At 36.6% G+C, this 57,671-nt stretch carries 35 protein-coding genes (2 of these 35 only partly in view); 17 read left to right on the top strand and 18 right to left on the bottom strand.

Translation table 11 applies throughout. The annotated features are described in order from the left end of the window. The 7 genes from rluF to KXJ69_RS06850 form a co-directional block, all read right to left on the bottom strand. Positions 1-191 carry the 5' end (the start) of a 23S rRNA pseudouridine(2604) synthase RluF gene (gene rluF, locus KXJ69_RS06880; protein WP_219052255.1) on the bottom strand. Its footprint begins 592 nt before the window's first position, so 191 of the gene's 783 nt are visible here — the first part of the coding sequence; its start codon is at positions 189-191; its stop codon lies beyond the left edge, outside the window. After that, a complete protein-coding gene (gene glpQ, locus KXJ69_RS06875; RefSeq protein ID WP_219052254.1) occupies positions 191-1,069 on the bottom strand; it encodes a glycerophosphodiester phosphodiesterase in 879 nt (292 codons plus the stop codon). The genes rluF and glpQ overlap by 1 nt, the downstream gene beginning before the upstream one ends. A 68-nt stretch (positions 1,070-1,137) precedes the next feature. Further along, on the bottom strand, positions 1,138-3,138 hold the full coding sequence (gene uvrB, locus KXJ69_RS06870) for an excinuclease ABC subunit UvrB (protein WP_219052253.1): 2,001 nt from the start codon (positions 3,136-3,138) through the stop codon (positions 1,138-1,140). 515 nt (positions 3,139-3,653) lie between these two features. Next, positions 3,654-4,367, bottom strand: a complete 714-nt coding sequence (locus tag KXJ69_RS06865) for a class I SAM-dependent methyltransferase (protein ID WP_219052252.1) — start codon at positions 4,365-4,367, stop codon at positions 3,654-3,656. A gap of 163 nt (positions 4,368-4,530) precedes the next feature. Further along, on the bottom strand, positions 4,531-5,463 hold the full coding sequence (locus tag KXJ69_RS06860; RefSeq protein ID WP_219052251.1) for an alpha/beta fold hydrolase: 933 nt from the start codon (positions 5,461-5,463) through the stop codon (positions 4,531-4,533). A 173-nt stretch (positions 5,464-5,636) separates the two neighbouring features. Next, complete coding sequence (locus KXJ69_RS06855) at positions 5,637-6,761, bottom strand: glycerate kinase (RefSeq protein ID WP_219052250.1); 1,125 nt, start codon at positions 6,759-6,761, stop codon at positions 5,637-5,639. 139 nt (positions 6,762-6,900) lie between these two features. Further along, complete coding sequence (locus tag KXJ69_RS06850) at positions 6,901-8,226, bottom strand: GntP family permease (RefSeq protein WP_219052249.1); 1,326 nt, start codon at positions 8,224-8,226, stop codon at positions 6,901-6,903. Between the two features lie 242 nt (positions 8,227-8,468). Between KXJ69_RS06850 and KXJ69_RS06845 the strand changes: the two genes are divergently transcribed. The 7 genes from KXJ69_RS06845 (at position 8,469) to KXJ69_RS06815 (ending at position 29,354) form a co-directional block, all read left to right on the top strand. Next, entirely contained in the window at positions 8,469-9,686 is a 1,218-nt protein-coding gene (locus KXJ69_RS06845; RefSeq protein ID WP_219052248.1) for a DegT/DnrJ/EryC1/StrS family aminotransferase, read from the top strand. A 25-nt stretch (positions 9,687-9,711) separates the two neighbouring features. After that, entirely contained in the window at positions 9,712-10,254 is a 543-nt protein-coding gene (locus tag KXJ69_RS06840; protein WP_219052247.1) for an alpha-ketoglutarate decarboxylase, read from the top strand. 96 nt (positions 10,255-10,350) lie between these two features. After that, the gene (locus KXJ69_RS06835; RefSeq protein ID WP_219052246.1) at positions 10,351-14,265 is read left to right on the top strand and encodes a two-component regulator propeller domain-containing protein; all 3,915 of its coding nucleotides are present in this window, start codon (positions 10,351-10,353) and stop codon (positions 14,263-14,265) included. A 281-nt stretch (positions 14,266-14,546) separates the two neighbouring features. Continuing rightward, positions 14,547-18,551, top strand: coding sequence for a tail fiber domain-containing protein (locus KXJ69_RS06830; RefSeq protein ID WP_219052245.1), 4,005 nt, complete (start codon positions 14,547-14,549; stop codon positions 18,549-18,551). A 322-nt stretch (positions 18,552-18,873) separates the two neighbouring features. Next, on the top strand, positions 18,874-22,503 hold the full coding sequence (locus KXJ69_RS06825) for a transglutaminase domain-containing protein (protein WP_219052243.1): 3,630 nt from the start codon (positions 18,874-18,876) through the stop codon (positions 22,501-22,503). 89 nt (positions 22,504-22,592) lie between these two features. Next, a complete protein-coding gene (locus KXJ69_RS06820; protein ID WP_219052241.1) occupies positions 22,593-25,559 on the top strand; it encodes a response regulator in 2,967 nt (988 codons plus the stop codon). Between the two features lie 327 nt (positions 25,560-25,886). After that, the gene (locus KXJ69_RS06815) at positions 25,887-29,354 is read left to right on the top strand and encodes a tail fiber domain-containing protein (protein ID WP_219052240.1); all 3,468 of its coding nucleotides are present in this window, start codon (positions 25,887-25,889) and stop codon (positions 29,352-29,354) included. 5 nt (positions 29,355-29,359) lie between these two features. On the opposite strand, the gene ribB is transcribed toward KXJ69_RS06815, so the two are convergent. The 7 genes from ribB to nhaC all read right to left on the bottom strand — a co-directional run bounded on the left by ribB (position 29,360) and on the right by nhaC (position 37,639). After that, positions 29,360-30,508 carry a 3,4-dihydroxy-2-butanone-4-phosphate synthase gene (ribB, locus tag KXJ69_RS06810; RefSeq protein ID WP_219052238.1) on the bottom strand — a complete coding sequence of 383 codons (1,149 nt, stop codon included), beginning with the start codon at positions 30,506-30,508 and terminating at the stop codon, positions 29,360-29,362. Between the two features lie 72 nt (positions 30,509-30,580). Continuing rightward, a complete protein-coding gene (locus KXJ69_RS06805; RefSeq protein ID WP_373422835.1) occupies positions 30,581-32,137 on the bottom strand; it encodes an LptF/LptG family permease in 1,557 nt (518 codons plus the stop codon). A 75-nt stretch (positions 32,138-32,212) separates the two neighbouring features. Next, positions 32,213-32,854, bottom strand: a complete 642-nt coding sequence (gene lolA1, locus KXJ69_RS06800; protein WP_219052234.1) for an outer membrane lipoprotein periplasmic chaperone LolA1 — start codon at positions 32,852-32,854, stop codon at positions 32,213-32,215. A 1-nt stretch (position 32,855) separates the two neighbouring features. Then, positions 32,856-35,228, bottom strand: a complete 2,373-nt coding sequence (locus KXJ69_RS06795) for an FtsK/SpoIIIE family DNA translocase (RefSeq protein WP_219052232.1) — start codon at positions 35,226-35,228, stop codon at positions 32,856-32,858. 75 nt (positions 35,229-35,303) lie between these two features. Then, positions 35,304-35,663, bottom strand: a complete 360-nt coding sequence (locus tag KXJ69_RS06790; RefSeq protein WP_219052230.1) for a diacylglycerol kinase family protein — start codon at positions 35,661-35,663, stop codon at positions 35,304-35,306. Then, complete coding sequence (tpx, locus tag KXJ69_RS06785) at positions 35,663-36,163, bottom strand: thiol peroxidase (RefSeq protein WP_219052228.1); 501 nt, start codon at positions 36,161-36,163, stop codon at positions 35,663-35,665. The genes KXJ69_RS06790 and tpx overlap by 1 nt, the downstream gene beginning before the upstream one ends. A gap of 6 nt (positions 36,164-36,169) precedes the next feature. Then, positions 36,170-37,639 (bottom strand): Na+/H+ antiporter NhaC, encoded by a 1,470-nt coding sequence (gene nhaC, locus KXJ69_RS06780; protein WP_219052226.1) that lies wholly within the window; start codon positions 37,637-37,639, stop codon positions 36,170-36,172. 164 nt (positions 37,640-37,803) lie between these two features. Between nhaC and KXJ69_RS06775 the strand changes: the two genes are divergently transcribed. Continuing rightward, positions 37,804-40,812, top strand: a complete 3,009-nt coding sequence (locus tag KXJ69_RS06775) for a tail fiber domain-containing protein (protein ID WP_219052224.1) — start codon at positions 37,804-37,806, stop codon at positions 40,810-40,812. A 182-nt stretch (positions 40,813-40,994) separates the two neighbouring features. Further along, complete coding sequence (locus tag KXJ69_RS06770) at positions 40,995-43,637, top strand: tail fiber domain-containing protein (protein WP_219052223.1); 2,643 nt, start codon at positions 40,995-40,997, stop codon at positions 43,635-43,637. Here the strand turns inward: KXJ69_RS06770 and KXJ69_RS06765 are convergent. After that, on the bottom strand, positions 43,615-44,841 hold the full coding sequence (locus KXJ69_RS06765; RefSeq protein ID WP_219052222.1) for an aminotransferase class I/II-fold pyridoxal phosphate-dependent enzyme: 1,227 nt from the start codon (positions 44,839-44,841) through the stop codon (positions 43,615-43,617). The two genes, KXJ69_RS06770 and KXJ69_RS06765, sit on opposite strands and share 23 nt — an antisense overlap. A 155-nt stretch (positions 44,842-44,996) precedes the next feature. Between KXJ69_RS06765 and KXJ69_RS06760 the strand changes: the two genes are divergently transcribed. The 3 genes from KXJ69_RS06760 to lpdA all read left to right on the top strand — a co-directional run bounded on the left by KXJ69_RS06760 (position 44,997) and on the right by lpdA (position 47,563). After that, entirely contained in the window at positions 44,997-45,455 is a 459-nt protein-coding gene (locus tag KXJ69_RS06760) for an Lrp/AsnC family transcriptional regulator (RefSeq protein ID WP_219052220.1), read from the top strand. A gap of 1 nt (position 45,456) precedes the next feature. Beyond that, entirely contained in the window at positions 45,457-46,092 is a 636-nt protein-coding gene (locus KXJ69_RS06755; RefSeq protein ID WP_219052218.1) for a CPBP family intramembrane glutamic endopeptidase, read from the top strand. A gap of 67 nt (positions 46,093-46,159) precedes the next feature. Further along, positions 46,160-47,563: a dihydrolipoyl dehydrogenase gene (lpdA, locus tag KXJ69_RS06750; RefSeq protein WP_219052215.1), complete on the top strand. Its 1,404-nt coding sequence runs from the start codon at positions 46,160-46,162 to the stop codon at positions 47,561-47,563. A gap of 132 nt (positions 47,564-47,695) precedes the next feature. On the opposite strand, the gene KXJ69_RS06745 is transcribed toward lpdA, so the two are convergent. The 3 genes from KXJ69_RS06745 to KXJ69_RS06735 all read right to left on the bottom strand — a co-directional run bounded on the left by KXJ69_RS06745 (position 47,696) and on the right by KXJ69_RS06735 (position 51,562). Further along, a complete protein-coding gene (locus tag KXJ69_RS06745; protein ID WP_219052213.1) occupies positions 47,696-48,907 on the bottom strand; it encodes a phage tail-like protein in 1,212 nt (403 codons plus the stop codon). 227 nt (positions 48,908-49,134) lie between these two features. Continuing rightward, positions 49,135-50,328, bottom strand: a complete 1,194-nt coding sequence (locus KXJ69_RS06740) for a phage tail-like protein (RefSeq protein WP_219052212.1) — start codon at positions 50,326-50,328, stop codon at positions 49,135-49,137. A 31-nt stretch (positions 50,329-50,359) separates the two neighbouring features. Next, positions 50,360-51,562, bottom strand: a complete 1,203-nt coding sequence (locus tag KXJ69_RS06735; RefSeq protein ID WP_219052210.1) for a phage tail-like protein — start codon at positions 51,560-51,562, stop codon at positions 50,360-50,362. Between the two features lie 202 nt (positions 51,563-51,764). Here KXJ69_RS06735 and KXJ69_RS06730 point away from each other — a divergent pair, with 202 nt between their 5' ends. The 5 genes from KXJ69_RS06730 to pgmB form a co-directional block, all read left to right on the top strand. Next, complete coding sequence (locus KXJ69_RS06730) at positions 51,765-52,292, top strand: NADPH-dependent FMN reductase (protein WP_219052209.1); 528 nt, start codon at positions 51,765-51,767, stop codon at positions 52,290-52,292. Positions 52,293-52,298: 6 nt separating this feature from the next. Further along, complete coding sequence (pabB, locus tag KXJ69_RS06725; RefSeq protein ID WP_219052208.1) at positions 52,299-53,603, top strand: aminodeoxychorismate synthase component I; 1,305 nt, start codon at positions 52,299-52,301, stop codon at positions 53,601-53,603. A gap of 34 nt (positions 53,604-53,637) precedes the next feature. Beyond that, positions 53,638-54,948, top strand: a complete 1,311-nt coding sequence (tilS, locus tag KXJ69_RS06720; protein ID WP_219052207.1) for a tRNA lysidine(34) synthetase TilS — start codon at positions 53,638-53,640, stop codon at positions 54,946-54,948. Position 54,949: 1 nt separating this feature from the next. Further along, a complete protein-coding gene (locus KXJ69_RS06715; RefSeq protein ID WP_219052206.1) occupies positions 54,950-56,929 on the top strand; it encodes a protein-disulfide reductase DsbD family protein in 1,980 nt (659 codons plus the stop codon). A 312-nt stretch (positions 56,930-57,241) separates the two neighbouring features. Next, positions 57,242-57,671: the 5' portion of a beta-phosphoglucomutase gene (pgmB, locus tag KXJ69_RS06710; protein ID WP_219052204.1), read on the top strand. The gene runs 227 nt beyond the window's last position; 430 of the gene's 657 nt are visible here — the first part of the coding sequence; it begins with the start codon at positions 57,242-57,244; its stop codon lies beyond the right edge, outside the window.

Below are 57,671 nucleotides of genomic sequence, written 5' to 3'. Positions count from 1 at the left end.
TCATTTTCGGTGATGAGTTTTCCCTCTACTCGAATCTCATCACCTGGCATCGCGCGGTCGCCCAAGGTAGCGACTTCACCATTGACAGTTACTAACCCCTTTTCAATATAGGTGTCGGCTTGACGGCGAGAGCAAAATCCGCTATCGCTAATGGCTTTATTAAGTCGTGTTGAATCTGGATGATGTGCCATTAATTATTTTTTATAAATTGAATTACGGAATCTGGGTGATCGGTAAAAACTCCGTCAACATTATGCTTAAACAGGACTTCTTTTAATACTTCGGAAAAAGTTCCCCCCGTTGGCAAGTCATCTTTTCGAAGGGTGTAGGCGTGTACCATTAAGTTATTGTCTTTAGCCAATTGCATCAAGTTTCCATCGTTAAGCAAGTTTATCCAAGGTCCTATTCCGTCTGCATATTCAGCAAATTGTGGAATAAATGGAATCTCATTTTCAAACTCCATCAATTGCACGAGAAATAAGTCGCTTTTTAATTCCTTGCGAATACGCTGTAATTCCGAAGCATCAAAACACTGCAATATACAAGGGTCTTTTTTGGTTGTATAGCCATAATCCGAAAGTACTTTCAGAACTATTTCTGAAATTTCTTTTCCTTCCTTTCGGTGGAAGGCAGGTTCTTTTATTTCAGGATAGATACCAATGTTGTTACCCGTACTTTTATTCAGACCTTGAATCAATTCAATTTCTTCTTGAAAGGAATGCAGTCCAAATCGTGATTTCCCTTTTGGAAAGCGCTTCGGAAACACAATTTCTCCTGTTTCCAAGTTAAATCGCTCCACCACACTGAGTGTTTTTAATTCTTCAAAAGTGAAATCGATGACGTAATAGCGTCCGTCTTTGCGTTTTCTGTTAGGAAATAGTTCAGCAATATTGGTTACTGCATCCAAATGGATATCGTGAATCACGATAGGCACATCGTCTTTGCTTAACACCACATCTTGCTCCAAATAATCAGGATGCATCGCATACGCCATGGCTTTGGCTGGTAGGGTATGCTCGGGAAGATATCCCGAGGCACCTCGATGCGCTATGACGATTTTAGCATCCATAGTTGAGCTTTTTTGTGGCGGTTGACAATTTCAAAGACTAAAGGTAAGCAAAGTTAAAACGAGTTGCTTTATGCCAATTCCTGCAATTGCTTTTGAAATGATTTTATCTTATCTCGAAGCTTGGCAGCCATCATAAAATCTAGGTCTTTAGCAGCTTTCTCCATTTCCTTTCTCGTGTCACGGATTTTCTTTTCAATCTGAGGTTTGGTTAAGTATTTCGCATTTTCTTCCGCAGCTAAAATTTCGGCAGTGTCAAAAGTATAGGCATCGGTTTTCTTTTTGGTCAAAGAATTTTCCAATGACTTTATAATAGCGGTTGGTGTAATATTGTTTGCTTTGTTATACGCTATTTGCTTGCTTCGGCGGTATTCCGTACCGTCGATGGTTGCTTGCATACTTTTGGTAATTTTATCGGCATACATGATGGCTTTTCCGTTGAGGTGACGTGCTGCACGACCTACCGTTTGCGTAAGGGATCGGGCACTGCGTAAAAAGCCTTCTTTATCGGCATCAAGGATTGCCACCAGTGACACTTCGGGCAAGTCTAACCCTTCACGTAGGAGATTAACACCCACCAAAACATCAAATAACCCAAGGCGTAAATCCTGCATAATTTCGACTCGTTCTAGGGTATCCACATCGCTGTGAATATAGCGACAACGAATGTTAATACGGGCCATATACTTGGTTAATTCTTCTGCCATTCGCTTGGTAAGCGTGGTGACCAACACACGTTCGTCTTTTTCAACGCGTAACTGAATTTCCTCCAGTAAATCATCAATCTGATTCAAACTTGGGCGTACTTCAATCGGTGGGTCTAATAAGCCCGTAGGGCGAATGACTTGCTCCACATACACACCGCCACTTTGTTCCAATTCGTAATCGGCGGGGGTGGCGCTTACATAGATTACCTGATGGAGCATGGAAGTAAATTCTTCAAATTTTAAAGGCCTATTATCCATAGCAGCAGGCAATCGGAAACCGTATTCAACCAAGTTTTCTTTACGGCTACGGTCACCGCCATACATGGCACCCACCTGCGGAATGGATACGTGACTTTCGTCCACAATCATTAAAAAATCCTTAGGGAAGAAATCCAATAAGCAGAACGGACGCGTTCCCGGTAAACGTTGATCGAGGTAACGCGAATAGTTTTCAATGCCGCTGCAATAGCCCAATTCCTTTATCATTTCAAGGTCAAAGTTGGTGCGTTCCTCAAGGCGTTTTGCTTCGAGGTGTTTTCCGATTTCCTTAAAATATTCTACTTGTTTCAGTAAATCGTCTTGAATGTCTTTAATGGCATTCTGCAATACGTCCTGCGAGGTCACAAACATATTGGCTGGGTAGATATTGAGTTGCTCGTATTTTTCAATAATCTCGTTCGTGAGGGGGTCGAAAGCTTCAATGTCTTCAATTTCATCGCCAAAAAAGTGAATTCTGAAAGCATTATCGGCATACCCCGGATACACATCTACGGTATCCCCTTTAATTCGGAAGCGCCCATTGTGGAAATCAAGTTCGGTGCGAGAATACAGCCCTTGTACGAGTTGATGCAGCAACTTGGTGCGAGAAATAATCTGCCCTTTGTGGAGTTCGATAATGTTTTTCTGAAACTCCACAGGATTCCCGATACCGTATAAACACGACACCGAAGCGACTACCAAGACATCACGTCGCCCCGAAAGGAGGGAAGAGGTAGTACTCAATCGCATTTTCTCTATTTCCTCATTGATGGAAAGGTCTTTTTCAATATACACACCACTGCTGGGGATGTATGCTTCTGGCTGGTAGTAATCGTAATAAGATACAAAGTACTCTACAGCATTATGAGGAAAAAACTGCTTAAACTCACTGTATAATTGTGCCGCGAGGGTTTTGTTGTGCGCGAGTACCAAGGTAGGGCGTTGCACTTCCTGTACTACATTCGCTATTGTAAAGGTTTTTCCACTACCCGTAACTCCCAAAAGGGTTTGGTGTTCCTCGCCATTTTTAAGTCCTACGACCAGTTGTTTAATGGCTTCGGGTTGGTCTCCCGTAGGAGTAAAATCGCTTACAATTTGGAATTTCATTCATCTTTTTTAGGACTTACAAAGGTACGAAAATTAGTGGTGTACTTACACTGGACTTACACTGGACTTACACTGGACTTACACTGGACTTTGACTGGGCTTTGACTGGGACTAGACTGGGCTTAGCTATGGAGTAGGTTTTTCTATTTTCTTTTTTGTATTGCCTAGAAAAAAGTGTATCATTAATTTTTTATTTGTTCATTTTTGTCTTGACACACAAGCGAGCGTACATAGATATGTATGCGAAGATTGCAAGCGTAGCTTGAACCAAACCTGCCTGCCGGCAGGCAGGAAAGTCAAGAAGGACTTGAGGGAATTGTTGTATTGCAACACCGTTTGCTCCTGCGCTACATGCTCTCTTTTTTCTTCGAAAAACGCACTTTCGCTTGGCGCTACACTATTCCTAGAAGTCCTTCAGGTTACCATTCAAAATTGTAACTCTATGCTATTCACTTTTGGAAGATTTAAGTACTGGATAACCGATGTTGAATTGTAGGAACGTTGTTGCCAGACAATTATGCTATTTTCCGTCCTTTAATTCCACTGGCACAACCATAAAAATATTCTATATATTCAACTTCAAATTTTAGATTATTAAAAATTTGATAGACATTTTTTGAGTTACCAAATTCTGCTGTGTAAACTCCTAGCATTTTGTATGTCTCTGGACTTCCAAGAAATAATTTTCCTATAATGGGAATCACATGTTTCAAGTAAAACATAAAAAATGGTTTTAGAAATGTACTATTGGGAACAGAAACCTCAATAAGTGAAAATTTCCCGTTTGGTTTAAGTATTCGGTTAATTTCGATTTCCAATTTTTTAAGTTGTTCATCATTAAAGGTTTTTAATCCAAATCCAGATACGATAAAATCGGCAGTTTCATTCGCTATCGAGTTTTCAAAAACGTTTTCTTTAAGAATTTCAATGGTTGATTTTTTGAACTTCTTACTGTTTTTTTTGGCACGATTAATCATTTCTGTTGAGAAGTCAAGTCCGATTAGTTTTGCGTCATTGTCCGTTTTTTTTAAAATATGTTTCCAACATTCTCCCATTCCAGTCATTAAATCGACCACTGTTTTTCCTTTGTCGATTTCAATTTCTGCAATGCATTGTCGCCTCCATCTTTCGCTAAATCCAAATGAGGTTATGTAATTCATGTTAGCATACGAACTACTCATTTTGTCAAATAATTTTTCAACAAATTTAGTCTCGTAGATTTCTTTCATACGCTTGTATCGTAGTAATTACAGGGAACGGTTTTGTGCATGATTTCGTTGCGTGTCTCAGCAACTAATTTAGCAAATACAGACCGAATAGAAAATCCACGAAGATTTTCGTAAGTAGGCGAATACTAACAATGAATTATACACGGTGTTGTGCAACGTTTTTCTATTCCACATTCAAAACTTTATATAATATTTTATAAAATTCATTTGGTTGCTCATACATCGGAAAATGTCCACATTCGTTTATCCAATGAATGTTGGCTTTTGGTATATCTTGTTTTAGTTCATACGAAAAGAAGCCAACAACATCTTGCCTTCCAGAAATTATATCGATTTGTCTTTTATAATTATTAAGTGATTTTGAAACATCGTAATTCTTAAATATGTCCTTTATAAGTAAACTTGTTGTTTTACTGTTGTTATCTGAATTGATTTTTTGAAATATGCTATCTGGAATTGGGTTTGCAAAAATGTAAGCTCGTCTCGATAATCTCTCTGCTTCAATTATTTCTAAAGAATCGGCTTGTTTGTTTGCTATAAGTTCACTTAATTGATTCAGGCGTTGTTCTTCTTTTAAACTTCTTGTATGCCTGCGGTTAGTAAACATTACATTAAATCCATTTTCAGCATCTTTATGAGGTCCAGGTGCAACTAAAATTAAATGGTTCACACTATTTGGAAATTCAGAGGCAAAATTCATAGCCAACATTCCGCCCCAAGAATGCCCAAGAATAATAGAGTTTTTAATTTTTAAACTATCCATCAATGTTTTGATGTCTTTAGTTACTGCATTAATATTCACAGTCGTTGAATCAAATGGAATCGGAATTGATTTTCCAGTGCCTCTTTGTTCAAGTAAAATACTTCTGAATTTCGGGCTTATTGTTTCTGCAAGACCTTCTAATTGATTATATGATCTTCCGGGTCCACCAGTCAAAATAATTATTGGCGGTAGCTTTTTAGAACCATATTCGTGATAGTAAAGAAATCCATTTTCATATTTTATAGAATCTGCTATTTGTGCGTTACCATATGAAGTAAACAGCAACGAAAAAGCTGTAAAAAGTAATGTTGAAATGCTGTTTCTAATTTTCATCAGATGTTGTTTTTAATGTTGCACAACTCGTTATATGTTACCTTTTATCATGGTTATCCCGGTGATTAAGGGTGATATCGTAAGTTTTCTATCATGGGTATCCGGTCACCGCACTTTCAAATATAAACAATAATACTTTTTAGCATCTACCCGTAAATACGTATTGGAGCGGGTTAGGCTATAAGCGTCCTAAATACATTTTCCACACAGGCTTGTATCAATTTATCGGTTTGTGCCATGGCTTCTTGTAGGGTCATGGGTTGGTTTACAATGGAGAAGGTAGCGGTTACGCCTAGGTGGTAGAGGTCATCTATGGGCTCCACTTTCCCCGCTATGGCAATGACGGGTACGTGGTGTTTTTTTGCTAAGGCGGCAATGCCTGCAATGGTTTTTCCATAGAGGGTTTGCTGGTCTATTTTGCCTTCGCCTGTAATGACCCAATCGGCATCCTGGATGTGGGTTTCGAGTTGGAGGGTTTCTAAAATTAGGTCAATGCCTCGTTCTAATTGCGCGTTGAAATAGGTAAGGAGTGCGGCACCCATACCGCCTGCTGCGCCACCGCCGGGGATAGTGACTACGTCTTTGTTTAGGTCTTTTTGTATGATGTTTGCGTAGTGGGTTAGGTTGTGGTCTAGCTGTTTTAGCTGTTCTGGGCTTCCGCCTTTTTGTGCACCAAAGACCATAGAAGCACCTTGTGGACCAATTAAGGGATTGGAAACGTCGCACGCGCCTATAAACTCACACTGGGCAATACGGGTGTCCAACTGAGAGCAGTCTATGGTGTGGAGGTTTGCTAAAGCGCCGCCACCTTCGCCAATGTCGTTGCCTTTCGCGTTTAGGAATTTTCCGCCCAAGGCTTTTATCATTCCCATACCGCCATCGTTGGTGGCGCTACCGCCAATTCCTACAATGATTTTGGTACAGCCTTTATCGAGGGCATCTATAATGAGTTGTCCTGTGCCGTAGGTGGAGGTACGCATGGGGTTTTTTTCAGCTTCGGTGAGGAGTTCCAATCCCGAGGCGGTTGCCATTTCTACCACAGCAGTAGTACCGTCGCCAAGGATGCCGTACTGCGCTTGGATGGGGCGGAGGAGTGGGTCTTTTACCGTTACCGTCACCAAGGTTCCATTACGAGCGGGTACCAAGGCTTCGAGGAGTCCTTCGCCGCCATCAGAAATTGGGATTTGTAGTGTCTCTGCCTGAGGTAGTACTTTTTTGATGCCTATGGCGATGTTTTCGGCTACGGCTTTAGCCGAAAGGCTTTCTTTAAAGGAATCTGGTGCTATGACTATTTTCATTGTTTCTTATTTTCATTGGGTTGGTTCGTTTTATACTTTCTTTTGCTTGTCCAAAAGAAAGTACCAAAGAAAAAGACCCCTTCTAAAAAGCTATTTTGTAGAATAATAATACTATGTAAGACATTAAAACTCATCTTATTTAAACGAATATTTGGATTACAGATAATAAAACTATCGCGGTGATGCCTTGAAAGAGGGTGGCGAGGGAATGGCTTTTAAGGGTAGTTTTGGTATCCATCCCAGAAAACTGAGAAACCACCCAAAAGTAGCTATCGTTGATATGAGAAACTGTCATGGCTCCTGCTCCAATTGCAAGAACAGAAAGGGCACGAGATAGTTCACTGTCAAGCCCTAAAGTACCCATCATAGGGGCAATGATGGTTGCCGTGGTAATAATAGAAACCGTAGAGGAACCTTGTGCCGTTTTTAGGATAGCAGCGAGGAGAAAAGGTAAAAAGATACCCACTTCAATACCTGAGAAATTGGCTTCAATGATTTCACCTAAATTTCCTGAACGAAGGATGCTCCCAAAAGCACCTCCTGCTCCTGTAATAAGAATGATGACTCCCGCTTCTTTTAAAGAACTAGATATCCACGTAAGGCGTTCTTTTACAGGGGTGTTTTTGGTTACTAGTTGCACGGCGAAAAGAATACCAATAAACAACGCTGGAAGCGGATGACCAATAAAGGAAAAGATAGTAGCAAGGGTTCCTTCTCCAAAGGGATGAGAAGGATATTGGGCAATGGAGCGAAGAGCAATTAATACAATGGGAATGAGTATGGGTAATAGCACTGCTAGAAATGAAGATTTGCTTTCGGGGATTTCTTCGGATTTAGTAAAGGTTGTTTCTTCGGTTACAGTGAGTTTTTTTCCAGATTTTACAGCCCAAAGATAGCCCACAAAAGCGGTGGGAAGCGCAATGGCAATCCCAAGTAAAATAACCAACCCTAAGTCGGCTTCTAAGGCTGCTGCAGCGGCTAGGGGTCCAGGAGTGGGAGGAATAAAGACGTGAGAAACGTAGAGTCCTGTAGAAAGGGCTACTACAAACACCACCATGGAGATTCCTGTTTTTTTACTGAGTGCCTTGTTTAAGGAGGAAAGGATAATAAACCCCGAATCGCAGAAAACGGGAATGGATACTAAAATTCCTGTGAGGTTCATGGCTAAGGGTGATTTTTTATCGCCAATGAGTTTTAAAATATATTTGGCTATAATGGAAGTCCCACCTGATTTTTCCAAAAAGGTACCAATGACGGCTCCCAACCCTATAATGATCCCTATGCTCGAAAGGGTATTTCCAAAGCCTTCACTGATGGTATTAAGGATGGTCGTTCCGTCTAATCCCATAAAAAACCCCATCATAATCGCGGCAAGAATGAGGGTGATAAAAGGATGTATTTTGAATTTGGCAATGGCAACAACGATAAAAACGAGTACAGCTAAAATGATTAGGAGAAGGTTCATAGGGGGTTGGTTAAGTTACTTGGCATTAAATTAGGTAGTGTTTTTCAGCGATTAGAAAGTTACGTTTTTTTCCGAAACTTGAATTATTTGGATTTCATAGCTATTGCACACTCCCCACGCAACCCTTACCTTTGTGGCTCGTCTATGAGGGGTGAAGAGAAAAGGCGAATATGTATAAATTTATCTAAGACCTAAGACCTAAGACCTAAGACTTAAGACCCATAACCCAAAACCCATAAAGAATGCCTGGATTCGAATTATTTGGAGAAGAAGAACGCAAACATGTAAACGATGTCATGGAAAGTGGTGTATTAATGCGCTACGGATTTGACGGCATGCGAAATAGCCATTGGAAAGCTAAAACGTTTGAAAAAGCGTTTGCAAAACGAATGGGTGCGGAGTATTGCCAATTGGTGTCGAGTGGCACAGCTGCCTTAACGGTGGCGCTGGCTTCGGCTGGAATTGGAGCAGGGGACGAAGTGATTATGCCTACCTTTACTTTTGTGGCCAGTTTTGAATCTATTATGGCATTGGGTGCTGTACCGGTATTAGTAGATATTGACGATACGCTTACGTTAGACCCAAAAGCAGTGGAAGCAGCCATTACTCCTAAAACCAAATGTGTGATGCCCGTACATATGTGCGGTTCTATGGCACGTTTAAAAGAATTAAAAGCTATTTGCGAAAAACACGACCTTATTTTATTAGAAGATGCCTGTCAAGCTTTAGGAGGAACGTATGATGGAAAACCCTTAGGAAGCTATGGAGACTTGGGTTGCTTTTCGTTTGACTTTGTAAAAACCATTACCTGTGGAGAAGGGGGCGGAATTATTACCAATACGAAACAATTTGCTTTAAATGCAGATCAGTATCAGGATCACGGCCACGACCACATTGGGAACGACCGTGGTGCCGAAACCCATCCGCATTTGGGCTATAATTTTAGAATTTCAGAATTGCACGCAGCGGTTGGTTTAGGGCAATTGGAGAAGCTAGATACCTTTTTAGCTATTCAGAAAAAAAACTACACCATTTTACGAAATGAATTATCCAAAGTAGATGGGGTCACTTTTAGAACCGTACCCGAAGGTGGCGAAGAAAATTATTCCTTTTTAAACTTCTTTTTACCTACCCAAGAATTAACTGAAAAAGCCCATAAAGCTTTAGGAGAAGCTGGAGTGGATGCTTGTTTCTATTGGTTTAAAAACAACTGGCACTACATTAATGGCTGGGAGCACCTTCGCCATTTAAAGAGCATGGGTAATCTTCCGCAAGAGATTCAGAATCAGATACAAGATTTAAACAATACTAATTTTTCAAAGAGTGACCTTTGGATGGGGCGCACCATTTCAAGCTTGGTGAAAATTGGTTGGAGTGAAGAGCAGGTTAAGGAAAGGGCTCTTAAAATGAAGTCAGTAATAGAAAATAGTTTATATTCCCATCATAAATCTACTTTATAATATTTTGTAAAGTAATACCTCACTTATGAAAAACAAATTTATTTTCACCATCCTTTTCACTACTATTATACTTATTTATAGTGAAGGAGTCCAATCTCAAACAACAGAAATAAAGGTAATAGATAGTACTTCTGCTAAACCCAATAAATGGAAATTTGGTGTTGGATTTGGACTAAGTTTTATAGGTGGAACCAATATTAGCTTAGCACCCAATATTACGTATCAAGCTAACGAAAAGATTAGTTTTGGTGGTGGTGTGCAGGGAAGTTATACAGCTTTAAAAGATATTCAGAATACCACGACCATTGGAGGTAATGTTATTTTTCAGTACACACCCATTAAGATGTTGACTGCCTTATTGGAGTTTGCCGAATTAAACGTTTCTACCGAAACCGAAACCCCAACAGGAAAAATGAAAAACAACTATTGGGACGCTGCATTATTTCTTGGTGCTGGTATGAACGTAACCGAGAAAATTACCATTGGGGCAAAATATAATGTGCTTTATAATGAAGACGAAAGTGTTTATACAAGTCCTATACTTCCCTTTGTAAATATCTCTTTTTAAAATGAGTGGGTGAAGTAACAATATTAGTTTCGACCCATCAATTCTTTCCTTTTTTCACTATTTCTTTAGTATATTTAGATATAGACTGGAATATTAATGAACTTTTTTAGAATTTTAGGCTTTTTATTATTGCTACCTTTTGTGTTACTGGCACAAAATGTTGAGCCTAAAGACGCCAAGTCTATTTCAAATTTAAAGCAGATTTCTTTTAAAGAATTGACCGTAGAACATGGTTTGTCGCAAAATAGTGTGGTTAGCATTTCTCAAGATTCGATTGGTTATATGTGGTTTGCAACACAAGATGGACTTAATAAATATGACGGAAAATCTTTTACTTTTTACAACAAACAATTTGAAGACGTTACACGGCCTACGTTCAGCAATCTAGGGAAAGTTTACATGGATAGGGGAGGTACATTATGGATTATTGGCAGTGGTGGTACATTGGAAAAGTTTGATAGAGAAAATGAAACTTTTAAGACTTTAAGCGGTATTCCCAGCCCAAGTTGTATTTTTCAGAATAAGAAAAATGATTATTTTATTGGAACCTATGGTGAGGGGCTTTTTACCATATCTAATACTACAAGAGATACAACACAGATATTTAATAAGGAATTGAATGGGCAGGATATTTTTGAATTTCTTGAAATAGACAACACACTTTTTGTAGCAGCTTCAGGTGGGGTATTTAAAATAGGAAACAGTAATATTTCAAAAATTGAAAGTGAGGGCAATGGAGCTCATTTTAGTGCTTTAGCGACATCCAAAGAAAAAAGATTATGGGTTGGTACTTTTGGTTCTGGGCTTTTTTATAAGTTTCCAGATACTGAAATACTACATATAGTGAAGCACCCTAACCTTCCTGAAACGCTAAACATTCAGGATTTATTAATAGATCAATACAATAACTTATGGATTGCTACTTATGGTGATGGGGTGTATGTATATGATTTTACTAATGAGAAGGTTAAGCATTTTTTAGTGAATAATAAAAATGCCTTCGGAATTAGTTATGACGATGTTTTAAGTTTGTATATGGATTATACGGGAACCATTTGGTTAGGAACCGATGGGGGAGGGCTAAGTTATTACGACGAGCATTTGTTTAAGTTTCAGGTTATTACCAATTCACAAACTCCAAATAACGTATTTGTAGACCTTGCCAGAGCTATTACTGTGGATGAGGATCATACTATTTGGATAGGGACTTCAGGAAAGGGACTTTCGGCAGTGAATTTAGAGCAGGAAAAGTACAAAACGTATTCTACAGAAAATTCAAATCTGCGAAGTGATCGTATTATGAGTTTGATGTTTTATCATCATGAATTGTGGATAGGGCATCAAGGGGAGGGATTACAAATTATGAGTGCAAGCGGAAAGATGGAATCTTTCCCTGAAACTTCCAAAATGACTATCTGGAAGATGTATAGGGATCGCGCATCCAATATCTGGTTATGTACTCGCGATCGTGGCTTGGTATTATTTGATAGGAGTCAAGGAATTTTGAAGGAAATAAATTCTGAGAACAGTGCGCTAACTTCTAATAATATTAGAACGATTGAAGAAGGAACCAACAATGATTTATGGATTGGGAGCGAAGACCACGGGCTTTTTTTATGGGATGCTTCCGAAGAAAAAATTGAAAAGATTCATGAGATTCCAGACAAGATAAAATCGCTGTATTTTGAAAATAACAAGCTTTGGATTGGAACCAATGGAAATGGCTTAAAAATGTACAATATTGAGGATAAATCTATTAAAGTTTATACCATTGACCAATGGCTTGCTAATAATGTTATTTATAGTATTTTACCAGATGCACAAGGAAATTTATGGTTAAGTTCTAATAAGGGTATTACCAAATTCAATTTAAAGGAAGCGAATAAGCGCTATATTGAAAATTATACCACGAGTAGTGGATTACAAGCATTGGAGTTTAATACGGGGGCCTACTATAAAGGGGACGATAATCTGCTCTATTTTGGTGGGTTGGAAGGCGTTAATTGGTTTAATCCAAACCAGTTAACACTCAATGCTGCAGCACCAAAAACCGTGATTACTCAGGTTGAGCTCTTTGGTAATAAACAGCCTATGACTCCTAATGCTGTTTTTACTCATGACCAAAACACACTTACTTTTACTTTTGCTGGATTACATTTTTCGCAACCGGAACTAAATCTATATCGGTATCAATTAGTTAATCATGACACAGATTGGACTTTTCCAGATTTTTCTAACATAGCCCACTACACCAATTTACCTCCCAATAATTATACATTTAGGGTGCTATCGAGTAATTATGATGGGGAATGGAATAAAGTCCCTGTAGAATACTCATTTCGCATTTTAAAACCTTGGTATCTTACCAATGTCATGAAGGTGACCTATTTGTTATTGTTGTTGTTACTACTTTATGGTATTTATTGGTATTTAAAGTTTCGATGGGATGTAAAAACGAAATTACAATTAGAACATGCTGAAACCGAACGACTAATAAAACTTAATGAGTTTAAGACAACTCTTTACACTAACATTTCGCATGAATTTAGAACACCCCTAACACTTATCTCTGGTCCTATTGATCATCAATTAACAAAAAGGGAACTGTCTGAAGAAGATAGAAAGGAACTCACTTTAGTAAAACAAAATGCCAATAGGTTGCTCAATCTTGTCAACCAAATGATGGATTTGTCTTTAATAGACTCTGGGCAATTAAAGTTGCAAGTACGTCAAGGTGACTTAATAATATTACTCAAGCAACTAGTGGAGGCATTTAAATATAAAGCGGCGCAAAAACATATTTCTATACAAACTCATTTCCCCTCGGAAGATTTAGCCAATGCTTGGTATGATAAAGATATTATTGAAAAAGTAGTTTCCAATTTATTCTCAAATGCCATTAAATATGCTCCTGAAAACACGGATATTATTCTCGATATTAATAAAAAAGATAACTATTTATTACTATCACTAATTAATAGTTATCAAAAGGTAAACATTACCGATTTAAGTAGGTTGTTTCATCGGTTTTATCAAGACGATACTAATGCGGAGGGAGTTGGTGTAGGGTTAGCCTTAGTCAAGGAATTAATAACTCTTTCTAAGGGAAGCATTATAGCCAATACCGTCGCTAAAGATAAAATTCAGTTTACGGTTACTTTACCCATTGTAAAAAGTGCTTTTGATGATTCAGATATAATACATAATACTAGTGATAAGGTTGTTTTTTCTGAAGTAAAAAGGGATAAAACCACCTCGGTAGGAAAGGCCAAGATTTTAATTGTTGAAGATGATACGGATATTCGAAAATTTGTAGTTTCCATTTTTAAGGACTCTTATGATATTATTGAAGCCTCTAATGGTAAGATAGGAATAGAAAAAGCTTTAAAGCAAATACCAGACCTCATTGTTAGCGATGTCATGATGCCTGTGAAAGATGGAATATCGTTATGTAACGAGTTAAAATACAACGAACTTAGCAGTCATATCCCCATTATTCTATTAACTGCCAAAGTAGGTGAGGAAAACGAAATGATTGGGCTAAAAACAGGAGCCGACGCTTATGTTACTAAACCTTTTAATAGTGAAAACCTAAAGCTAAGGGTGGAAAAGCTTATTGAAAATAGAAGGTTATTGCAGCAAAGATTTAGTAAAGATTTTAGTATCCAACCAGAATTGGCTATAACCTCTACAGAGACTAATTTCCTGAACAAACTTAAGATTATACTGGATGAGGAAATTACACAAACCAGTTTTAATAGCGAGCAATTTGCAACCGCCATGCTTCTAAGCAGAACTCAATTGCATCGTAAGTTAAAGGCTATTTTTAATATGTCTGCTTCAGAGTTTATTAGATCTCAACGATTAAAACTTTCACTCACCCTTTTGAAGGAGTCGGACGCCACAGTTTCAGAAATAGCCTATCAGGTTGGGTTTAATACTCCTTCCTATTTTATTAAATGTTTCAAAGAAGTGTACCATTGCACTCCTCAAGAATTTCAACAACAGTAAGAAATAAAGACAAATCCCCTCTTTGTAATCCTGTCATTTTTATAGCCTTGTAACATATCTTCTATTTTTAAAAACATCTCTTCCATAAAGGCAAGAAGTTACCTTATACTTTTACTTCAATAAAATCGGTGCTTATGTCCAATAACACAAATGGAGACATCCATGAGGAAAAAATTTACCTAAGTATAGACCATTTAAAGAGCGGTACTTACAAGTTAAATATACTGTTGGAAAATAAGATTATTAAATCGATTAAGATTAAAAAATAAATAATTATCGTTATGAAAAAAACATTCATTTTAATCGGCTTTTATTTTATAGCATCTGGTGTGTTTGCCCAAGTAGGAATTGGTAATACGAACCCAAATGCTACTTTGGATATTTCGGCAAGTAATGTTGTAACCCCAGCAAATACAGATGGAATTTTGATTCCAAGAGCGGATGAATTTCCAGCAATAAACCCTGGAGTTGCACAAGATGGGATGATGCTTTTTATGACAGGAAATGGAGCTCCTTCTAAAGGGTTTTATTATTGGGATAACGGAATTTCTACATGGGTATCTGCTACAGGTGTAAATAGGATAAATGACCTAATTGATGGGCGATCTGATATGGACGGAACGAATGACGGTTCTTCAGTTTATCTTGGTATAAATGCAGGAAGTAATGATGACTTATCCAATAACCAAAATGTAGGTGTAGGTTTTGAGTCGTTATTAAGTAATACAAGTGGGTTTTCTAATACTGCAATTGGGTTTCATTCCCTAAGAAGCAATACTTCGGGATCCTCAAATGTTGCACTAGGAACAAGCAGTTTAAATTCAAATACCGTAGGAGTGGGCAATACTGCTTTAGGTAATTATAGTCTGCCTTCTAATACGACTGGAGCTGGAAATATAGGTATTGGTTTAAGCACATTATTTTCAAATACAACTGGGAATTATAATACTGCTATCGCCAATTATAGCATGACATTTAATACGACAGGGTCAAACAATCTCGCTATAGGATATAATAGTCTATTTAATAATACCTGGGGTGGTTTTAATATAGCTTTAAGTACAGGGGCTTTATTTAATAATACGACCGGGAATTATAATATTGCTTCGGGAGCATATAGCTTATCTCAAAATACCAGTGGAGATGATAATATTGGTATTGGTTATTCTTCAATGGAAAACAATACTACTGGTAATGGGTCTATTGCCATTGGAAGGCAAGCTCTTAATCAAAATAGTACAGGTGGGTATAATGTTGCAATTGGTTTTAACGCAGGTTTTAATGAAACTGGTAGTAACAAACTTTATATTGAAAATTCAAATAGTACAACCCCTCTAATTTATGGTGAATTTGATAACGATTTGCTTCGTATAAATGGAACACTCGACATTAATAATGCGTATCAATTTCCAATGGCAGATGGAACTGCAAATCAAGTATTACAAACCGATGGTGCTGGCTCCATAAGTTGGGCATCACCAACTACAGGAGCAGAAAAAATAGATGACCTTACAGATGGTAGATCAGATAATGATGGAACAAATGATGGCTCTTCCATTTTTTTGGGGATAGATGCTGGATTGAATGATGATTTAACAGATAATAGAAACATTGGAATTGGGCGAAGTAGTTTAACAAATAATACCACAGGAAGCGGAAATATAGCAATTGGGGTGGGTAATTTAATTAACAATAGCACTGGAAATAATAATATAGCTATAGGTCAGTATGTTCTCCCTCAAAATAACGGTGATAACAATGTTGCAGTAGGCCCAAACGCAATGTTATTCAACACCACAGGTAACGGAAACACTGCTGTGGGTGGCTTTTCTTTACGTAATAATACAACAGGAGATTTTAATAGCGCATTTGGATTAACTTCTCTTAATCAAAATACCATTGGGGAATATAACAATGGATTTGGATATCAAGCGTTGCGTAATAACACTACTGGTTCCTTTAATGCAGCCTTTGGTTCTCTTTCTTTAAATAACAATACAGTTGGAGTCAATAATATTGCCGTAGGTTATTCTTCTTTGTTCGATAATACTACAGGCGTGGATAACATTGCTTTAGGTGTGAATGCCTTGGCAAATAACATTTCAGGTTTTAGTAATGTCGCGGTTGGGACTAATGCACTTTTAAACACTACCGGAAATGGTAATATAGGAATAGGCTTTTCGGCATTGCGACTAAATACTTCAGCTAATGATAATATTGCAATTGGTTTTGCGGCTTTAGAAAATAATACAACAGGTACGCAAAATATTGCTTTAGGATCGCAAGCACTTGTAAATAATACTATCGGTTTTTTTAATATGGCCTATGGAAGGTATTCTTTAACGGCAAATACAACAGGAGCCGGAAATGTGGCTATGGGACACGGCACCTTAAGAGATAACCTTACAGGAAATGATAATGTCGCCATTGGTGGGAGTGCTGGAGATGGTGTTAATGGAAGTAATAATGTTTTCCTTGGGCAATTAGCGGGTAGTAATGGGACAACCAATACAAACTCAGGAAATGTCCTTTTAGGCTATCGAGCTGGGCAGAACAGTGTTTTAAACAATAGACTATATATCGAGAATTCAAGCAGTACGACCCCACTTATTTACGGTGAATTTGATAATGACTTGGTTAGAATAAATGGAACTTTTGATATTAATAATGCGTATCAATTTCCTACGGTAGATGGTACCGTAAATCAAATACTACAAACAGATGGAGCTGGTGTGCTAACATGGACAACACCTACTTTAGGCGCAGAAAGGATAAATGACTTAATCGATGGAAAAAGTGATAATGATGGAACTGATGATGGGTCTTCTATTTTCTTTGGAATAGGAGCTGGAGCTAATGATGACAGTTCAGACAATTTCAATTTGGGCATCGGTTTTAATGCTTTGATTTCGAATAGTATAGGCGTAGGCAATGTTGCTATAGGGCATTCTAGTTTATACAATACAACTGGTAGTGTTAATATTGGCATTGGATATCGTAGTCTATTTACTAACACTATTGGCTCTTCCAATATTGGTATTGGAGCTTATTCACTTGAAAATAATATTGATGGTAGTGATAATATAGCCGTAGGATATGGCACAATGATTTCAAATACGGACGGCAGTGGCAATATAGCATTAGGTCTTTCTGCTTTATCCGGAAATACATCTGGAAATGATAATACAGCATTGGGAAATGCTGCTCTTTATAATAACACAAGTGGAATAGGAAATACTGCTATTGGCAATAATGCATTATACAACAAGGGTTCAGGAGAAAATAATGTAGCTGTTGGTAATTTGTCTTTAGCTGCTCTAATCAATGGAGATAGTAATATTGGATTAGGCTATCAGGTTTTAGGCCAAATGGCAGCAGGACTAGGCAATGTTGCTATTGGAGAAGAAGCAGGTTATCAAAATACAGGCGGAAACCGAAATATTTTTTTAGGTTACAACGCTGGTTATAATGAAACGGGTAGTAATAAACTATACATTGAAAACTCTAATGTAAATGCCAATAATGCGCTTATCTATGGAGAATTCGATAACAATTTATTGCGCTTTAATGCCGATGTTGAAGTGAATACAGGCTCTTTAAATGTAGATTCTGGAACTTTATTTGTAGACGAAGTAAATAATAGGGTTGGTGTGGGTACTATTGCTCCTACACAGCGCTTTTCCGTAAATGGGATGGCAAATCTTAATCAAGGAATTGGTACGGGTGTTGCTTTACAAGTTAATGGTAGTGAAGCTTTGTGGTATAATGGCACCTACTTTAGTTGGGGTTTTGGAGCATCAGCTAACTTTTTTGCCGATCCTATTGGTATTGGTCTTTCTGCCCCAGCGTATCAATTAGAATTGAGTACCAATTCTGCTGCCAAGCCTACTTCTTCAGCTTGGACCGTAACTTCGGATGCTCGATTAAAAACAAATGTTCGTCCTTTTAGTGAAGGACTTTCGGTTGTGGAAAAAATAAATCCCGTTTGGTTTACCTATAATGGTAAAGCGGGAATGCCTACCGATACAGGTGTAGGAACCATTGCTCAAGAATTACAAAAAATAGCTCCTTATATGGTAAAAGATTGGGAATACAAGTCTGAAGATGGAACAAAGTCAGAAACCTATTTAGGAGTAGATTATGGTGCTATGGATTTTGTCTTAATAAACGCAGTAAAGGAACAGCAAGAGATTATCAATACTCAAAATGAAAAAATAGCCACTCTCGAAGATCGATTAAAAAAGGTGGAGGCATTGTTACTTAAAATTGACCCAAACGAAAATTAAGAATAGTTCTTAATTTATCTCGTGCTTAAACCAATCATACCCCCAAGTGATTGGTTTTTGTTTTTAAAAAGGTTTTTACCGAAAATACAGGTTAATTTTTGCAGAAAATCACTTTTTCTCTTTTTAAGATTTAATTAAAATGTTTTATTTGTTGAAACTATATAAAAACTAGAATATTTTGCTATTTATGAATGTTTCCACGTCACACTTCCGTAGTATTTTATTGTTTTTCTTTTTTTCTTTCAGTATTTCTTTAGTTGCACAAAATCCGAGTAAAATTTGGCAAGAATTGCACGCTAATAATAGAACAAAAGCCCTTGAAATGGTAAGTAAAAAGGGATTTGTTAAAGATGTTGAAACGTCGTTATTGCGTCAAATTGTGCGTATGGAGAATGGGTTGATGCTTAGGGAGGACAACTTTTTAAAAGAACTTGCTACCTACCCAAATTATGAAAATTATTTATTTGCTCATTGGTTTTTCCCTTATGCATTAGGGGATTATTTAGAATCAGGATTTAACTCCTATAATGTTTCTTCCATTAAAGAGTTGGACGAAAAAACCATGAAAAACAACACCGTTAGGGATGGGTATGTTTATTATAAATCGGTGGTGGAACGCTACCAAAATAATTGGGATAACTATTTGGCACTCAATAAAAAAATTGAAAGTGTAACCCAATGGGAATATTGTGGCCCCTTTGAAAACTTAAATAACAGTGGATTAGACACTCAGTACCCTCCAGAGACCACTGCGGTTACCGAAACTCCATTTAATACAAGGAGAAATGGTTCGGTAAATTGGTATGCAGCAAAAAATTCTGGAGAGCCCTATCAGTTTTTCTTAAATCATTCCGAACTTATTTCAGGGATAAATTACGCACAAACTTTTGTGGATTCTGCTGTTGACCAAAGAGTGAATTTAAAAGTAGGGAAGGGCGGAATTTTCCAGTTGTTTGTAAACGATGTTTTGGTTTTTGAAAATGATAAGGATCGCTTAACCGAAATGGATGCCTACACCATTGCCGTAAATCTGAAAAAGGGGAATAATAGGTTGTTGGTAAAAACAGCCTCTTATGCAACCTACCCTTATTTTATGATTAAGATAGTGGACGATGCTGGGAACCCGATAAAAAATGTATCGGTTAATCTTACAAACAAAGAGTATTCAATAAGTACGTTGGCAGAAATTGCTCCTAAAGAAATTCCAAATCCTTTTTATACCTTTTTTGAAAATCGATTGGCCGATAAAAAAGGAGATAAAGATTTAAACAGATTCAGTTTGGTGATGGCTTATATGCGTAATTCTGAATTTGAAAAGGCCAAAAAAATGGTAGAATCTTGGTTGGAGGAATACCCAAATAGTACTTTTATTAAATCTATTTTGGCCGAGATACATAACAGTGCGGGTGATTCTGAAAGTTATAATGAGATTATAAAAAACATTGAAACTTTCGACCCAAATTATTATTTGTCGTTGATGAATAAGTTTCAAAACTTTGATGAACTCTATAAAATGGATATAGAGACTTACGAATCCACGCTTAAGAAGCTTTCACAAGTTGTAGATTACTCCTTTATAGCTACTGCAACCGATTTACTTTTGGAATTACGCAGACAGCGTATGAGTGAAGTGGAAGCAGCACTTGATAAGTTTATTGAAGACCCCAGTGTCCCTTCCTCTTTGTATAGCACCTTTGTAATGTTTTACAGTCAATTGTTTAATAACGATGAAAAAACGATTAAAAAGTTAGAAGAAAATAAGGCTCAGCATTTTAATTATGACGTTGATTTAAGTTTAGCCTATTATTACGAAAAGCAAAATAGAAAGGACGAAGCACTTGAAATTTTGAATGAATCGGTTAAAAAAATAGATTATGACAATGCCATTATTCAAGAATACATAGCCTATTTACACGATTATCAGCGTTATGAAGAGTCTTTGCCTTACATAGAAATGGGAATCGAAAACTACCCCGATACCTTTGTGTTTTTAAAATTAAAGGCAGAAGCATTACGCCAACTGGATAAGACAGTAGAAGCTTTGGTTTATTACGAAAAAGCAATTGAAAGAAACAGCAGCGATAGCGAATTAAGAAAGCTTATTTACGACCTTAAAAAAGTAAAGGATCCGTTAGATTATTTTAGATTAAAAGAATTCTATTCCTTTATTGAAGCTAATAGAGGTAAAATTAAAACAAACAACTACGGTGTTAACTTTTTACTAGATCAAGTGGATGTACAAAAGTACCCAAGCGGTGGCGGAAGGTACAAAGGCACATACATTTATGAAGTTACTTCCCAAAAAGGAATTGACCGTTTAAAGGAATATAATTTAGGTCTCTACGGTGATTACGCTATTTACAAATCTGAAATTGTAAAGAAAGATAAAAGTATTTCTCCTGCAGAAAAGAGTGGGTCTAATTTTGTGTTTAACGGACTCGAAATAGGCGACGTTGTTTTAATCGATTTTGAAGGAAGTTTTTCACGTTCTGGAAGATTTTATAAAGATTATGTAGACACACGTGGGTTTAATAGCTATTACCCTGTAACTGAAAAAACATTCCGATTGTTTATGCAAGAAGACAACTTGAAATTTAAGGTGACCAATGGTGAAATTCCGTATAAGAAATCGAAAGAAGGTGATTTTTATGTACACGAATGGAGTGTAAAAAATGATAAAGAACTTCCCATGAGTGAAGATTTTATGCCTACCTATTCGGATATAGCAAGAGAGCTTCATTTAAGCTCTATCGAATCTTGGGACGAGATTTCGAATTGGTATTCAGATTTGGTGAGAGAGCAAATGGAATTTGACCAAACCGTTGAAGATGCTTTTAAAAAGATTTTTCCAAATGGAGTGGCTAACCTTTCAGATGATGAAAAAGCGAAGAAAATTTACGAATATGTTACAGAAAATTTTTCATACAGCTATGTGAGTTTTAAGCAAAGTGGATTTGTACCTCAAAAACCAGAAAAAACCATAAAAACCAAGTTGGGCGATTGTAAGGATTTTTCAACATTGTTTGCAGTGTTAGGAAAAGAAGCTGGGTTGGATGTTAATTTGGTTCTTGTATTGACTTCAGACTATGGAAAAAACGCACTCATCCTTCCTTCAACAGACTTTAATCATTGTATTGTGAAGGTAACAATTGATGGAAAACCTCAGTTTTTAGAATTAACAGATAAGTATTTGCCTTATAAAGCGCTTCCGGTTTCCTTGCGAAATGCTACAGGTTTGGAGATTCCTTATAACAAAGGTGCAATACAAGGCAATGAACTTTTTAAAATATATAATGTTAACCGAAAGAAATCTACTTTTTTAAATGATTATATCGTTGATATTGCTGATGAAAGTTCGAATATTCATTTAACAACATCTGTAACAGGCCACTTAAGTTCTTATTATATCGAACTGTTAAGCGACGATAACGAAAATGTAAAAAAGGAAAAAATATCTGATGATTTATTGAACAGAACCAAGGTGGATGTTGAACTTGTCTCTGTTGATAAAGTAGATAAAAAAGTAGGTGACGATAAAGTTGCTTTTGAGACTACCATTACCTTGAATGAAAAATTGAATAAAATAGGGAGCATGAAAACCTTCCAATTGCCATATTTTTCAATACCCTATAATCAATCTGTGGTAAGTTTAAATGAGCGAAAATATCCTATCAATTATTTGGAATACGAAAATACAGATGTGTATGAAGATTCCATGCTTATTAACATAGAGGAGGGGCATACTTTTGTAGAAATACCTGAAAGTAAGGAATTCTCCTTTAAAGGACATTCGTATACCATTACGTATGAAAAAACAAAGGAAACCCAATTAAAAGTAACTGTAAAAGCTGTGATGAGTTATGAAAATATTGAACCCGATCAATATCCAGAGTTTAGAAAATATGTAAAGGATGTTCTAGAAACTAGGAAGCAGTTTATCGCTTTTAAGTAACCAATAAATCAATTTACTTTTTCATATTGACTTACATGCATAGCAAATATGCTTTAAATTATGTATTTTAGGTTTACCTAATCTACAAAATGCATAAGTTTTCGCTCATTATTTTGTTATTCTGCTCCATTTCTTTTGGACAAAACCAAATTGCAATTGATTCCTTAAAAAAAATAATTTCTACAAAAAAGGCCAACGACACTGTTGTTTCTAAAACGTATTATGAATTAATAAAACACTTTAAACGTAGTAATAAAGATAGTTGTCTTTATTATATGAGTGAGTTGAAGGACTATTCAGATAAGAAACTATCAAATTTAGGATATTACTACTATTATAAATTAAAAGCAGCTTATTTTAATTTGTACACTAAAGAAAATGAAAACGCATTAGACTTTATTTCTGAAAATTTATTTGAATCGCTTGAAGCTGCGGAGAAACTTTCTAATCCAAAGTTCATTAGTATTACTTATTCTAGACTGGGTGAAGAACACTCAAGATTAGGAAGTTTTAATGAAGGAATTAATTATTTTCAAAAATCCATAGAGGTTGCAAATAAGCATGATATTTGGGTTGAAAGTGCCTACTCCTATACACTCATGGCGGAAAATTACCTTAAAAGTTTTTCTGAAGCAAGTAAAGCACTTATATACTTATTAAAGGCAGATAGTATTTATAGGGCTAATGATTATAAAGGTGAAGACCAAGGATTTAACTTTTCATTAATTGGTGATGTATATAAAGAATTAGGTAATTATGGCAAAGCCGAAGAGTATCAAATAAGAGCTCTAGAGGTATTTAAAAATCATAATAATAAATACCAAGAAATTGGAATAATGGGAGCCTTGGCATCCTTAGAGAAAACTAAAAAAAATTATCCCAAATCCATTTCTATACTAAAAGATTGCATTGCTTTTTATAAGGAGAATAATTTTCCGATAAAAGAAGCTGGATTTCGGCAAGGATTAAGTGAAACTTACTTGGAAGCTAATCAACTTTCAGAGGCTCTCGAACAAGCCAATATATCTTTAGATATAAGAAAATCAAACAAAGATGCTTTTGGTATCCTAATTGGAACAATTAGTAAAGCAAAAATTCTATTTGAGCTCAAAGAATATCAAAAAAGCTATGATTTTGCAATGGAAGGTTATAATCTAGCAAAGGAAATGGAATCACTTTATGATATAGAGGAATCATTGGGTATTCTATATAAAAGTTCAGAAAAATTAAACGATTTTGAAAACGCTTATAGGTATGCCCTTGAGCATAAAGTAGCAAAAGATAGTTTACAGAGTAGAAAGAATTTAAATAAGGTTAAAGAAATTGAAGCTCGATTTCAAAATGAAAAAAAAGAACAGGAAATCGCGCTTTTAACTGCCCAAAATGAAGTAACTACCAGGCAAAAAGAAAACCAACGTAACCTTTTATTGGCAGGTTTAGGAATTACTACAATTGCCGGAATTTTCTTTTTCTATTTATATAGAAATAGACAGAAAACAAACCAAAAATTAAAGGAGTTGGATGCCTTAAAATCTAACTTTTTTGCGAATATTTCGCACGAGTTTAGAACCCCGTTGACGCTTATTTCGGGCCCGATTGAAAAACAGCTTGAAAACCCAAAACTTAAGCAAGAGGATCGAAAGGATTTTGAAATGGTGCAACGAAATTCAAATCGGCTTTTGGATTTAGTAAATCAGTTGCTAGATCTTTCAAAGTTGGAGTCAGGAAACCTTAAATTACAAGTAAAGGAAGGTAATATAAGTTTGCTTTTTAAGGCATTAACAGCTTCTTTTAATTATCAAGCTGAGCAAAAAGAAATAAACTATCTAGTTGAAATTGAAGAAATTGAACAAGCTTGGTTTGATGCTGATACTATTGAAAAAATAGTAACAAATTTGCTTTTTAATGCATTTAAATATGTTCGTCCACAAGGTTCGGTATGCTTCAGAGCGACCCAAAAAGATGAGCTAGTAGAAATACAAATAGAAAATGATGGTAAAATTTCTGGAACCGCTACTGTAGAAGATATTTTTAATCGCTTTTATCAATCAGACACTAGTGCAGAAGGAGTAGGTATTGGACTTGCCTTAGTGAAAGAATTAGTGATGCTTTATAGAGGAACCATTACCGCACAAAACACGGAAAACAATACCGTGTTATTTACCGTGCAGCTTCCAGTGAATAAGAATCAATTTGCTGAAGACGAGTTGATTAATGAAGCTTATAAAATGGTTTCAGATTCAAAAGTTTCAACAACAGAAACAATGCAATGGAAAGAGCAAGGTATTTCAGAAATTAATGAAGACTCGCCCATACTTCTAATAGTTGAAGACCATAAAGATATTAGGTCTTTTGTGAAATCGGCTTTTGAAAATGAGTATCGAGTAATAGAAGCCGAAGATGGTGCTATGGGTGTTGAATTGGCACAAACTTTAGTTCCGGATATTATTATCTCGGATGTCATGATGCCAAAACTAAATGGCTTTGAATTGACCTCGACTTTAAAGCAAGACGAACGTACAAGCCATATTCCTATTATTTTGCTAACGGCAAAAGTGGAAGAACAAGCACAATATGAGGGATTGGATATAGGAGCCGATGATTATGTTTTAAAACCCTTTAAAATAAAACTATTGAAGACCAGAGTTAAAAACTTGGTCGATTCCAGAAAAAAACTTCGAGATAGGTATAGCCAAGAGGTGGTGCTAAAGCCTAAGGATATTAGTATTACAAAATTTGACGAAAAGTTTATTGAAAAAATTTCTAATGTGCTCGATAATAAACTTACCGACTCTTCCTTTTCTATTGAAGAATTTAGCACTGCAGTTGGGATGAGCCGTATGCAATTGCACCGTAAGTTAAAAGCATTAACGGGACTTTCTGCTACCGAATTTATTCGTTCACAACGATTAAAATTAGCAGCCGACTTATTGAAACGGAGTGATGCCAATGTTTCGGAAGTTGCATACAGTGTTGGGTTTAATGAACCCTCTTATTTTACCAAATGTTTTAAAGAGGCTTTTGGTTGTTTGCCTTCAGAATATTCACAGCAATAGTTTACAATTTCTCTTCTAATTGCCTATAAATACACACATGTTACATTTGTGGCAACATCTGTTACATCCCTATTACTCCTTTCTCTTATTTAAAATTAGCTTTATTCAAAAGAAAGAATAAGATTCTTTTTTTTTGAAATTTCATAGAAATATCCATAGTGATTTATGAATAAAAAATATGAAGGATCCCTTGATAGATTTAAGTCGAATGATATTTACATTAATGTAAATCATTTAGAAAAGGGGAGTTATAATTTAAAAATAGTGCATAAAAACAAGGTGATTAAATCCACCTATTTTAATAAAAAATAATTCAACAAAAACGTTATGAAAAATAGTATATTCCTTATCGTAGTTTTTCTTTTTTTGTCCCTTAACCTATTCGCCCAAGTGGGTATTAACAATACCAACCCTAATGCCACTCTTGAAATTACAGCGAGTAATGTAGCCACTCCCAATAATGATGATGGAATCTTAATCCCAAGGATTGATGATTTCCCTGTTACCCTACCTACAGTAGCACAAGACGGAATGATGGTCTTTGTTACAGGTAACGGAACACCTTCAAAAGGATTTTATTATTGGGATAATGCATTAGGTGCTTGGCAAACGGCCACAGGAGTTAAGAAAATAGATGAACTGGAAGATGGAAAATCTGATAATGATGGAACTAATGATGGATCTTCTATTTTTTTAGGAATAGATGCGGGAAGTAATGATGATGGTACAAATAATGCGAATGTTGGTATTGGTTATCAGTCCCTTGAAGCGAATACCACTGGTGGAAACAACACCGCTATAGGATATTCTAGTCAAAGGGCAAATACTACCGGAGTAGAAAATACCTCATTGGGAAGCAATTCCTTAGTAAATAGTACTACAGGTTCTGGTAATACCGCTTTGGGTTATTCAAGTATGACGGCAAACACAACAGGGGATTCAAATACTGCATTGGGTAGAACCACCCTGTATAATAACACCACAGGGATATCTAATGTAGCCATCGGCAGAAGTAGTCTTTTTTCAAATACTACCGGAGCGTATAATGTAGGTATAGGAAGGAATTCCTTGCTTTCACTTACTACAGGGTTTTCAAATGTTGCTATTGGTTTTGAATCCATGTATAATACTACTGGAAGTGCCAATATAGGAATAGGGTTTCATACGCTGTATTCAAATACAACGGGTAATGATAATGTCGCAGTAGGATATGACACTATGTATTTAAACACAACTGGGAATGAAAATACTGCAGTTGGTTCTTACGCTTTAAGAAGTAACACTACGGGTTATTATAACAGCGGCTTTGGAAGGTTTTCGATGCAGCAAAATACAACAGGTGCGAGTAATACCGCCTTGGGATATGCTAGTTTAAGAGATAATACCACAGGGAATGATAATGTGGCAGTTGGGTCTGCAAGTTTAATTTTAAATAGTGTGGGCAACAACAATGTTGCCGTTGGAAATGGAGCATTGTTGTCCAACACGGCAAATAACAATACGGCAGTTGGACATAACGCTTCTAGGAGTAACACAACAGGTGTTCATAATTCTTCGTTTGGAATCTATTCATTATTTTATAATACTACTGGATATGATAATGTAAGTATTGGGGCTTTCTCAATGTTAGAAAATACAACAGGGCAAAGTAATGTTGGTATTGGTAATAGTGCACTAAGAAATAGTGTTGTTGCGAACAACAATACAGGAGTCGGTTTTGATGTATTATTTAATAACACAGCAAACAATAATACTGCTATAGGTAGTCGAGCAATGTATCTAAATACAACGGGTACTGAAAATGTTGCGGTTGGATATAATTCTATGTATTCAAATACAACGGGTACTGATAATACTGCCATGGGATCTTATGCCCTTAGGGCTAACACTACAGGGTCATACAATAGTAGTTATGGAAGGCTTTCTATGCAGTTTAATAGTGCAGGTGACCGTAACTCTGCTTTAGGATATGCTAGCCTTAGGAGTAATACTTCTGGGAGTAATAATGTAGCCATAGGAACTAACAGTTTGTTTAGTAATACTGTTGGTCATTCAAATGTTTCCGTTGGAGCCTTTTCACTCTATTTTAATACCATAGGGTTAGGGAATTCTGGTTTAGGCTATGGGTCTTTACGGAATAATATTAGTGGCTATGACAATTCTGGTTTAGGTGCAAATAGTTTGTATTCAAATACTTCGGGTCAAAGAAATACAGCTTCAGGTAGTTACGCTATGTATGGTAATACAACCGGGTCCTTTAATGCTTCATTAGGGTTTAATTCACTTTACTCGAATTTATCAGGTACTGAAAATACTGCGGTAGGATATGAAGCCCTTTATTCAAATCAAGCTTCTGAAAATACGGCAGTGGGATCTTATGCCCTTAGAAATAACACTAATGGGATTCAAAATGTAGCTGTTGGAACGGGAAGCCTCATATCAAATACAACAAGTTCAGGAAATACGGCTATAGGATATAATGCGCTTACTTCAAACACCGATGGTTACCAAAACACAGCAGTAGGATCTTGGGCTATGAATAGCACGAATTCAGGATTTAGTAATACAGCTTTTGGTAGTTATGCAATGAGTGCAAATGAAGGGGGTATAGGCAATGTTGCCATTGGTAGTGAAGCCTTATTTTCCAACATTTCTGGGCATTCAAATGTTGCTATTGGATTTGGAGCTTTGGGAAGTAATCAACTAAGTACTGGTAATGTTGCTATGGGATTTGAAGCATTATCCCAGAGTTTAAATGATAGAAATGTTGCCATTGGAAATCAAGCCTTACGGAACAATTCTGGAAATAATAATACAGCATTAGGATATAATGTTGGTTATGATAGCACTGGGAGTTTTAATGTATTTATAGGGAATGAAGCAGGTTATAATGAAACAGGTAGTAATAAACTTTACATTTCAAATTCTAATGCAGATGCCAATAATACATTAATATATGGTGAATTTGATAACAGTTTATTGCGAATAAATGGTAGAGCCGAAGTAACCGCGACTACAGATGCTTCAGGAACTGTAGGAACGGGTGTTTTGGAAATTGGAGGGGCACTACGCCTGGATGGAAATGAAATAATTACGAATACAAATTCAGCATTGTATTTACAAGCTGATAATAATGGCGATGTTGAAATGGATGGAGGTACCTTTCGAATGGATGCAAGTGCAAATAGAGTCGGGATAAATACAGCATCGCCAGATTATACCTTTTCGGTTAATGGTGTTGCAAACCTAAATGAAGGAATTGGGTCTGGAATAGCTTTAAGAGTAAATGGTGATGAAGCACTATGGTATAATGGCACCTATTTTAGTTGGGGATTTGGAGCAACCGCCAATTATTTTGCAGATCCTATAGGCATTGGTTTAGCTGCGCCAGCCTATCAGTTACAATTAACAACAAATTCGGCAGCAAAACCAACCTCTTCAACTTGGACTGTAGCTTCAGATAATAGATTAAAATCAAATGTTCGTCCTTTTAGTGAAGGGCTTTCGGTAGTAGAAAAAATAAATCCCGTTTGGTTTACTTACAACGGTAAAGCGGGTATGCCTACCGATACAGGTGTAGGAACTATTGCGCAAGAATTGCAGAAAATAGCTCCTTATATGGTAAAAGATTGGGAATACAAGTCTGAAGATGGAACAAAGTCAGAAACCTATTTAGGAGTAGATTACGGAGCTATGGATTTTGTATTAATAAACGCTATAAAAGAACAGCAAAAAGAGATAGAAACCCTTAAAGCTAGATTAGAAAAACTAGAGGCTTTATTATTAAAAGAATAGTGATATTAGTAATTAATATACTCTGTAATTTCAAGGCCATACCCAATCATTCCCACTCGCTTGGTTTGTTGACTATTGGAAATCAACCTTATTTTATGAATGCCTAAATCGTGAAGAATTTGTGCACCTATTCCAAAGTCCTTTGTGTCCATTGGAATTCGAGGGGCTTTTACTACTTCTCCTTCAATTTGACTTTCTTTTAGGGTAGCTAATCGACTTAACAAGTTAAGGGCTTGCGTTTCTTGATCGATAAAAACTATGGCTCCTTTTCCTTCGGTATTAACTACCTGAAACATTTCATCTAATTGTTGTTCGGCATTGCTCGTGAGTGTACCTAAAATATCGTGATTTACTAAAGTTGCATTAACTCTCACTGGAACAGGCTCATTTTCTTTCCACTGACCTTTGGTTAACGCAATATGAATTTGATTATTGGTCGTTTGCTGATAGGCTCGTAAACGAAAACGTCCAAATTTTGTTTCAATAGTGAAATCTTCCTTTTTCTGAATCAAAGAATCATGCTCCATGCGATACGCCACCAAATCTTCAATAGAAACCAATTTTAAATCGAATTTTTTTGCTACTTCCACCAATTGAGGAAGGCGCGCCATGGTTCCGTCTTCATTCATTATTTCAACAATCACACCCGCGGGTTTTAACCCTGCTAAACGAGCAAAATCAATAGCAGCTTCCGTATGCCCCGTTCTACGTAACACACCACCTTCTTTCGCTTTTAGTGGAAAAATATGCCCAGGCCGACTTAAATCGTGAGGCTTGGTTTTAGAATCAATAAGTGCTTTTATGGTTTTTGCTCTATCTGAAGCCGAAATTCCGGTAGTAACACCATTTCCTTTGGCATCTACAGAAATCGTAAAAGCTGTCTCCATAGGGTCTGTATTATTCCCTACCATCATTTCTAAATGCAATTCTTTACAGCGTGATTCGGTAAGCGGCGTGCAGATAAGTCCACGACCGTGTTTGGCCATAAAATTAATCATTTCTGGAGAAACCATCTCGGCTGCAGCCACAAAGTCACCTTCATTTTCACGGTCTTGGTCATCCACAACAATAATGACCTTGCCATTTTTAATATCTTCGATAGCCTCTTCTATAGTATTGAGCTGAATCATGGTGCCGTTTTGTGTAGCAATCATTTTTTGAACGTTTTAGACCGCAAAGATACGGAAAGTATGGAAGTTATTTTGACTATTGAGAAGATGTAGTTTCTATTTAAGGATATCCTCGTCTGAAAAACCTTTGTTTTTCAATTCTCTAATAGCCGCCCTTCTTACATCTTCAGAATAATTATACTGCTTATAGTTCTTAATAATGTCTTTCAATTGCTCATTATTTCTTGAAAGGACAAGCGCCTTTTCTTGTTGTGTTAAAATGATTGGGATCTCATCTTGGTCTATTCTTTCTTTTTGCTTTCTTTTCAGAAATTTAAACCGCTGAAAAAAGGCATCCATATCAAAGACTCCTTGGTCTGTGGTAGCTCGATAAGTAAGCCAGACCCCAAGGGGAAGCATAATAAAAGTGCTTAACCAACTCGCCCAGAAAGGATGCATGGTACCATCTTCGGCACTGTTTTCGGTAAAAATACCAATGAAGTGATAGGTTAAAAATAGAATAATAGCCACTACCATAGGTAAGCCCATGCCTCCTTTTCTGATGATAGCGCCTAAAGGAGCACCTACAAAAAAGAGAATAATACAAGCAATCCCTAATACAAATTTTTTATGAAGGGCAATCTCATGTTTATTGAGAACTTTGGTGCGATTTTGATACTCTTTCTTTTTTCCTTCCAAAGTTTGAATAGTGCCTCTTGTGTTATCCAAAGCGGTTTCCAGTATTTTACTGCCCTGCGCTTTGTCAAAAGCGTCCAAAACTGCTGTGTAAGTAGTATCTTTTTCTTTTTTTCTGGATAGGGAATCTTTGGGCTTAGAAACTCCAGCCCTAAAGTTCATAGTTTCCGTAAAAAGTTTGATGTTGTCTGAGTATTCTTCAGAGATTTTATCAATTTCAGGAATCAATTCATTCACCTTGTACATATTGTGGTTATTGAAATTGTTTTCCTTATCTATATCTGCACTGTTAAATTCTGTAAGGTCAATGTTAAGCGTATATTCTTTAAAATAACTCTTTGCAAAAGGTTTGTTGGTTCTTTCCTTACTTCGGTTTGTAAGGGCTATATCTTCATAGTAATTACCGTCTTTCAGAATTAATGAAAGCGTATTGCTTCCTTCGGCACTGGCTAGTTCCCCTTCAGTTGCAATAATAACCGTAGTGTTTTCATTAGGACGACTACTGGTTTTTTTATGAATGACCACATCGCGTAAAAACTGACCTCTATCTCCACTTTTTTCGGCAACTTTAATATTGATATTATCACCAATACTACTGAATTGTCCCTCCACAATTGCCATAGACGGGCTTACTTGGGCGATGTTTCTCCGTAGGTTTTGCCATTTATATTCGGAATAGGGAATTACATTATTGGCAAAGAAAAAGGCAATAATGGCTAAAAGACCAATAAAAACCATGACACTTCGCATCGCTCTTTGTAATGATATCCCCGTGGATTTCATAGCCGCGAATTCGTACTTTTCGGCAAAGCTTCCAAATACCATAAGGGAAGTAACGAGAATGGTTAAGGGTAATACCAGTGGTACTAATCTTGGAGAAACAAACCAAAGAAACTTAAGAATAATCCAAACTTCTAAGTCTTTTCCAGCTAATTCTGAAATATATAGCCAGATGGTTTGTAGTACAAAAATAAACATTAAAATAATGAAGACGCTCGTAAACGTCTTCAAATATGTGGTCAATATGTACCGATCTAATATTTTCAAGAAAGGTTAATTCAGGTTATTGATGTAGTAGCCTTCTTTTTCGAATTTGGCTTTGTCAAAGGTAAAAAGTGTTTTTGACAAAGGCTCATTGGTTTTAAATGAATTAACGGTAAGGGTGTATTTTGTTCCGTTATCGTCTGTTTGGATTAATTTGTAAATATGTTTTGTTTGCACATCAATGCCCAATAGAATGTTTTTGATTTCGGCTTTAGAATCGATTGGTATCAATTTTACGTACTGTATTTTTCTTCCTTTTACGGTTTGAACGATATCCATTTTATAGGTATATCCTTTCTCATAAAAAGTAAGCATTTTTGAAGGGGTTATCTCTTTATCGTCTTGTGGGTTGTAATTTGAAATGGTTACTTCTTCATCTTCGGGAACGATAGAGTAGATTTTTTTTCCGTCGAACATGCGCGTTGCTCCCAACATATTTAAAAGGTATTTGTCCCCAGAAATGGTCACATCTCCGCGAGTTTCTTGATTTACTTTTTCTTTTTCGTTAGTAAGATTCCATTTAAAGTCGATAACAATGTTATCGTAGCTTTTCACTTTTGTTGAAACTTCATTAAGCAATTTTTTAGCGTCTTGAGCGTATGCCAAGTTGAAGCTAAAAAGGATTACAAATAGTATAGCTGCTTTCTTCATGTTACAAATTGTTGTTTTCGTTGTCTAAAAGTTGGTTTAATGCTTCAATGGTTGGAACGAGTACTTGTCTTGCTTTACTACCTTCAAAAGGACCTACAATACCAGCGGCTTCTAATTGGTCTATAATTCTGCCCGCACGATTGTAGCCTAATTTCAGTTTTCTTTGCAATAGCGAAGCGGAACCTTGCTGTGCCACCACCAAGACTTCTGCTGCTTCACGAAACAAACTATCTCGTTCATCAATGTCTATATCAAGAGTTGTGCCACCTTCTTCACCTACATATTCGGGTAATAAATGAGCATCTGGATATGCTTTTTGAGAGCCAATGTATTCTGTAATATCAGCTACTTCTGGGGTGTCCACAAAGGCACACTGAAGACGTGTTAAATCATTCCCTTGGGTATATAACATATCACCACGACCAATAAGCTGATCTGCACCAGAACTATCTAAAATAGTTCTAGAATCTATTTTACTCGTTACTCTAAAAGCAATACGAGCAGGGAAGTTAGCTTTAATAATTCCCGTTATCACATTAACCGATGGACGTTGTGTGGCAATAATTAAATGAATTCCAATGGCACGCGCTAACTGTGCCAAACGCGCTATAGGCGTTTCAACTTCTTTACCAGCGGTCATAATGAGGTCTGCAAACTCATCAATAACCAAAACAATGTAGGGGAGGAAACGGTGTCCTTCGTTTGGATTTAATTTTCTGGCTTTAAATTTTACATTGTACTCTTTTATATTGCGCACCATGGCATCCTTAAGCAAGTCGTAACGTGCATCCATCTCAATACATAGTGAATTTAAAGTATAAATTACTTTGGTTGTATCGGTAATGATAGCTTCATCTGTATCGGGAAGTTTTGCTAAATAATGTCTTTCAATCTTATTGAAGAGGGTTAACTCTACTTTTTTGGGATCAACCAATATAAATTTTACTTCTGCTGGATGTTTTTTGTAAAGCAAGGACGTAAGAATGGCGTTAAGTCCTACCGATTTCCCTTGCCCTGTCGCACCAGCCATAAGTAAGTGAGGCATTTTGGCTAGGTCTACCACAAAGGTTTCATTGCTAATAGTTTTACCCAAAGCAAGTGGAAGCTCCATTTCGGCATTTTGAAATTTTGGGGATGCAATCACAGACCGCATAGAAACCACTTTAGGGGTTTTGTTAGGTACTTCAATACCTATCGTTCCTCGTCCAGGAATAGGAGCGATGATGCGAATTCCCAATGCCGAAAGCGATAAAGCAATATCGTCTTCGAGGTTTTTAATCTTTGAAATACGAATACCCGCATCGGGGACAATTTCATATAAAGTCACTGTAGGTCCTACCGTAGCTTTGATGTTGGCAATGCCAATATTGTAGTTTTTAAGAGTGTCTACAATTCGGTTTTTATATTCTTCAAGCTCTTCTTGATTAATCGTAATTCCTTGTCCGCCGGTGTAATCTTTCAATAATTCAATAGACGGAAATTTAAAATTACTAAGCTCCAAGGTTGGATCAAACTCCCCAAAGTCTTCCACAAGTTTTTTGCTGAGGTTTTCTTCAACGGTTTCTTCCTCTTCTACCTGTTCAATTTCCATTTCAACATCATCTTCAGAGGGTTCTCTTTTAATTACATCGAGTGAAGCTGTTTCTTCTTTTTGAATTATTTCAGGTTCTGGAAGGATGTCTTCATTTTCATCAGAAGTATTATTTGAACTATCATTTATGGGAGTTTCTTGTGTAGTTTCAAGCGTATTATCTCCTTCTGAAATAAAATCTTCTGCGATTTGTTTTTTAGTCGATTTTAAGGAGGCTGCCACTTTTTCGGGCGTCATTTTAAGACGGACAACCAAATAAATAATTGCGAGGAAGGTCATTAACAAAATAGTTCCTGTTAAACCCATATAGTCTTGGAAGAGGTCATTTAGTTCATATCCAACAACTCCGCTCCAAAGTGACTCGCCTTTGGTAAAAAATCCAAAGAAAACTGAAAACCAAAGCATTAACAAAATACCCCAAAACCAGAATTTAAGTAACTGCTTCTTCGCATAATTGAAGAAATAATAGGCTCCAGTTAATGTTACTAGAAATGCAAAAATAAATGCAGCCACTCCTACGCCATTATAAACGAAGAAATGCCCTATGTTGCTACCAAATTTACTTAGCCAATTTTTTGCTTCAAGTTCGCGGTCCAATTCCCCAACAATACTTTGGTCTGATTGCCATGTAAAGAAATAAGATATAAAGGAAATAAGTAATGCCAACCCTAGCAAAAACAAGAAACTTCCTAGTAGTATTTGCTGTTGTTTGGAAAGCGTAAAAGAGATTTTTTTACGCGGGGTTTTATTTTTGGAAATGGTTTTGTTTTTCTTTTTAGCCATTTACGGTTGGGTTGACTTTAGGCAAAAATACAAATATAGAACGTGACATCGATAATAAAATTTTGGTTAGGGCTGTTATACTTTTGGAATATAAATAATACATCCTACTATAATGGCCGCCACGGCAGCAAAAAAAACAGCACCGGCAGCTACATCCTTTATATATCCTATTTTATTGTGGAAATCGGGATGTACAAAGTTGGCAATTTCTTCAGCGGCAGTATTTAATCCTTCAATGCTTAATACTAGTCCTATTGCAAGAGTTTGATAAATCCATTCGTTTGGGGAAATTTCATAATAAAAACCCGCAAAGGTCATTATCACGGCAACAAACGTTTGCACTTGGATACTTGCTTCATTTTTAAGTAACATCCAAGCGCCTTTAAGGGCATATTTAAAGCCTAAAATTCGTTTACCCAAAAAAGTGTTTCCCATTATTGTAAAGCTTTAAGTGCCGCATCATAATTAGGTTCTTGACCAATTTCAGGGACTAATTCATTGTAAATAACTTTTCCATTTTCATCTAATACAATAATAGATCGTGCAAGTAATCCTTCAAAGGCATTTTCAAGCATATTCACTCCATAATTATTTCCGAAACTTTGATCTCTATAGTCTGAGAGCATTTCTACATTTTCTAATCCTTGGACAGCACAAAACTCTTTTTGGGCAAAGGGAAGGTCTCTAGAGATACAAAGTACAACGGTGTTGTCAAGCGAACTGGCCTTCTCATTAAATTTTCTTACAGAAGTGGCACAAACCCCTGTGCCAACGCTTGGAAAGATATTCATAATTACTTTTTTACCACTATAGTCTTTTAACTTTTTTGAAGATAAATCTAGGGACGATAGTCTAAAATCTGGAGCTTTTGAGCCCACTTTGGGCAATTCTCCGCTGGTCTTTGTGGGCTTGCCACCAAAGGTTATTACTGCCATTGCGAATTATTTTGTGGTAGTTAATTGTCTAATTTTTATTCGGAAAGCGGCAAAAAGTAGCGTCATAAATGGACTTAACCAGTTAAAAATAGCATAGAAAAAGTACTCTGCCACACCTACGCCCAAGACACTACTTTGATATGCGCCACAAGTATTCCATGGAATCAATACAGAAGTAACGGTACCACTATCTTCTAATGTTCGCGATAAATTTTCAGGAGCTAATTCACGATCTTCAAAGGCTTTCTTAAACATTTTACCTGGAATAACAATGGCTAAATATTGATCACTTGCAATGGCATTAAGTCCTAAACAACTTATAACCGTACTCGCAAAAAGACCAAAAATAGAAGACGCCATTTTAAGTAATTCTCTTGTAATTCTTGCAAGAGCACCAATACCATCCATAATACCCCCAAAAACCATAGCACAAATAATTAATAATATGGTCCAAAGCATTCCTAACATTCCACCAGCCGAGAATAAATCGTTCAACTTTTCATTATCCGTTTCAATAGCCGTATCTGTAAAGATGGATTGTACAATGGTTCCTATTTTTGAATCAGAAATTTCCATCAAGACATCTCCCTGAAAAACGACTGCAACGATTGCGGCCGAGATTACACCAACGGATAGAGCAATTAGTGGCTTCGTTTTCATTACGATTAAGGCAATAACAATAGCAGGAACTATAAATAACCAAGGGGTAGTGTTAAATGTATGGTCAATTGTTCCAAGGAGACCAGAAATATCTGCATCACCAGTAACATCAACAGTAGCACTAATAATAGCAAAAACAATAATTGTGATTAAAATAGTAGGGACTGTTGTCAATGCCATATACCGAATATGGGTAAACAAATCGGTTCCTGCCATGGCTGGTGCTAAGTTAGTGGTATCACTTAAGGGTGACATTTTATCTCCAAAATAGGCGCCCGATATTACTGCCCCAGCAATCATCCCAGGGTTAATTCCTAAGGCAGAACCAATACCCACCAATGCAATTCCTACTGTTGCTGAAGTGGTCCAGGAACTTCCTGTAGCAACCGAGATAATGGCAGCAATTATCACAGATGCAGGAAGAAAAATCTCAGGACTAAGGACCTGAAGCCCGTAATATACCATTGCGGGGATTACGCCACTTATTAACCATGTACCCGCCAATGCTCCAACTAATAATAATATTAGTACGGGAATAAAAATGCTTTTCCAATTTTCCCAAACTTCAGCCAACATAAGACGTATAGATACCTTGTTATAAAATCCAACAATAGCGGCAACAGCACCTCCCATTAATAAAATGATTTGATTACTGTACTCGCCCAACCAATCACCATCTGCAAAGAAAATATTATAGGCTAGTAGTCCCATTAAAATCAACACCGGGATTAAAGCTTCCCAAATGTTTAGCTCTTTATTTTCAATTATTTTTTGGTTTTCTATTTCAATTTCGGAAAGGTTTTTGTCTTCTTTCATGTTGATATTTTATAATCATGTAATGTTACGATTTTGTGAAATGGTATGCAAATTTCAGTTTTTATAAAAAATGGGGTATTTACCCCTTTTGATAAATAACATTTTTCATTTATATTTAAATCCCAAAAGTTCAATTACTTACCCTGCTTTTAAAATAAATAACTATGAAAAAGTTACTCATTTTAGCAGGTTTTTTTATTACCGCACAGATTGCTTATTCACAAGTAGGAATAGGTACCACAAATCCAGATCCATCTTCATTGCTTGAAGTTTCTTCAACCGAAAAAGGAATTTTAATTCCACAGGTATCGCTAAGCGATGTTACAGACTCTGTTCTGGATGGCGTAAATACCGCCGCAACCGGATTGTTAATATTCAATACTAATGCAGGTACTACAGGAGGTAGTGGGATAGGATATTATTATTTTAATGGGACAATGTGGGAGCGCTTAACTACTTCCTCCGCAATAGGCGATGATGATTGGTACGAAGAGGGTACAACTACACCACCTAGCGATATTAATGATGACGTTTACACCCAAGGTAATGTGGCTATTGGGAAAACCACCGCTGATTATACATTGGACATTGCTTCGACCAATACGATTTCCTCACCATCTACAAGTTATACGATAAATAATTCGACCAATTTTAATGGTAACGGAAACTTTAGAGGAATACAGAATACGGTTAATGGGGTAGGAGATGGTATTACTACTGGAATATATAATAATTTAATTAATGAGGGTAGTGGTATTCATTATGGGAGCTATAACAATTTGGGAGGAAATGGAAATGGAACACATTACGGGGTGAGGAATACTTTAAGTGGTAATGGGTCTGGTGTTCATTATGGAGTTTATTCTACTTTATCAGGTTCAGGTACTGGAATACAAAGAGGAAGTTATACATCGATTACTAATACCGGTAATAGCGCTCATTATGGGGCATACCATACATTGTCAGGAACAGGTTTTGGTACTCATTATGGTGTTTATAATATTTTAGAAGGCAGTGGTACTGGTGTTCAATATGGGGTATTAAATTACTTTCTCAATTCGGGGGATAATACCCATTTGGGATTGCAAAACATGCTTTTAGGTTCAGGTGATGGGACTCATTATGGTCTTTATAATTACCTATCAGGAAGTGGTTCGGGAGATAAAATAGGCTTTTTTAATCAAATTTTCACCAATGCGGGAGGGGATCATTATGGGGTGTATTCTGAGGCTTTACGGGCTACTGGAAACACTTTCGCTGGATTTTTTGCAGGAAATGTTGCCGTTGGAACCGTGAGTCCTTTTGGTACAGGAACAGCAAACCATTATATTCTTCCGTCATCACGAGGGTCCAACGGTCAAGTTATGCAAACAGATGGATCTGGTAATATAAGTTGGATAGACCCTTCTTCCATAACTGGGGATTTATGGAATTTGGCCGGAAATGCTGGCACCGATGGAGGAACCAACGATTTTATAGGAACTACAGATGCTGTACCTCTTGCTTTTCGCACCAATAATGTAGACAGGGTACGTATCACTACAGGGGGTCAAATAGAAGTACTCAATACAAATAGTTCCGTTTTTTTAGGTGAAAACTCGGGACTAACTAATACGGGTTTAGGAAATGTGACATTAGGGACGAATGCTGGAGCCGCAACAACTACGGGAAATTATAATGTGATTATGGGTTATGAAGCTGGAAGGTTATTAACTTCAGATAGTAATAATACTTTTGTAGGTTCTTTTGCAGGATATAATACAGATACCGGGATTTTAAACACTTTTATAGGGAGTGGTGCTGGAGGAAGTAATACCTCTGGAAGCAATAATACTTTTTTAGGCATTAGCGCAGCTTCACAGAACGACGCAGGCAGTTTAAATGTGATTATTGGTAGAGCAACTGGTCTATATAATTATGACGGAAATAATAATGTTTATATAGGCTACGAAGCTGGAAGAGGAGCACTAGATCCTACAATGAATGCTTCTTTTAGCAATAATGTATATTTAGGACATCGGGCAGGTCGAGATGCTACTGGAAATAATAATGTTTTTTTAGGATATCAAGCTGGGTATTCTGAAACGGGAAGTAATAAACTTTTTATAGAAAATTCATCGTCAATTCTTCCCTTAATATATGGGGAATTTGATAATGATATCCTTCGTTTTGCTGGAACTACCTATATTGGTGGAAGCGCTGGTGCCAATCAAGATTTATATATAAGTAACCAGATGGTCGATTGGGATAACTCTAACTACTTTTTAGACCCAGAGGGAGCTAATCGAATAAATGAATTAGAGTTAGATGATGGTTCTGCTGCCGATCCATCCCTTTATTTTGATGGTGATAATACGACCGGTTTTTATAGCCCAGCTACAGATGAGACATCATATAGTATTAATAGTAGTGAGGTAATGCGAATTGATGCAAATGGGGCTTTGAGACTTTATGAAACAGATGATGCAAATGGAACAGTAGGTACTGGTGTGTTAGAAATTGCAAATGCATTACGAATCGATGGAAACGAAATAATTACTAATACAGGTTCCACTTTGCATTTAAATTATGACAATGATGGGGATATAATAATGGATACTACAACTTTTGTTTTGGATGCAAGTGTTAATAATATTGGGGTAGGTACATTAACTCCAAGTACCTCATTTCATGTCAATCATCCCACAGGTACAACCAATGGACTCTCTATTTCTAACGCAACGGATACAGATAGATGGCATTTTTACACTTTTTCTACAAATGACCTCTACTTATATTTTAATAATGCGGCTCGAGGAAGTTTTGATGACGTTTCAGGTAACTACACGGCCCTGTCCGATAGAAATATGAAAACAAATATTTCTGGAATTGAAACGGTTTTAGAGAAAGTCAAATTACTAGAAGTTGTGGATTATAATTTTATTAATCAAACAAGTCCTAAAAAATACCTTGGTTTTATTGCACAGGATGTAGAAAAAGTATTCCCACAGTTAGTAAAAAAGCCCTCTCATTTAAGTGTTGAAGAATCTCCCTATATGTTAGATTATTCAGGGTTTGGTACCATAGCCATTAAAGCAATACAAGAGCAACAAGAAATCATCGAGGCGCAAAAAGCTAAAATTGAAGCGCTTGAAAATGATATTGCCGAGATAAAAGCGCTGTTGAAACAATGATATTTAATGCCGTGATAGTTTTATCTCTGTTTATTTTTTGTAAACGATTATACCATTTTTTAAAAAAAATACTATTAATTTAAAAAAAACAGGTTTTTACCCCTATTTTACTAATTACTAATAAGTTATATTTACATCCCAAGTTTTATCATTGCCCCTGCTTTTCATTTAAAATAGTGATTATGAAAAGTTATATAATATTTATCTCGATTCTATTTCCTTTAAATCTTTTGATTGCCCAAGTTGGAATTGGCACAACAACACCAGACCCTTCCTCATTACTGGAAGTATCTGGAACAGATAAAGGAATTCTTATTCCTCAAGTATCTCTAAATGATGTAGCTAATACTATGATAGATGGTATTAATACTGCTGCAACGGGTTTATTAATCTATAATACAAATGCTGCAACAACTGGCGGTAGTGGAGTAGGCTATTACTACTTTAATGGAACTACTTGGGAGCGTATCACGACTTCTTCTACTCCAATAGGAGATAGTGATTGGTATGAAGAGAGTACAACAACAAGTCCCAACGATATTAATGACGATATATATACCTTAGGAAATGTAGCCATTGGAAAAAATACCGCAGATTGGTCACTAGATATAGAAGAAGATCAAGGAGGTAGAGGGATTTCGGTATTAATGAATGGGGCCAACAATGTAACAACCTATGGCTTACTTTCTGAAGTGACTAACAGCGCAGATGCCAGTATGGTAGGTCTTTTTGGAAGGGTTCTAGGTGGTGGAAATGGTGAGCATAGGGGAGTACATACATTATTGAATGGAGGTGGGACGGGAATTCACTATGGAGTTTTTAGTCAAATTCAAGGTGCCGGGAGTGGTGCACAATATGGGGCTGGAAATTATATTTCAAATTCTGGAAATGGTACTCATTATGGCAGTTATAGTTCATTAACTGGAGATGGCAGTGGTACTCATACAGGTTATTATGCCTCTATGACAGGCAATGGCAGTGGAGAGACGAGAGGGTTTGTAGCTTCTATAGGTGGGAATGCTACAGGAATACAAAGAGGGACCTATGTAAATATTGGAAATACAGGAGATGGCGATCATTTTGGCGGACTAAATATATTGGGGAGTGTTGGAAATGGTGGGCAATACGGGGTGTATAATTGGATAACAAATACAGGAAATGGAACCCATGCAGGTGTTTATAATCTTTTGTCTGGTACAGGCACAACTGTCCATTATGGAGTAAGAAGTGACCTTACTGGGGCAGGAGATGCTCCACAGGTTGGAAGTAGACATATAATTTCAAATACCGGAATAGGAGAACATTGGGGCGTTTATAGTTCATTAGGAGGTACTGGAGATGGAACTCAGTTTGGAGCTGAAAATATTATTAGCAATTCTGGAAATGGAAATCATTGGGGAACCGATAATACTTTCTCAGGAGCAGGTTCTGGTTATCATACTGGGATGATAAGTAGGTTTTCAAACGGAACTGGAAACTTAACGGGAGCGTGGACGGAGTTTTCGGGGTCAGTTGGAAATGGAAATCAAATAGGTGCTTTTAATAATTTTATTGCTGGGGGTAATGGGATTTTAGCTGGAGTTTATACAGGTATTCAAAGCTCAGCTATTGGGACAGGCACCCAGTATGGGATGTATTTTTCAAATGATAGTCCTGGAGGTGGTAGTCATTATGGGGTTTCAATTAGACTAACTGGAACAGGAGTTGGTATTCAGTATGGCGTTGAAAACATTATTAGCAATACTGGTTCTGGCTCCCATTGGGGTGCGCATAATACATTTTCAGGAACTGGCTCGGGATTACATACTGGTATGTATAGTAGTTTTACAGAAGGAACAGGAAACTTAACAGGCGCTTGGACCGAATTCTCAGGAAATGTTGGAAATGGAAATCAAATTGGAGCCTATAATGTATTCACCGCAGGGGGGAATGGTACATTAGCCGGAGGATTTACAATTATTAATAATACAGTAGCTGGTACAGGAGTACAATACGGTACGTATTCTTCAAATGCCAGTCCAGGAAATGGTATACATTATGGTGCCTATAACGAGCTCTCTGGCACGGGAACGGGACAACATAATGGTACTTATAATCTACTGAACGGAAATGGTTCAGGCACACATACAGGGTTCTATGCTTCTATGGTAGGTGATGGGAGTGGAGAAACTCGAGGATTTGTTGCTTCCATTGGAGGTAATGCAACGGGAGTTCAAAGGGGGTTTTATTCAAACATAGTCAATACAGGAGATGATAGGCATTATGGAAATATCAATGTTCTAAGCGGTACTGGAGTGGGAGTAAAATATGGAACATTTAATCAAATACAATCTTCAGCTGGAGGAACACATTATGGGGTTTTCTCCCAAGTTTTAAAGGCGGGGAGTTATGCTGGATATTTTAGCGGAAATGTTTATGTGTCTGGAGTATTTACTAACCCATCAGACAAAACATTGAAAGAACAAATAAAAGAAGCATCCCCTGTATTAGAACAACTTAATAAAATTTCGATAAAAAATTATTATTTCAAAAAGACAGAGGCTGAGATATATGGATTTCCAAAAGAACTCCAGATTGGATTTATAGCACAAGATTTTGAATCCATATTCCCTAATTTTGTTCAGACTGAAACCCTGCCAGAAATAAATGCGGATGGCTTAAGTACTTCAAATTCCAAAACTATAAAAAGTATCAATTATTTAGGAATGGTTCCTGTTTTGACAAAAGCCATCCAAGAGCAACAACAAATTATTGAAAATCAACAACAGGAAATTGTTGCGCTAAAAAAAGAGATGGAAGAGATTAAAGCACTTCTGAAACAGTAGTAGCATTTAAAACTCCCACTTTTATCATACAGGCTTTCATCATTTCATAGGTGCGTTCAATGTCGTTATCCAGTCCAATGGAAAAACGTATAAGGCCATCGCTTAGTCCCATTTCTTTTTGTTCTTCTTCAGGAATTTCTGAAGAGGTAGAGGTGCCAGGCGCGCTAAATAAGGTTTTATAGAAACCCAAACTCACAGCTAAGTATCCTAAGTTACGTTCCTGCATTAATTCCATCAATTCATTAGCTTTGTCAAGACTTCCAACATCTATAGTCATCATCCCTCCAAAACCGTATTCTGGATTCATCATTTTTTTGAAAAGTTCGTGCCCTGGATGTGATTTAAGCCCTGGATATACGGTTTTTAAGCCATCTGCTTCAAACTTTTGGGCAAGGTTAAGCGCATTATGGCTGTGTTGTTTCATACGTATATGAAGCGTACGCAAATTTTTCAGAATTGAGGCTGCTCGTAAACTATCCATGGCAGGCCCTAACAGCATATTAGCGCCGTCGTTTACATTTCGTAATTCATCTATAAATTCTTGTGTGCCGCAAGCTACACCGCCCATGGTATCGCTACTTCCGTTTATAAATTTGGTTAGACTATGTAGTACCACATCGGCTCCCAGTTTAGCAGGGGAAATGCTTAAGGGAGAAAAGGTGTTGTCGACCAACAATTTTAGTCCGTGTTTTTTAGCAATTTTTGAAATCTCTTCAATATCGGCTATTTCCAACAACGGATTACTCACACTTTCGCAATAGATAATTTTGGTTTTCGGAGTAATGGAAGCTTCCACTTCGTCCAACTTTGTAATATCCACAAAGGATGTTTCAATATTGAATTGCGGGGCAAAATTTTTCAGAAAAGCATAGGTTCCTCCGTAAATAGTTCGGCTTGCCACAATATGGTCACCCCCCTTACACAATTGCATAATCGCAGGAGTAATGGCACCCATACCACTGGCAGCTACATTGGCAGTTTCTGTTCCTTCCATAGCGGCTAATGCTTGCCCTAAATATAAATTTGAAGGGGTAGAATGTCTGGAGTACAAATAACATCCCTCAGCGTTGCCCTCGAAGGTGTCAAACATCGTTTTTGCCGAAAGGAAAGTGTAGGTAGATGAGTCTGAAATAGAAGGGTTAACACCTCCAAATTCTCCAAAATATTGTAAATCCTGAATGCGGTCTGCGGGTTTAAATGCCATGATTTTAATTTTATTATCTCCAAATGTAACAGGATTCAGATAATTAGTCAATGATATCAATCATATTTAGAATAATAATCTTAATAAATGTTAATTAATAGATTAAAAGTTTATATTTACTGTAATTATGTTATATAATTAGATAATTTTTCAGAATGAAATTAGACGCTATAGATAAAAACTTATTGAAGTTTCTTCAGGAGGATAGTAAACAAACCAATAAAGAGCTTTCGGTTAAATTAAATCTTTCGGTTACCGCCGTATACGAACGTATAAAAAAACTGGAGCGTGAAGGCATTATAAAAAAGTATGTTACACTTTTAAATCCCCAAAAAGTGGATTTAGATTTATTGGTCTTTTGTCAAATAAAACTGGTGCAACATGCTAAAGAATACTTAACCAAATTTGAAGAGGAAGTCACTCAATTGGAAGAAGTGTTAGAATGCTTCCACGTTAGTGGGGAGTACGACTATCTTTTAAAAGTGCTGGTGAGAGATATGGAGCATTTTCGAAATTTTATGGTGACCAAATTAACGACGCTACAACATATTGGAAGTACGCAAAGCTCCTTTGTAATTAATGAAGTAAAAAACAGTCCGCTTATTACTATTTAGAATGAAGGATAAACGATACCGCCTTACAGAATTTTTTCTACTTTTTGTTGTGTTTCCTGCCACGCTTCCGTTGGATTATGCCATTTGGGTAAAACTAATTCTTGGGGTTATTGGTTTTTTGTATGTTGTTTGGGTGTTGGTGCGTGTTGAGAAAATTGAATTATTCAATTCACTTAAATTACCATGGAGGCCCTTTTGGAAACGGATTTTAGTAATTTTTCCCGTGGTTGTGGGTCTAACGACATTGTATGTTTGGTTGTTTGCTCCCCAACACCTGTTTTTTGTACCGTTAGAAAATCAGTTATTGTTTTTATTCATTTTGTTTGTGTATAGTGTTTTTTCGGTGTGGCCGCAGGAAATATTGTATCGTACCTTTTTCTTTAAGCGATATGGTGATTTCTTTCAAAGTACGTACCTACTTATTTTTGTAAATGCCACCGTGTTTTGTTTGGCGCATCTATTCTTTAGAAATACTCTTGTGCTGGTGCTCACATTTATAGGCGGAATAGTATTCGGATTAACCTATTTAAAATTTAAATCTACAACCTTAGTGACTATAGAACATGCTATTTATGGTAATTGGTTATTTACGGTTGGGATGGGTCAAATGTTAGGATTTCCAGGGATAGAAAATTAACCCTTCCTTAATTGTCTTTTGAAATAGAGTATCGTAACTTTGCACTTCAAAATTTAAAATCAGTTTTATGAGCACTTACGATGTTGCCATTATTGGTTCAGGCCCTGGAGGCTATGTTGCGGCTATTCGCTGCGCCCAATTAGGGATGAAAACCGCTATTATAGAAAAATATAATTCTTTAGGAGGTACCTGTTTAAATGTGGGTTGTATTCCTAGTAAAGCATTATTAGATTCATCTCATCATTACGAGGATGCTGTAAAACATTTTGAAGACCACGGGATTGAAATTCCTAGTGATATTAAAATCAATTTCAAGAAAATGATTGAGCGCAAAGCTTCAGTCGTGGACCAAACCGTAAAAGGGATTGATTTCTTAATGAATAAGAATAAAATCGATGTCTTTACAGGACTAGGATCTTTTAAAGATGCTACGCATATCGACATTGCTTCGGAAGGAAAAACACAAACCATTGAAGCCAAGAAAATTATCATTGCAACAGGAAGTAAGCCTTCGACGCTTCCGTTTATAAAGATTGATAAAGAACGAGTCATTACTTCTACCGAAGCGTTAAGCCTATCAGAAATTCCTAAACACATGATTGTCATTGGTGGAGGTGTCATTGGTTTAGAACTTGGACAAGTATATCGTCGTCTGGGTGCTGAAGTTTCTGTGGTGGAATATATGGATAGAATTATCCCAACCATGGATAGTGCTCAAAGTAAAGAATTAATGAAAGTGATGAAGAAACAGGGCGTAAAATTCTATGTTTCGCATAAAGTTTCAGCCGTTGATCGAAAAGGAAAGGAGGTAACTGTGACTGCTACGGATAAAAAGGGAGAGGAAGTCACTTTTACTGGGGATTACTGCTTGGTTTCTGTAGGGCGTCGTCCCTATACCGACGGATTAAAATTGGAAAGTGCAGGTGTTAAAGCCAATGAACGCGGACAAGTAGACGTAAACGACCATCTACAAACCAATGTCTCAAATATTTACGCCATTGGTGATGTGATACGTGGTGCGATGCTAGCGCATAAAGCCGAAGAAGAAGGAACCTTGGTTGCCGAAATTTTAGCAGGACAAAAACCACATATTAACTATAATTTAATTCCAGGAGTAGTATATACTTGGCCTGAAGTGGCTTCTGTAGGAAAAACAGAGGAACAACTTAAGGAGGAAGGTGTTGATTATAAAGTAGGGCAATTCCCAATGCGTGCGTTAGGACGTAGTCGAGCTAGTGGTGATACCGACGGATTTGTAAAAATACTCGCCGATGCTAAAACCGATGAGGTTTTAGGGGTACATATGGTAGGTGCTCGTGTAGCCGACTTAATTGCTGAAGCCGTGACCGCTATGGAATTTAGAGCCAGTGCTGAAGATATCGCTCGAATGAGTCATGCGCACCCAACCTATGCGGAAGCTGTAAAAGAAGCCGCGCTGGATGCCACCGATAAAAGAGCATTGCATTTTTAATTTATAAAAACGCCACATAGTAAAAACCATCCAATTTTGGATGGTTTTTTTGTTCTATCAATTTTTTGAGGTGGGAATTGATAAACATTCTTTTGCAATCAAGGTTTATCAAGGTAAATTTTGGGAGGTATTTTAAAAGTCAACTGCGGTAAACATAAATTCAAGGTTCACAGGAACTTTTGCTGTGGATCCATTATCATTTGAACCAATAATTACCCTAAAACCATTATTAGTTTGGTTTGAATAATATATTCCTATACTATCGTCAGTTCCACAACTGCTACAATCTGATGCAGAAACTTGAATTAAATAGTGCGAAGTTGATCTTGCAGAATCAAATGTAATTTGATAAACACCAGTACTTATATTACTTACGGTTGCACCAGTAATTTTGGGAGATGTTCCATTTGCATTGATTTTTCCCGCAGCAAAGGTAACAGGTCCTGTAGGTGTGTTGCTTAGGTTTCCATTAGTATCACTGTAAACAGCACCAGCTTGCAGACCTCTAACTCTCGCATTTCCATTAACATCTAATAATTGAGATGGGGTAGTTGTTCCAATACCAACATTACCAGTGCTTCTCACAACAATTCTCTCAATTTGACTAGTCGAGCCTTGAGGAGTTGTATTAATTACAAACTTTGATGGAACACTCCCTGGGGTAGCTATACCATCCATAAAAAAACGAAAACCTCCATTTTCTCTAATATTTGTACCATCGTGGGTTTTTACAATAAATGAACCAATTTCACCATTTGCAGCTAATACAGTAGGCGCCTCTAATGTCCCTCCAGTATTATATAATATAAAGTTTGGTGGATTAGTATTTGCACTTGTAATTTGAAAGTCATTATCTCCGGGGCCTCTAAATTCAAATCGTTCAACGGGGTCATCAGTTCCAAAGCCAATTCTGCCATCATCTGTAATCACCATGTCCGTTCCTAACAATCTTGCTTGAGTAGCATAAATATAAGGATCTCCGCTTACATTAACACCATCTTTCCACTCTTCTGCCCCAATACTTATCCATTTGTTTTGAGGGTCACTCCAGTAATAGAACCCAATGTCATTAGTGCCAAATGCTGAGGTTAAAAAAACCATCATTCCATTTTGATCTGCATTAGGGTTTATAATTGGGAAGGAATTAACTCTAGGGATTAAAATTCCATCACTATTAGATGGTAGGGATGGGTTAGAAGCTGAAATATCTAACATGCTTTTTGGATTGGTGTTTCCAATTCCAACTTGTGACATTGTGGGAGCTGATACAAAAAACATTAAGGTTAAGATAGCAAAAGTCGTTTTCATCATTTCAATAGGGATAAAGGGGGTTATCTGAGTCAAATGTAAAACAAGTCTTACAGGAGGCAAGTTGTCATAGTTTTCTTTTCGTTAAAGAGGGGATTAACTACGATGAAATGAAATCTTTAATTATTTATACTACAGGAGGTGTAGGAATGACTCGATTTTATCAATAGAAGGTTTATTTTATCATTAAAACAAAAAGCCATCCCTTTAAGGATGGCTTTTTTGTCTTATCAATTTAATGTCGGGGGAATTGATAAAACTTCTTATTCTATCACAGTCACCTTCCAGCTTTTACTCACGGGATCTATGAGACTTGTCGAGATATTTGATAATCGAACCCTTACTGTATTGGCTGCGCTTACATAACAACTCCATTTTAAACTAGTTTCAATAGAGCCTAAGGGGGCGCAGTTACAAGAGCTTCCTAAAGTAGCTCCAGGAACAGAAACGGTTAACTCATCGGTCACTCCATTTACAATTAAAGGGAAATCAAGTGTTGCCGTATTTGTTAATCCTTTTAATAAAATTTGTCTCGTACTATTTGGAGTAAAATACAAATGCGTACCATCAAATTCTAGTGCACCAGTTTCTGGTGTACTTAAATTTGTTCCTGCATTAAACTTCATGGGTGCAGATCCTGCTGCGGTAGTACCTGCTTTTATTTGAAGAAATGCATTAGGGTTATCTGTTCCAATTCCTAAGCTGCCATTTTCACGAAGTACCATTTCATTACCACTATCATCTTCCGAATCATCTCCAGATTTAGTAACCGAAAAGACATATTTTGTTGGCAGGCTTCCGCTACTATGATTACCATCTGCCACAGCATTTAGAGTTACAACTACACCAGATTTTCCTGATCCAGTCCAAACTTTTCCAGCAAGACCATTAACAGGATTGTTATTATTTAGGAATGCTGGGGAATTAAAAGTTCCATTGGTAGTATAAAAAATTATATTGGGTGCATTAGGAGGGTTAGAACTAGAAACTTGAATATCATTATCCCCTTCAAATTTAATTTCTAAGCTTTCTTCCGGGGTGTCCGTCCCCATACCAATTCTACCATTGTCGTATATCACCACTGGAACTCCATGAGAATTCGCTTGTGTTGCATAGGATAAATTATCTAAGCCGCCATTATAACTATCCGCCCATTCATCGCCATAGGGAATCCATTTTGAAACCGAATTATCCCAATAATGAAGCCCTTTTTTAAAATTTCCATCTGGGGTGTTTAAAAATGCTAACATTCCATCCTGGTCCGCCGTGGGATTCGTTGAAGGTAGTTTTGAGATTTTTGGGATTAATACACCATCTGTATACGACGGACTCGAAGGATTCGAAGCACTAATATCAAAAATGCTTTTTGGGTTTGGGCTATTAATTCCTACTTGTGCAGTTGTATTTACTGTTACAAACAATACGAGAAGTAGGACTAAAAAAGTAACTTTTTTCATGACTTTATTGGTTTTAAACTTCACGTTTTGCTTATTCAATTACTGTAACTTTCCAGCTTTTATTGGCTGGGTTTATCGATGCAGTTGAAACATTGGTTAATCTAATTCTCACCGTATTCGAGCTACTTACATAACAACTCCATTGAAGATTTGCTTCTATAGAACCGTTTGGTGCACAATTACAAGTGCTCCCAACCGTTGCTCCAGAAACCGTCATGGTTAACTCAGCTGTTCCTCTCGATACAATGTTTGGGAAATCTAAATTTCCTGTGTTAGTTAACCCTTTTAATAATATTTTTCTCGATGTACTGGGTGTAAAGTATAAATGTGTTCCATCATACTCCACCGCCCCTGCTTCGGTAGAAGATAAATTACTTCCAGATGTTAGTTTTAATGGAGCAGAATTTGCGGTTGATGTTCCAGCTTTTATCTCAAGCACCGCGGTAGGATTTACAACACCAATCCCTACATTACCTGTACTTCTTATAACCATTTCTGAGTCACCTACCGAAGTATTTCCCGAAGGGGTTACATTAAATTCAATTTTGGTAGGATAGCTTCCAGCAGAGTGATTTCCATCAGTTTCAAACTCAATATTAGCCGCATCGCCAGACTTTCCAGAACCAGTCCATACTTTTCCAGTAAAATAACCAATATCGTCTCCATCAACTAAAAAGTCGGGGGTTTCAAAAGTTCCATTAGTTGTATAATATACCAATTGTGGAGCATCTGGGGGGGATGCGCTGGAAAGTTGTATATCATTATCTCCAGGTAATTTAATATGAAGGCTTTCTTCCAGATTATTTACACCCATTCCAATTTGACCCGAATCTAAAATAACCACATCTACACCACCATCGGCTGCTTGTTGGGCATAAATTAAATTGTCGTCATAATCACCTCTGGATTGAGCGACAAAACCATCGGTCCATTCTCCATTATAAGCAATCCATTTTTTTGGGGTGTTATCCCAATAATGAAATCCTTTTTTATAAGTTCCAGTAGCTGTGGTTAGAAATACAAGCATACCGTCTTGGTCTGCTCCAGGGTTCACTGCAGGGAATGTATTAATCCTTGGGATTAAAATTCCATCTGTGTACGAGGGCGTTGTTGCATTAGAGGCAGGAATATCGAGCATACTTTTGGGGGCCGAAGTTCCTATTCCAACTTGTGCATTCGCGGGGGCAATTGCACATATTAAAAGTGCAAAGATTGCATAAGTAGTTTTCATCATTTCAAACGATAATTTGGGGTTATCTGGGTCAAATGTACTAAAGACTTACAATCAACAAGTTAGAAAACTTATATATTCGTTGTTATGATATTAAAACTCGATGAAATGCACTTTTTTAATTGTATTTTCCTACAAATCATAACGTAGGAATTGTAGGAAGTACAAAAAATTGACCTTTGAAATAATTCAATATCTTTACAAAATGAAAAAAATAATTGCTTTTGCAGGAAGTAATAGTAGTACATCTATTAACCATAAATTAATCCTCTCTGTTTCAGAAAAAATTAATAATAAAGTCGAAGTTATTAAATTAACAACTTACCCATTACCTATGTTTGGAGAGGATATTGAAAGAAAAGATGGGTATTCTGAAACTCTAAAAAACTTACTTTCTATCATAAATAAAGCCGATGCACTTTTAATCTCTGTGAATGAACACAACGGAACTGTGTCTGCGTTTTTCAAAAACGTTTTGGATTGGCTTTCACGAATTGAATATAAATTTCTCGAAAAAAAAAATGTTTTTTTAATGAGTACCTCCAACGGAAGACGTGGAGCGCTATCCTCTCAAGAATACACAGCAGGAGTTTTACCCAGATTTGGTGCTGGAGAGATTACTCGATTTACACTACCATCCTTTTCAGAAAATTTTAAAGAAGGTAAAATTACCAATACAGAGTTAAACTCAGAATTAGAATTAAAACTCTCACAATTTGAAGCTAGCTTATAAATACTAATGCGAAATCACAAAACGCTATCTATTTCTTTTACCGAAGCTCTTAAAAAGAAATTATTGGGCTGGGCACAGCAATTTGGCGAGGTCATCTGGTTGGACTCCAATCAATATCAACAGAACCACAGTAGTTTTCAAGCTATTCTGGCTGTGGATGCCTTTACTGCTATAAAAACTGACTCTTATGGGGCTTTTAAAAAGTTGGAAGAATACCAAAGTACTACTAAGGATTGGTTGTTTGGGTATCTCACATATGATTTAAAGAATGATACGGAACAATTAAAATCGCAAAACTTTGATGGTCTCCAATTTCCAGACTTATACTTTTTTCAACCAAAAAAAGTGTTTTTATTTTCTGATACAGAAGTAGAAATACAGTATTTACATATGGTGGATGATGAAATGGAAAGCGATTGGCAGGAAATTTTAAATTTTAAGGAACACCAAGATCGTACTAATGCTCAGCTTAGCACTATTAAAATTAGATTAAGGACCAGTAAAGACTCTTATTTTGAAAAAGTGCATAAAATGCTTCACCATATCGAAAGGGGAGATATTTACGAAGCCAATTTTTGTCAGGAATATTTTTCAGAAAATGTGCATCTCAATCCCATTAAAACCTTTTTTCATTTAAATGATATCTCAAAACCACCTTTTGCTACTTTTTTAAAGATGCAGCAGTATTATGCCTTTTCTGCTTCGCCAGAACGCTATATAAAAAGAACTGGAACTAAGGTGATATCGCAACCCATCAAGGGAACTGCAAAGCGTTTAGCAAATAGCCAAGAAGATAAAAAGATGGTAGATGCGTTACGTAAAAACCCAAAGGAGCGAAGTGAAAATATTATGATTACAGACTTAGTGAGAAATGACCTTTCTCGATTTGCTTTAAAAGGGTCTGTGGAGGTAGAAGAACTTTGTAAAGTCTACACTTTTGAACAAGTACATCAGCTAATTTCAACGATTCGCTGTGAGGTAGATGAAAATTTTTCTTCGGTTGATATTTTGAAAAACACCTTCCCAATGGGAAGTATGACGGGTGCCCCTAAAGTTTCGGCTATGAAGATTATAGAAGAATTAGAAGATACTAAAAGAGGGTTGTATAGTGGTGCTATTGGGTATTTTACACCCCATGGTGATTTCGATTTTAACGTAATTATTCGCAGTATTTTGTATAACAAAGAAAATCAATATGTAAGCTATTCTGTGGGCGGAGCTATTACTGCCAATTCCATTCCGGAAGACGAATACGAAGAGTGCCTCCTAAAAGCTAAGGCAATGCGGGAAGCTTTGGAGCAAACCCATTAGTTTTTAACTTAAATTTGCACATACTTTTTATACAATGCTCAAAGCATGTAAGCAACATATAGAAGATTTGTTTCCCTTTTTTAAAGAGGGCAAACTACTTGTGGCCTGCAGTGGTGGATTGGATAGTGTGGTTTTAGCTCACATATTAAGAGAATTAGAATATAACATAGGTTTGGCCCATTGTAATTTTTCCCTTCGCGGAAAGGAAAGTGACGAAGATGAAGCCTTTGTAATTAATCTATCTGAAAAGTGGAATGTTCCTGTTTTTACTGAAACATTCAATACTAAAGAATATGCTGCAACGCATAAACTTTCAACCCAAATGGCGGCACGTGAGTTGCGTTATAATTGGTTTGAAGAACTACTAAAAGACTTTAAATACGATTATATACTTACAGCACATCACGCAGACGATAATCTTGAGACTTTTTTAATCAATTTGTCTAGAGGGTCTGGATTGCGAGGATTAACAGGAATTACGGAACAGAACGATAAGATTATTAGACCTTTATTGCCTTTTTCAAGGGAAGAAATTTTCCATTTTGCAAAGAAAGAGAAGCTTTTTTGGCGTGAAGACAGTAGTAATGCTAGTAGTGATTACCTTCGAAATGAATTGCGTCACGAGGTAATTCCACCGTTCAAAAAGGCCTCTAAAGGATTGCTTAAAAGTCTTCAGAAAACACAAAGAAACCTTCAACAAACGGAGGCATTAGTAAGTGATTATATGGTTTTGGTGCGTAATTTGGTGATGCAAGAAACATCGCAAGGATTTGAAATTTCTATTTCGAAATTACAAGAGTTGCCTAATCCCGATGCGTTGCTTTACGAGTTGCTTTCGCCGTTTCAGTTTACGGCTTGGGATGATATTTCAGGATTACTATATGCACAAAGTGGAAAGCAGGTTTTTGCTTCAAATTTTAGACTCATTAAGGACAGAGAAGTACTTATAATTACCAAAATCACATCAGAGGAAAAAAAAGTTTCAAAATTTATTTCAGAAAATGAAACGCAAATTGATTCACCACTTAAAATGTCTTTTTTCCCTACCGATAAAATGGGATATATTGATACAAATACGGTTTACGTGGATGCTTCAAAAATTTCATATCCATTGGTGCTCCGAAGATGGGAGGAAGGTGATGTTTTTCAACCTTTTGGGATGAAAGGAAAAAAGAAATTGAGTAAGTTTTTTAAAGATGAAAAGTTATCTTTGGCTTCCAAAGAACAAATTTGGATATTATTAAGTAATAATCAAATTGTTTGGGTGGTTGGATATAGAATGGATGACCGTTTTAAAATAACCCCTACAACCGATAAAATTTTAAAAATAGCAGTTGCACATTAATATGAAGAAGTTCGTTTTTTTTCTTTCCGCATTATTTTTGGTTCAAATTTCATTTTCGCAAGAGTTTCACGATCCTGTTTCATGGGAAGTTACCGTTGAAAAGGAGAGTGGTAACAAATACAATATTTTAATGACTGCCACCATTGATGAAGGATGGCATACCTATAGTCAAAAACAATTTGGTGAGGAGTTTGAAGGACCTATTCCAACAGAATTTACATATAATGCATCAGAATCCACTTTTAAACTATTAGGAGCTACACAGGAACCAGAGATTCAACCCATTTACGACCCGGTATTTGAGTTGGATGTAGTCTATTTTAGCGATAAGGTGACATTTATTCAGCCTATTGAAGTAATAAAGCCCGATGGATTAAAAATCATTGCAGAGGTGTATTATTCGGTTTGCGATGAGGAGAAATGTCTTCCTCCAGATACAAAGACTTTTGAAGTTGACTTAGCTTCTGGGAAAACAGAAGCTGCTGAAGGAGAAATTACTGAGGAAGATTTAGAGAAGTCTGCTAAGCTTACTATTAATGTAAAAGGGGAAGAGAATTTTGCACCCGTTGAAGAAGAAGATAAAGGTATGTTTACCATTTTCCTTTTAGGATTTTTAGGGGGGCTTATTGCATTGTTAACACCTTGTGTGTTTCCTATGATTCCATTAACAGTTTCATTTTTTACAAAAAGTGCAAAGAACAAACAAAACGGACTTGCAAACGCGGTACTTTATGGTTTTTTCATCTTTTTAATTTATGTGCTATTAAGTGTTCCTTTTCACTTAATTGAAGGGGTAGACGAAAGCATACTAAATACAATTTCTACAAACGTTTATTTAAATGTGGTATTCTTTATCATATTTGTCTTTTTTGCCTTTTCATTTTTTGGCTACTACGAAATAACTTTACCACAATCTTGGAGTGCCAAAATGGATAACAAGGCAACTAGTATTGGTGGCTTTGTTGGAGTTTTCTTTATGGCGTTAACGCTGGCAATTGTATCTTTTTCATGTACTGGGCCCATTTTAGGCGGCTTATTGGGAAGCTCTCTCTCCCAAGATGCAGGAGCCATGCAGTTGAGTTTTGGAATGGGCGGATTTGGATTGGCATTAGCATTACCTTTTGCTTTATTTGCCTTATTTCCAAATTGGTTAAACTCATTACCCAAGAGTGGTGGGTGGTTAAATACAGTGAAAGTGGTATTAGGTTTTATTGAATTGGCTTTAGCATTCAAATTCCTTTCCAATGCCGATTTAGTAGAACATTGGGGTTTATTAAAACGTGAAATATTTATTGGAATTTGGATTGTTTGTGCACTAGGATTGGCATTATATTTATTTGGATTTTTACGATTTCCTCACGACGGACCCAAGGCTAAAAAGTTACCTAAAGGTAACTTAATCGTTGGGGTTTTAAGCATTGCTTTCTTTTTATACTTAACCCCTGGGTTAACCAATACCAAGCATGCCAATTTGAAGCTATTAAGTGGTTTCCCACCTCCATTATTTTATAGTTTATACGATAAAGGAACTAGTGCGCCCTTAGGTCTTGAAGCCTATAAAGATTTTTATGAAGGACTTGAGGCTGCAAAAGCTTCAGGAAAACCAATGATGATAGATTTTACCGGTTGGGCGTGTGTTAATTGTCGTAAAATGGAAGAACAAGTTTGGAGTGAACCTGAAATTTTTGAAGTGATTAGTAAAGACTACATTTTAGTTTCACTTTATGTGGATGATAGAAAAGAACTTCAAGACGATCAAAAGTTCAATTTCTTAAAGCCAACTGGAGGGATTAAGAAAATTAAAACGGTGGGAGATAGATGGGCGACTTTTCAAACAGTGAACTTCAAGAATAATTCGCAACCCTATTATATATTATTGGATAGTGATTTAAACTTACTTAATAAACCTGTTGGATATACTCCAGATGCAGATGAATATTTAGAATGGCTTCAAACGGGAATTGCAAATTTTAAGAAATAGTTAGTCTTCAAAAAATAAAAGCGCCGTTTTTTAAATAAAAACGGCGCTTATAACAAACCTAACTTAGTAAACGTTGAGTATCAGTTCCTAGCACAATTTTTTATCCCCACAAAAAATTGTTTTCGGATACCGTATTCACTAATTGATTCTCAAAGATACTTCTTATACACACTAGAGTCTATACGTGCAAACACGTATTTTGGTCGTTCTTTTTTAATTAAGGAAAAATATCCTGGATAAAATTGATAGTAATTTTTCTGAACTTTATTAGTAGTTTTACACCTTTAACCCCAAATTTTTCATAAGAAATACATGTATAAAAAAGGATTTATTTTCGACCTCGACGGGGTTATTGTAGATACCGCAAAATATCACTATTTTGCATGGAAGAAATTAGCAGAAAGTATTGGAATTTCTTTTACTGAAAAAGACAATGAACATCTTAAAGGAGTAAGCAGAATTAGATCACTAGAGAAAATTCTCGATTGGGGAAACGTGGCATTATCCAATGCCAAATTTCAGGAACTTATTAATGCTAAAAATGACGATTATTTGAGCTTTGTAAATAAAATGACGCGGGATGAAATTTTACCCGATGTGCCTCGAGTACTTTCATTTTTAAAAGAACAACAACAGCCTATGGCGCTGGGCTCAGCAAGTAAAAATGCACGTTCTATTCTTACTAAAGTAGATCTAATAAATCAATTTGATGCCATTATTGATGGAACAAATGTATCGAAAG

The organism is Halomarinibacterium sedimenti, assembly GCF_019312585.1.
Lineage (GTDB): Bacteria > Bacteroidota > Bacteroidia > Flavobacteriales > Flavobacteriaceae > Halomarinibacterium > Halomarinibacterium sedimenti.
This window is presented reverse-complemented; position numbering and strand designations above follow the sequence as displayed.

Bases quoted from the DNA above. Each gene is read 5' to 3' on its own strand.
- glpQ (WP_219052254.1), bottom strand. From the start codon at position 1,069: ATGGATGCTAAAATCGTCATAGCGCATCGAGGTGCCTCGGGATATCTT.
- uvrB (WP_219052253.1), bottom strand. From the start codon at position 3,138: ATGAAATTCCAAATTGTAAGCGATTTTACTCCTACGGGAGACCAACCC.
- KXJ69_RS06865 (WP_219052252.1), bottom strand. From the start codon at position 4,367: ATGAAAGAAATCTACGAGACTAAATTTGTTGAAAAATTATTTGACAAA.
- KXJ69_RS06860 (WP_219052251.1), bottom strand. From the start codon at position 5,463: ATGAAAATTAGAAACAGCATTTCAACATTACTTTTTACAGCTTTTTCG.
- KXJ69_RS06855 (WP_219052250.1), bottom strand. From the start codon at position 6,761: ATGAAAATAGTCATAGCACCAGATTCCTTTAAAGAAAGCCTTTCGGCT.
- KXJ69_RS06850 (WP_219052249.1), bottom strand. From the start codon at position 8,226: ATGAACCTTCTCCTAATCATTTTAGCTGTACTCGTTTTTATCGTTGTT.
- KXJ69_RS06845 (WP_219052248.1), top strand. From the start codon at position 8,469: ATGCCTGGATTCGAATTATTTGGAGAAGAAGAACGCAAACATGTAAAC.
- KXJ69_RS06840 (WP_219052247.1), top strand. From the start codon at position 9,712: ATGAAAAACAAATTTATTTTCACCATCCTTTTCACTACTATTATACTT.
- KXJ69_RS06835 (WP_219052246.1), top strand. From the start codon at position 10,351: ATGAACTTTTTTAGAATTTTAGGCTTTTTATTATTGCTACCTTTTGTG.
- KXJ69_RS06830 (WP_219052245.1), top strand. From the start codon at position 14,547: ATGAAAAAAACATTCATTTTAATCGGCTTTTATTTTATAGCATCTGGT.
- KXJ69_RS06825 (WP_219052243.1), top strand. From the start codon at position 18,874: ATGGTAAGTAAAAAGGGATTTGTTAAAGATGTTGAAACGTCGTTATTG.
- KXJ69_RS06820 (WP_219052241.1), top strand. From the start codon at position 22,593: ATGCATAAGTTTTCGCTCATTATTTTGTTATTCTGCTCCATTTCTTTT.
- KXJ69_RS06815 (WP_219052240.1), top strand. From the start codon at position 25,887: ATGAAAAATAGTATATTCCTTATCGTAGTTTTTCTTTTTTTGTCCCTT.
- ribB (WP_219052238.1), bottom strand. From the start codon at position 30,508: ATGATTGCTACACAAAACGGCACCATGATTCAGCTCAATACTATAGAA.
- KXJ69_RS06805 (WP_373422835.1), bottom strand. From the start codon at position 32,137: ATGTTTATTTTTGTACTACAAACCATCTGGCTATATATTTCAGAATTA.
- lolA1 (WP_219052234.1), bottom strand. From the start codon at position 32,854: ATGAAGAAAGCAGCTATACTATTTGTAATCCTTTTTAGCTTCAACTTG.
- KXJ69_RS06795 (WP_219052232.1), bottom strand. From the start codon at position 35,228: ATGGCTAAAAAGAAAAACAAAACCATTTCCAAAAATAAAACCCCGCGT.
- KXJ69_RS06790 (WP_219052230.1), bottom strand. From the start codon at position 35,663: ATGGGAAACACTTTTTTGGGTAAACGAATTTTAGGCTTTAAATATGCC.
- tpx (WP_219052228.1), bottom strand. From the start codon at position 36,163: ATGGCAGTAATAACCTTTGGTGGCAAGCCCACAAAGACCAGCGGAGAA.
- nhaC (WP_219052226.1), bottom strand. From the start codon at position 37,639: ATGAAAGAAGACAAAAACCTTTCCGAAATTGAAATAGAAAACCAAAAA.
- KXJ69_RS06775 (WP_219052224.1), top strand. From the start codon at position 37,804: ATGAAAAAGTTACTCATTTTAGCAGGTTTTTTTATTACCGCACAGATT.
- KXJ69_RS06770 (WP_219052223.1), top strand. From the start codon at position 40,995: ATGAAAAGTTATATAATATTTATCTCGATTCTATTTCCTTTAAATCTT.
- KXJ69_RS06765 (WP_219052222.1), bottom strand. From the start codon at position 44,841: ATGGCATTTAAACCCGCAGACCGCATTCAGGATTTACAATATTTTGGA.
- KXJ69_RS06760 (WP_219052220.1), top strand. From the start codon at position 44,997: ATGAAATTAGACGCTATAGATAAAAACTTATTGAAGTTTCTTCAGGAG.
- KXJ69_RS06755 (WP_219052218.1), top strand. From the start codon at position 45,457: ATGAAGGATAAACGATACCGCCTTACAGAATTTTTTCTACTTTTTGTT.
- lpdA (WP_219052215.1), top strand. From the start codon at position 46,160: ATGAGCACTTACGATGTTGCCATTATTGGTTCAGGCCCTGGAGGCTAT.
- KXJ69_RS06740 (WP_219052212.1), bottom strand. From the start codon at position 50,328: ATGAAAAAAGTTACTTTTTTAGTCCTACTTCTCGTATTGTTTGTAACA.
- KXJ69_RS06735 (WP_219052210.1), bottom strand. From the start codon at position 51,562: ATGATGAAAACTACTTATGCAATCTTTGCACTTTTAATATGTGCAATT.
- KXJ69_RS06730 (WP_219052209.1), top strand. From the start codon at position 51,765: ATGAAAAAAATAATTGCTTTTGCAGGAAGTAATAGTAGTACATCTATT.
- pabB (WP_219052208.1), top strand. From the start codon at position 52,299: ATGCGAAATCACAAAACGCTATCTATTTCTTTTACCGAAGCTCTTAAA.
- tilS (WP_219052207.1), top strand. From the start codon at position 53,638: ATGCTCAAAGCATGTAAGCAACATATAGAAGATTTGTTTCCCTTTTTT.
- KXJ69_RS06715 (WP_219052206.1), top strand. From the start codon at position 54,950: ATGAAGAAGTTCGTTTTTTTTCTTTCCGCATTATTTTTGGTTCAAATT.